Below are 56,373 nucleotides of genomic sequence, written 5' to 3'. Positions count from 1 at the left end.
CAGGGCGGTAGGAAACGGTCGGACGGCGCGGAACCCGTGATCCGGTCAACTGATACCTTCATTTCCGCAAGCCCCTGAACAGGGCATGTAACTCCAGAGTGGTCACGCGTGTATGCAAAGTGAGCTTTTGCAAACATTGCGTTACCCCAGCATGTGGGATGGCCGTCCCGAAAATGCAACCGGGGTCCGCGCTTGACCACAGCGCCGGCCATTGGCAAGGTTTTGCACGCTTCGCGCACACACCGTACGGCAGAGAAGATCCCGTCCTCCACTGAGGACGGACTATCGGCGGTGACCGGGCAGCGCCCGCGCCCGCACCTGGAGGACTGAGTTGAGCCCCATCCGCTCCGCGACCATCGCGGCGCTCGCATCGGCCGTAGTGGCCACCACGCTCACCGGCTGCCAGTTCGGCGGAGCGGAGCAGGACACGAGTCCGATCGTGATCGCCGCCGACCTCGAACTGTCCGGCGCCGCCGCCACCGTCGGCCGGACATACCAGCGGGCCATCGAACTCAAGGTCGAACAGTTGAACTCCTCCGGAGCACTGAACGGCCGGAAGATCGAGCTGAAGGTGAAGGACAACCGTTCCGACGCCGCCGAGTCACTTCGCAACATCGCCGACTTCAGCAGCGATTCCCGGGTCAGTGCCATCGTCATGGGTGGCTGCAACGAATGCGCGGTCGGCGCGGTCGGCGTCATCAACGAGAAGAAGATTCCCACCATTGCGCTCGCCGCTTCCGGGGCGGTCGCCAACCCTGTCGCCCAGCGGCGTTACGTGTTCAAGCTGGGCCCGAACGCCGCGGACAGCGCCGCGGCGCTCACCACCGAACTGCGCCGCAAGAACATCCGCAAGGTGGGTCTGCTCTACAGCGACGACGATTACGGCCGGGAGGGCGTGGTCGCGTTGCGTCGCGAACTGACCAAGGTCAACATCAAGGTCGCCGGTGAGGAGTCGGTGAAGACCACCGACACCGAGGTGAGCCAGCAGGTTGGCAAGCTCACCCAGCTCAAGCCCGACGCGCTGGTTGTCTGGACCCCGCCGGAGCAGGCCACCCTCACCGCGACCACCGCCCAGCAGGCCAATTTCCGGGGGGCGCTCTTCTTCGACGCCGGGGCGGCCGGCGACCTCTTCCTCGGTGCGGCGGCCCGGGCCACCGAGCGGGCCACGATGGTCTTCACCCAGACCATGGTGATTGACGACGTGATCGCCACCACACCGGCGAAGGCCGCCCGGCGCCAGTGGTTCCAGGACTACACCGCGCGTTTCGGCGGGTACAACGGCTCCTCGTCCTTCGCCGCCGACGCGATCCAGCTCATCGCCGACGCCGAGCTGCGGGCCGGTGGCCCGATCGGTCAGGTCGACCGCGACGGCATCCGTGACGTGCTGGAGACGTCCCAGATGGACGGCCTGTCCGGCCCGATCCGGATGACGCCCGACAACCACTCCGGGCTGATGCCGCAGGCGCTCACCACGCTCGTCGCCCGCAACGGCCGGTGGCGGTTGGCGGGGTAACACCCCTGGCCCTCCGCGCGGGATTCGTCGCGTGTCGGGTGGGTGTGGCAACGGTCGAACAAAAGGGCCGGCCCCGGGTTGGGGCCGGCCCTGCGTGTCAGCGGCTGCTGGTGGTCTCCCGCACCCAGGGTAGGGCGATCCGCTCGATGAGCAGCAGCGCCGAATACAGCAGGATGCTCACCAGCGCGATCAGCATGATCGCCGCCCAAGCGGTGGCGGTGTCGCCGACGCCCGAGTACTGGAGGATGACGTAGCCCAGGCCGTCCTCGCCGGCCTGGAACTCACCGATCACCGCGCCGATCGCGGCCAACGGCATGGCCACCTTGAGCCCGACGAAGATCTGCGGCAGCGCGGCCGGGAACCGTACCTTGCGGAACGCCTGCCAGCGGGAGGCGTTCCAGGAGCGGACCAGCTCGGCCAGGTCGGCCGGCGTGGTGGTCAGGCCGGTCGCCGTGGAGAGCACGATCGGAAAGAAGCAGAGCAGGAACACCATGGTCAGGATCGGCTTCTGACCCCAACCCAGCGCCACCACCAACAGCGGACCCAACGTGATCTTGGGTACGGCGTTGATCGCGACCAGCAGTGGCGTGAACATCCGCTCCACCGTTCGGGAGCTGGCCAGGGAGAGTCCGATCAGGACACCGGCGACCGCCGAGAGGGCGAAGCCGATCAGGATCTCCAGCAGGGTGGCCCAGGTGTGCTCCAGCATCTGGGCGGGCTTGTCGACGAACGCGGTGAGCACCTCTCCCGGCGGTGGCAGGGCGGCCGGGTGCACCAGTTCCAGCCGGGCGATCAGCCACCACGCCGCCAACGCGACCAGGATGCCGGCCACGGGCAACAGCGCCACCCCGGTCCCGGCACGCAGGTGGACACCCCGACCCGCTGGCTCCGCCGCCGGCGCGCCGCCCGGGGATGGGGCCGCCGTCGCCGCCGGCTCCGCTGACCGGACGTCGGTCATCTTGTCCTCCTCGATATCCGTCGATCCCGGGGGCCGACGGGCGACGGGGGTACGCCGCGCCGGAACCGGCGCGACGTACCCCCATGTGACGACCGGGCGATCAGGCCTTCGGCGCGAGGCTGAAGTCGATGATCTGCTCGGGGGTGATGTTCTGCTTGAGCGCGCCCGCGCCCTGCAGGATCGCGATGCTCTTCGCGACCCGGCCGCTGTCCAGCGTGCCGATCGCCGTGCCCGAGTTGCCGGAGCGGACATACGCGGCCATCAGGTCCAGCTCGGCCGAAGCCGAAGCCGGGTTCGCGGCCTCCACGTTCTTCTTCAGGATCTCGCCGGCCTCCTTGGAGTTCGCCAGGCTGTACTCCAGGCCCTTGAGCAGCGCCGCGGTGAACCGCTTCACCATCTCGGGCTTCTCCTTGGCGATCTTCGAAGAGGTGATCAGGACGTTGCCGTAGAGGTCCTGCATCACGTTGCTGTACGGCAGCATGACGGCCTTCTTCTTGGCCGCCGCCTCGATGGTCGGCTGACCGACGACGAACTGGCCGATGCCGTCCACCGAGCCGTTGGCAAGCGTGGTGATCAGCGTCTGCGCCTCACCGTTGACCCAGGTCACCTTGCTGGCGTCCACACCGGCGAGCCGGGCGTACGTCGGGAACAGGTTGCGGACCACGGAGCCGGGGGTGTCGGCGAGCTTCTTGCCCTCCAGGTCCTTCGGAGAGTTGATGTTCTTGCCCTCGACGGTGGCGATGCCCGCCATCGTGCGCTGCTGGATCGCGGCCACCGCCACGAAGTCCTTCGCCTGACCGTTGCCGAGCTGGAGCAGACCGCCGGTGAGGTCGATCGGTCCGAAGTCGGCCTGGCCACCCACGACGGTCTGGATCACGCCGCCGGTGCCCTGACCAGCCTTGATCTCGACGTCGAAACCGGCCTCCTTGAAGAAGCCCTTCTCCTTCGCCACCCAGGCGTAGGAGTCGCGGCCGAAGTTACCGAAGGAGGTGAGGTAGGTCACCTTCTCCAGCGTCCCGCCGTTGCCGCCCTTGGCGTCGTCCGACGAGTCCGACCCGCTGCTGCAGGCGGAGACGAGGGCGAGGGCAGTGGCCAACGCGGCCGTAGCGACCGTACGGGTCAGCCTTCTCATCAGTAGCACCATGTCCTTTCCGACCGGGGCCGCAGGCCACGGAGGGGTTGTCGCGACGGGACCGGCAGGAGGGGTGGAAGCCGGGCACCGCCGTCGTGAGGGGACTCTTCGCGGGCACAGCGTACGAGAAACCCACCTTTGCGACGCCAGGCATATCGGGTTGCGGAACGGAAACAACCTGACGACCCACCCCGGACGGTGCGACACGGGGACGAGACGGCTAGCCTTTGTCGGATTCCTGACCGTCCACTCAGCGGAGGTCCACCGGAGATGATCCGACTGTCCGGGGTGTCGCGTACCTTCGAGGGCCGGTCCGGCCGGGTAGAGGCGCTACGCGGCATCGACCTCGACGTCGCCGAGGGCGAGTTCGTCGCCGTGCTCGGGCGCTCCGGGTGCGGCAAGTCCACGCTGCTGCGGCTGATCGCCGGGCTGCTTCCACTGACCTCCGGCGAGATCACCGTGGCCGGCACGCCGATCACCCGGCCCCGCCGCGACATCGCCATGCTGTTCCAGAAGCCGGCCCTGCTGCCGTGGCGCACCGTGCTGGACAACGTCATGTTGCCGGTGGAGATCTTCGGGTGGAGCCGCGCCAAGCACCGCGAGAGGGCCCGGCAACTGCTCGACGTGGCCGGGCTGTCCGGCTTCGAGAAGCGGCTGCCGCACGAACTCTCCGGCGGCATGCAGCAGCGGGTGTCGCTGTGCCGGTCACTGATCGGCGAACCCCGGGTGATGCTGATGGACGAGCCGTTCTCCGCGCTGGACGCGCTCACCCGCGAGGAACTCTCCGGCGAACTCCAGCGCGTGCACATGGAGAACAAGCCCACCATCGTCTTCGTCACCCACTCGATCGACGAGGCGGTGCTGCTCGCCGACCGGGTGGTCGTGCTGAGCCCGCGCCCCGGCCGGATCCGCAAGGTCGTCGAGGTGAACATCCCCCGACCCCGCACCCTGGGCCGCAACGCGCACCTCGCCGACGTCGCCCAGGTCAGCGCCGACCTGCACGAACTGTTGATGGAACGCGACCAGCCGGCCACGGCCGGCGCGGAAGGACGATGACCATGCGGGTGTCGGTGTTCACCGAGCCGCACCGGGGCGCCAGCTACGACGACCAGCTCCGGTTCGCACGCCTCGTGGAGGCCGGTGGCTACGAGGGCTTCCTCCGCGCCGACCACTACCGGGCGATGGGCGACGACCCAGGTCTGCCCGGCCCGACGGACGCCTGGCTGACCCTCGCCGCGCTGGCCCGCGAGACCGAACGGATCCGGCTCGGCACCCTGGTGACGTCCGCCACGTTCCGCCTGCCCGGCCCGCTGGCGGTGATGGTCGCGCAGGTCGACCAGATGAGCGGCGGCCGGGTCGAGCTGGGCATCGGCGCCGGCTGGTACGAGCGCGAACACACCGCGTACGGCATCCCGTTCCCGGCCGTCGGTGAGCGCTTCGACCGGCTGGCCGAGCAACTTGAGGTCCTCACCGGCCTGTGGACCACGCCGCCGGGCGAGACGTACAGCTTCACCGGCGACCACTACCGGCTGGTGGACGCGCCCGCCCTGCCCAAGCCGGTGCAGGTGCCCGGGCCGCCGATCATCGTGGGCGGGCGCGGCCCGAAGCGCACCCCCGATCTGGCCGCCCGCTACGCCGACGAGTTCAACATGCCGTTCAAGTCCGTGGCGGAGACCGCGGGCGCGTACGACCGCGTACGCGAGGCGTGCGACCGCGCCGGACGCACCGAATCCGGGCATGCGCCGCTGGTGCTCTCCGCCGGGATCGTGGTGGCCATCGGCCGGACCGACGCGGAGGCGCAGCGGCGAGCCGCGCCACTGCACGAGAAGAGCGCGCTTCCGCCGGAGGACCCGGTGGTCGGCTCGCCCGCACAGCTCGTGCAGCGGATCGGCGAGTTCGCCGAGATCGGCGCCACCCGGGTGCACCTGCGCATAACCGACCTCATTGACCTCGACCACCTCGAGCTGATTGCCGCCGAGGTACTCCCGCAACTGGACGGTGCACGATGAGCGAAACGATCGACGCGACCGAACTCGGGCCGGTGGGCCAGGAGATCGTGTACGAGAACGACAGGGTCCGGGTCTGGCACATCCGGCTCGAACCGGGCGAGCGGCAGCCCCTGCACCGGCACGACCACCCATATCTGGTGATCGCGGTCCAGGGCGCCAAGAACATCGTGCAGACCATCGACGGCACCCGAATCGACGCCGACGAGCCCACCGGCGGAGTCGTCTACCGCGACCCCGGAGCGGTACACATGCTCACCAATGTCGGGGACACGACATACCTGGCCCGGTTGGTCGAACTCAAGTAGACCCGCCGGGGTGTGCCCCGGCGCGCCGCGCGGCGCGCCGGTGGCGATCGGGTGTACCGGGTGCGTAACGTGCCCGACATGGCCTTTCGGACCTGGGGCAAGCTCCTGCTCACGGCGCTCGGGGTGAGCGTGCTGGCCGGAGCGGGCCAGCTCGGCGTCGCGTACGGCTTCGGCATCGTCCGACTCACCGGCGCCTTCTCCGGCACGACCGTCAACCAGTGGCCGGCCCAGCTCGTCTGGGTCGGCTGGTTCGCCGCGAACGCGGCCGTGGCCGGTGCCGTCCTGACCGGACGCCTGGCCCGCCGGGACGCCCCGGCTGCCAGCACCGGTCGGCAACTGGCCATCGGCGGCGCGGCAGCGCTCGGTGCCACCGCCGTCGCCCCGCTCTGCATGCAGCCCGCGCGAGCGGCCGAGCTGATCTCCATCGACCCGGTCTGGGCGGTCGGCATCTGCGCCGTGCTCGGCGCGGTGATCGGGGCCGGTGCGGCGATCGCCGTCCTGCTCCGGCCCGAGCTGGGCTGGAACATGGCGGCCGTGGCCGGCGCGGTCTGGTTGCTGGCGCTGATCTCCGTCCTGCCGTCGCTCGGCACGGTCGGCCCGCTGCCCACGGTCCGGCTCGGCGTACTCGAACCGAGCTGGCTGGCCGACGCCGCCGCGCAGCGGCTGGCGCTGCTCCTGCTGCCCATCGTGGCGCTGCTCGCGGGGGCGGCGACGGCCGGGCTCGCCCGCTGGCGCGGCCAGGTCCCGCTGGTCAGCGGAGCCACCGGCGTGGCCGGTCCGGTCCTGGTGGCGTTCGCCTATTTGACCGCCGGCCCCGGCGACGCGGTGGATCGCTACCAGACCACTCCCTACTACGGCGCGTTGATCGCGGTTCTCGCTGGCGCGCTCGGGGCCGCTGCCGCCGCCCTGTTGCGCTGGCCCCTCCGTGCCGGCACCGCCGCTCCGGCGGCGATCGAGCCCACCGACATCCTGCGCCCGCTGCCCGCCGGCCCGGCCCTGCCGGGCGCCGCGCCGTCGGCGGGTCCGGCGGGCGCCGGGGACGACACCGAGCCCACCAGCGCGGCCACCTCCGGCGCGGAGCTGGTCGGGGCCGGGCCGGGCTCGCGCGCCAACGACGACCTCGCCGCCGTACGCACCGTCCCCGCCCACTGGGACTGGCCGTCGACCACGGCGAGCGGTCAGCATGGGCCGGTTCCCTCCGACCGGTCCCGAGCGAGCGCGTCCGCCGCACCGGCCGGCGACGACTCCCCCGGGACGGGCCGAGCGGCCACCACCGAGATCATCGGCTCGGCTGGCGCGGCCTGGACGGCCAGCGTTCCGGCGGGTCGCACCGTCGGCACCCCAGCAGACAACCTGGGCGGCAGCGACCCGACCGCCAGCACGGCGACGACCACGAGCGGCGCGGCCCACTCGACCGTCGACCGCGCGACGACCAGCGACCCAGCCAGCACGGCCACGGCAGACACGGCCACACCGACCCGTGCGGGCACGGCAGGCACGGATACGGCAGACACGGGCACGGCAAGCACCGTGGCGGGCACGAGCACAGCAAGCGCGGGCACGGCACGCACGAGCACGGCAAGCACGACCACGGCGGGCACCGGCACGACAGGCACGAGCGCGGGCACGAACACAGCGGGCGCTGGCGCGGACACGGCAGGCGCTGGCACAAGCACGGCAGGCGCGGACACGGACACGGCGGGCGCAGGCGCGGGCGCGGAGACGGCGGGCGCGGGCGACGGGCCGGCCCCCAAGCCGCGCCGGACCCGCAAGCCGAAGGCCGCCACGGCCGGCAGCACCGAGGGTCCGGCCGACAGCGCGGCACCGTTCGAGCGGGCTGCCGCCGCCGACCCGACCAGCGGTGCCAGCACCTCGGACGCGACAGTGCGGGCGTCCCACTCCTCTGCCCCGGGCACTGCCCGACCCGCGTCCGGCAGCCCGGAGGTGGGCGTCGCCGACAGCGCCACGCAGGCCGAAACCGATGTCACGGCGGCACCGACCGCCGGTCGCGCCCGCAAGTCCGCGCGGCCCGGCAAGGCCACCGACAGCACGCCCCGGCCGGGCGAAGAGGCCGACCCGACACCGCGCCCGGCCGACGAGAGCCAGGCCACGCCGCCCCCCGGCGGTCAGGACAGCGCGACCGGTCGGAAGAGTCAGCGCGGCAAGGCCGTCTCCAGCACCGCCGCTGCCTCCACCACCGGGACGACCACGCAGCCACGTGCCACGGCCGGCTCGGCCGGTGAGTCCGCGGTCGCCGACGCGTCCGGGACCGGCCGCACCGAGCCGCCCGCGACCGAGGATGGTGCCGGCGGCCCGCTGTTCGGTGTGCCAGCCGCTGGCGACACGGAGACCGACCGGTGGACGCCGGCCCCGCCGGCCTGGCCGTCGACCCCGGCGTGGACGACGTCACAGGCCGCTGACACCGGGCCGTCCACTTTGGGCGCTCCGGTCGCTGCCGGGGATTCGACCGAGTGGACGCCCCGGTCCCGGCACCGGGCACCGCTGCCGGACCTGAGCCGCGCCAGCACCTGGGACGCCTTCAACACCGCCCGCCGTACCGGCCCGGCGCAGGCCGACTCGACGGCGGCCCTCTGGACGACGCCGACCAACTCGGCCGGCACCCCGGAACAGACCGTCGGCACCCCGGCAGGTCCCGACGAGGGTGCCGCCGCCGACCCGGGTTCGCGTGAACCCCGCGCCAAGGGCCGCCGCTGGGGCCGAGGTCGCGCCGAGGCGGAGCCGGCCGCGCCGTCCACGGTCGTGCCGGAGCAGGCGGGCGCTCCCGACGTCCCCGTCGACGGGCCGGCCGGCGGCGACGCCCAGCCGGTCGCGTCGACGTCCACCGACGACGCGGAGCAGCAGCCCTCCCGGCGGGGACGGCTCGGCGGTCTGTTCCGTCGCAACCGGTCCCGGGCCGACGAGGAGAACCGACCCGAAACGGATGCGACGGAACCGCTACCCACGCAGGACGAGGAGTTCGTCGACTGGGTCGCCGGCCTGAGCAAGCCGGTCGTGGACAACGAGCCGGAGCAGGAGAGCGGCCGTCGCTCGCTGCGCTCCACCGGCCGCCACCATCGCGACTGAGCCGATCAGGCCAGCGGGAGGTAGACCCGCCCACCGCCGGAGACGAACTCCTCCGACTTGTCCTTCATGCCGCGTGCCGCGTACTCCTTGAGTTCCTGGGTGATCTTCATGGAGCAGAACTTCGGGCCGCACATCGAGCAGAAGTGCGCCGTCTTCGCCGGCTCGGCGGGCAGCGTCGCGTCGTGGTACGAGCGCGCCGTCTCCGGGTCCAGCGAGAGGTTGAACTGGTCCTCCCAGCGGAACTCGAACCGCGCCTTCGACAGCGCGTCGTCCCACGCCTGCGCGCCCGGGTGTCCCTTGGCCAGGTCCGCCGCGTGGGCCGCGATCTTGTACGCGATCACGCCCGCCTTGACGTCGTCGCGGTCCGGCAGGCCGAGGTGCTCCTTCGGGGTGACGTAGCAGAGCATCGCCGTGCCGAACATGCCGATCATCGCGGCGCCGATGGCCGAGGTGATGTGGTCGTAGGCCGGCGCGATGTCCGTGGTCAGCGGGCCGAGCGTGTAGAACGGCGCCTCGTGGCACCACTCCTGCTGGAGGTCCACGTTCTCCTTGATCTTGTGCATGGGTACGTGCCCCGGGCCCTCGATCATCACCTGTACGTCGTGCTCCCAGGCGACAGTCGTCAGCTCACCAAGGGTGCGCAGCTCGGCGAACTGCGCCTCGTCGTTGGCGTCCGCGATGGAGCCGGGGCGCAGCCCGTCACCGAGGGAGAACGTCACGTCGTACTTCGCGAGCAGCGAACACAGCTCCGCGAAGTTCGTGTAGAGGAAGTTCTCCTCGTGGTGCGCCAGGCACCAGGCCGCCATGATCGAGCCACCTCGGGAGACGATCCCGGTGACCCGGTCCACGGCCAGCGGCACGTACGGCAGCAGCACCCCCGCGTGCACCGTCATGTAGTCCACGCCCTGCTCGGCCTGCTCGATCACGGTGTCCCGGAACACGTCCCAGCTCAGCTTCACCGGGTCGCCGCCGACCTTTTCGAGGGCCTGGTAGATCGGCACCGTGCCGATCGGGACCGGCGAGTTCCGCACGATCGCCTCGCGGGTCTCGTGGATCCGCTTGCCGGTGGACAGGTCCATCACGGTGTCCGCACCCCACCGGGTGGCCCAGGTCAGCTTCTCCACCTCCTCGGCCACCGATGAGCTGACCGCCGACGTACCGATGTTGGCGTTCACCTTGACCAGGAACGCCTTGCCGATGATCGCCGGCTCGCACTCCGGGTGGTTGACGTTGAGGGGCAGCACCGCCCGGCCGGCGGCGATCTCCGTCCGGACCAGCTCCGGGTCGACGTTCTCCCGGATCGCCACGAACTCCATCTCCGGCGTCACCACCCCGGCCCGCGCGTAGGCGAGCTGCGTGGGCCGGCGACCGTCCGCACCGGCGAGCGGCGTACCCGCACCCCGCACCGGCGCCACGTCACCCCGCTCCGCGATCCACGGCCCCCGCAGCGGCGGCAGCCCCACCTCGGGATCGGAACCGGGACCGGACGTGTCGTAGAGCCGGACCGGCGGGTTGTCCCCGGACAACCCCACCTCGGCGAACGGCACCCGGACATCCGGCCGAGAACCCTCGACGTACACCTTGCCTCGTGCCTGCATGACAGCCTCCCTGGTGATCAAGCGGACCAGCCGAAGTGATCCAGCGGCCCGCGCCCCGCGCCCAGCTCCCAACCCCGCCCGCCGGTCAGCGCGCGGAGCACGTACTCCTTGGCGGTCCCCACCGCTACCGGCACCGGATCGCCCAGCGCGAGCCGCACGGCGATCGCCGCCGAAAACGAGCACCCGGTGCCGTGGGTGTGCCGGGTGTCCACCCGCGGCCCGCGCAGCAGAGTGGTGACGCCGTCGCCGTGCAGCACGTCAACCGCCTCGTCACCGTCCAGGTCACCGCCGGTGACCACGACGTACTCCGGGCCGCCCGCCGCGAGGGCCTCGGCTGCCACGACCATCGCGGCCACGTCGTCCACCGGGCGTCCGGTGATCGCTGCGGCCTCCGCGCAGTTCGGCGTCGCCACCCGGGCGTACGGGAGCAGCCGCTCCACCGCCTCCACCACACCGAGCCGGTGTCCACTGGTGGCGACCAGCACCGGATCGACGACGAGTTGTGGCAACCGGCCGTTCCGAGCGGCCTCGGCCACCGCGTCCGCGACGGCGGGGGTGCCGAGCATTCCCGTCTTGACCGCTCGGACGGTGAAGTCGGCCAGCACGCTGTCCAACTGCTCGGTGATCGTGCGCGGGGGCAGCGGCAGTACGGCGTCGACGCCACGGGTGTTCTGTGCGGTGATGGCCGTGAGGACACTGGTGCCGTACGCGCCGAGGGCCGCGAAGACCTTGAGGTCGGCCTGGATGCCGGCGCCACCGCCGGAGTCGGAGCCGGCGATGGTGAGCACTGTGCTCGGTGTCACGTCTGGTCTCCGCTCGTCGCGGTTGAGGGCTCAGGGGTGACGGCCTCGTGGAAGGCCCGGGTCAGAGCGACTGCCGCGTCGGTCGGGTTCTCGGCTCGCATGAGCGCGCCCAGCACTGCCACCCCGACGGCTCCCGCCTGGACGCACGCGGTCACCTGTTCCGGGGTCTCCACTCCACCCAGGGCCAGCACGGGCACTGGGCTGTCGCGGGCCAGCGTGCGCAGCCCCGAAACGCCCAGCGGCGGGCCGTAGCCGGGCTTTGTCCTGGTCGGATGGACGGGAGAGAGGGTGACGTAGTGCTCGGTGGTCAGCCGGTCCAGCTCGGCCTGGTTGTGGCAGGAGCGGCCGACCAGCGGGTGGGCCGGCGGCGGGTACGGGCCGGCGGCGGGCAGGTGCACGGCGTCACCGCCGAGCGGGTCGGGGCCGGCCACGATCAGGGTTCCGCCGACGTCGGCGAGGATCGCCCGCAGGTCGACGGCGAGGGCGGCGCGCTCGGCGCGCGGCAGGTCCTTGTCCCGCAGCACCACCCAGCGCACTCCCCCAGCCACCGCCCGAGCGACAACCAGGTCGAGTGGTCCCGACGCGACCAGCCGATCGGTAAGCAGAACGACACCCGACGGCACGCTCCCCGCCGAGATCTTGGAAGGATTCGGCCCCTTGAGGGGCAGTTTGCTTCCAAGGTCTGCCCGACGGTGATCAGTGGCGCGAGACGTCGGGTTCACAGGTCGGGTCTTCCCTCGTCAGGTGTGGAGGCGAGCGCGTGGAAGCGACGGGCGATCCGGCCCGCCCCGGCGGCCAGCCGGCCCGCCTCGACCGCGTACCGCATCGCGGTCGCCATCGCCACCGGATCGGCGGCCCGGGTCACCGCGCTGGCCAGCAGCACCGCGTCGCAGCCCAACTCCATCGCCAGGGCCGCGTCGGAGGCGGTGCCGATGCCCGCGTCGAGGATGACTGGCACGTCCACGCTCTGCCGGATCAGCCGGATGTGGTGCGGGTTGCCGATGCCGAGCCCCGAACCGATCGGGGAGCCGGCGGGCATCACGGCCGCGCAGCCCACGTCGGCGAGCCGGCGGGCGAGCACCGGGTCGTCGCTGGTGTACGGCAGCACGGTGAAGCCGTCGGCGACCAACTCCTCGGCGGCGTGCAGCAACTCCACCCCGTCGGGCAGCAGCGTCCGCTCGTCGCCGATCACCTCCAGCTTGATCCAGTCGGTGTCGAACGCGTCCCGGGCCAGTCGGGCCACCTTCACCGCCTCGGTCGCGGTGTGGCAGCCGGCGGTGTTCGGCAGCAGCCGTACCCCGCACCGGTCCAGCAGGTCCAGCAACCCACCGGCGGTGCCGGGCGCGGTGTCCACCCGACGCAGCGCCAGGGTGACCAGCTCCGTGCCGGACGCCCGGATCGCCTGCTCCAGCACGTGCAGGTTCGCGGCTCCCCCGGTGCCGAGGATCAGCCGCGAGGTGAACGTCACTCCACCCAACTCGAACGGCACGCCGCTCACCCGCCCTGCGCCGCGGTGAGCACCTCGACCCGGTCACCGTCGCGGAGCACCGTGGCCGGCCAGCCGGCCCGGGGCACCACCTCGCCGTTGACCGCGACCGCCACCCCACGCTGCTCGGGCACGATGTCGCGGACCAGGTCCGCCACCGACGCGCCACCGGGCACGCTGCGTCCGGTCCCGTTCACCGTCAACTTCACAGGTCCCCCTCCAGGGTCGGTTCAGCCCCGTCCGTCCCGCCGAACCGGTCGGCCCGAAACGGCGCGAGCAGCGGGTCGGGCACGCCGGTGGTCACCAGGTCGGCGATCAGGTCGGCGGTGATCGGGGTGAGCACGATGCCGTGCCGGTGGTGCCCGACGGCGGCCAGCACGTTCGGCCGGCCGGGCAGCGGCCCGAGGATGGGCGCGTTGTCCGGGGTGCCGGGGCGCAGGCCGGCGACCGCCTCGACGAGGTCGTACTCGGCCAACTCGGGCAGCAGGTCGACTCCGGCGCGGAGCAACCGCTGCACGGCACCGGCGGTGACACTGGTGTCCGACCGCTCCTCGACCGTCGCGCCGAGCACAACCTCGCCGTCGGCGCGGGGCACCAGATAGACGGGCTCGCCGTCGGCGTACCCCCGGATCACGTGCCGGAAGCCCGGCGCGGCGCCACCGGGCGCACGCAGCCGGAGGATCTGCCCCTTGACCGGCCGCACGGGCAGGCCGGTGAGGGCGGCCGCGCCACAGCCGGCGGCGACCACAATGACCCGGGCGTCCACGTCGGCCAGGCGGTGAACCGCCTGCGGCACGACCACGGCACCGGCTCGCTGCGCGGCCGTGCGCAGCGCCGGCACCAGCATCCGGGGGTCGATCTGGTGGTCGGTGGGCGCGAGCGCGCCGCCGCGCACCCTCGGCGCGAGCGCCGGCTCGTGGTGGCGCAGCTCGGTGGGGCGCAGCGGGGTCACCGGCAGGCCCAACCCCTGCTGGTACGCCCACAGCCGGCGAGCCTCGGCCAGGTCGTCGCCGGTCAGCCCGACCATCAGGGTGCCCTCGGTCCGGTAGCCGAGTTCGGCGCCGGTCGTGTCGGTCAGCTCGGCGGCGAAAGCCGGCCAGCGGGCGGCGGACGCCACCAGCAGTTCGGTGAGCTGCCGCTCGCCGAAGTACGCCTCGGCGACCGGGGCGAGCATCCCGGCGGCCACGGCCGAGGCACCCGACCCGGGAGCCGGATCGTGCACCTCCACCCGCAGCCCTCGGGCAGCGCATCGCCAGGCGATCGCCAGCCCGATCGGCCCCGCCCCCACCACCGCCACGTCCACGGGGCGGGGGGTCAGCACGTCAACGCCCGGAGCAGCCCGGCGGTGGCCTCGGCCGGGTCGGCGGCGGTGGAGACGGCGCCCACCACCGCGACCCCGTACGCCCCGGCGGCCCGCAGTGCCGGCACCCGGGCGGCGGTCACGCCGCCGATCGCGATGACGGGCACGTCGACCGCCTCGGCGACAGCGCGTACGCCGGCAGGGCCGATCGGGTCCGGCAGGCCGGTCTTGGTGCTGGTGGCGTGGCACGGGCCGACGCCCAGATAGGTGGCTCCGGCGGTGACCGCCTCGACCGCCGTTGCCGGTACGCGGGCGGTGGCGCCCAGCATGCCGGTGGGGCCGAGCACCCGGCGGGCGGCGGCGACGGGCAGATCCTCGGCTCCGACGTGACCGCCGTTGGCGCCCACCGCGAGCGCCACGTGCAGACGGTCGTTGACCAGGCAGGTCGCCCCGTACGGCGCACAGAGCGCGAGCACCCGGCGGGCCAGGTCGTACGCCTCACGGTCGGTGGCGGAGTCCTCGACCCGGACCTGTACGACCAGGTCGGCGCGGGCCGCCGTGAGGGCGGCCCGGACCACGGTGAGGGGATCACGCCCGGGTCGGGTGTCGGTGATCAGATGCAGTCGCCCAAGGGACGGCACGGCAACTCTCCTCCCTGCGCCGGCATTATCCGGATCAGGTTCGACGGTCGGGGGCTGTCAGCCCCCCTCTCAGCCCGGTTCACCGGGCTCCCGTGGGTTACTTGCGTGTCACCGTACGACAGTTCGGTCGGCCTGCCAAGGGAGGGTCGCATGGGTCATACGGCGAAATCCGATGGGTGCTTCATCCCGGTCCTGTTCGGAATGTCGCCCGCCGTTGCAGAACCGTTACCCGCCGGCATCTTGCCCGACATAGAACCAACCGAATTAATTTGTTCAGCGATTCGACAAAATGCCGGCGCGGACACCCTGGCACGGTGTCCTCACCGGCTCCATCTGGGACGGTCTTCGGCGAGCCGGCCCCCGCGATCCCTGTCCACCGCGACAAAGGAGGCGGCGTGTCCCGAACTCGTCGTGCCCGCGTACCACTCACCGCTACCCTGATATCCCTGGCCCTGGCCTCGACAACGCTGTTCGGCCTGCCGGCGCAGGCGGCTCCGGCCGCCGCTCAGGTCCCCCCGCAGGCCGCCAACCCGGTCAGCCAGGTGGCCCCTCAGGCCGCCGCCGACCCCTTCTCCGTCCTGGTCTTCTCCAAGACCGCCGGTTTCCGGCACGACTCCATCCCCACCGGCGTCGCCGCCATCCAGCAGCTCGGCGTGACCAACGGGTTCACCGTGGACGCCTCCGAGGACGGCGCGGCGTTCAACGACGCCAACCTCGCCAAGTACAAGGCGGTGATCTGGCTCTCCACCACCGGTGACGTCCTCAACGCCGAGCAGCAGGCGGCGTTCGAGCGGTACGTGCAGGCCGGCGGCGGTTACGTCGGCATCCACGCCGCCTCGGACACCGAGTACAGCTGGGCGTGGTACGGCGACCTGGTCGGCGCGTACTTCGCCAACCACCCGGCCAACCAGCAGGCCACGGTGAAGGTGGAGGACCACGCCCACCCGTCCACGGCCGAGCTGCCGGACCGCTGGTCCCGGTTCGACGAGTGGTACAACTTCCAGACCAACCCACGGCCGGACGTGCACGTGCTGGCCAGCCTGGACGAGAAGAGCTACAACCCGGGCGCCGGCGCGATGGGCGCCGACCACCCGACGGCCTGGTGCCAGGACTTCGACGGCGGCCGTTCCTGGTACACCGGGGGCGGGCACACCCGGGAGTCGTTCGCCGAGCCCGAGTTCCTCAGCCACCTGCTGGGCGGCATCCAGACGGCGGCCGGCGTTGTCGACGCCGACTGCGGCGCCTCGAAGACCTCCAACTTCGAGAAGGTCACGCTGGACAGCAACACAAGCAACCCGATGGAGCTGGACATCGCCGCGGACGGGCGGGTCTTCTACATCGAGCGTGACGGTCGGGTGCAGATCATCAAGCCGGACACCGGCAACACCGTCACCGCCATCGACCTGGACGTCTTCACCGGCAACGAGGACGGCCTGATCGGCATCCGGCTCGACCCGGACTTCGCCACCAACAAGTGGGTGTACCTCTACTACGCCCCGAACGACGGCATCGCGCGCAACCTGCTGTCCCGGTTCACCGTGACCGGCGACACCATCGACGCGGCAAGCGAGAAGCAGGTGCTGCGGGTCGACACCCAGCGCAACACCTGCTGCCACGCGGGCGGCAGCATGACCTTCGACAGTGACGGCAACCTCTACCTGGCGACCGGTGACAACACCAACCCGTTCGAGTCGAGCGCGTACACGCCGATCGACGAGCGGTCGGGCCGCCAGGACTACGACGCGCAGCGCACCTCCGGCAACACCAACGACCTGCGCGGCAAGGTGATCCGGATCCACCCGGAGGACGACGGGACGTACACGGTCCCGGCGGGCAACCTCTTCGCTCCGGGCACCGAGAAGACCCGTCCCGAGATCTACGCGATGGGCTTCCGCAACCCGTTCCGGATCGGCACCGACCCGAAGACCAAGACGCTGTACGTGGCGGACTACGGGCCGGACGCCAACTCGGACAACCCGAACCGTGGCCCCCGGGGTCTGGTCGAGTGGAACGTCGTGACGCCCGGCAACTACGGCTGGCCGTACTGCACGGGCACGAACGAGGCGTACAACGACTACACGTTCCCGTCCGGCCCGAGCGGCGCGAAGTTCGACTGCGCGGCACCGGTGAACAACTCGCCCAACAACACCGGCCTGACCAACCTCCCGCCGGTCGTCCCGGCCACCGTCGACTACGGCTACGCCGGTGACGCGCGGTACCCGGAGATCGGCGGCGGCGGCGCTCCGATGGGCGGCCCGGTCTACCGGTACGACGCGGACCTCAACTCGGCGCGGAAGTGGCCGGCGTACTACGACGGCAAGGCTCTGCTCGGCGAGTGGAACCAGTCGAAGATGTACACCCTGCAGATGACCGCCGACGGCAAGTCGCTGGTGGACATCAACCAGTTGCTCACCGGGATGACCATGGTCCGGCCGATGGACTTCGAGTTCGGCCCGGACGGCGCGCTGTACCTGATCGAGTGGGGCAGCGGCTTCGGCGGCAACAACGACAACTCCGGCGTCTACCGGATCGACTACACCGCCGGTGACCGCGCACCCATCGCGGCGGCGTCCGCCACCCCGACCTCGGGTCCGGCGCCGTTGACTGTCACCTTCTCCAGCGCCGGCTCCCGGGACCCGGACGGCGGCACGCTCACCTACGCCTGGGCCTTCGGCGACGGGCAGACCTCCACCGAGGCCAACCCGACGCACACGTACGCGGCAGCGGGCAGCTTCACCGCCCAGCTCACCGTCACCAACCCGAAGGGCCGTACCGCGGTGGCCAACGTGCCGGTCACCGTGGGCAACACCGCACCGACCGTGAGCATCGAGTTCCCGCCGGACGGTGGCTTCTTCAACTGGGGTGACCAGGTCCGCTACTCGGTCAAGGTGACCGACCCCGAGGACGGGCAGATCGACTGTGACAAGGTGCAGCTGCAGGTGCTGCTCGGTCACGACGAGCACGCCCACCCGCTGGAGCAGCACACCGGCTGCACCGGCACCGTCCAGACGTCGCTCGCCTCCGGGCACGGCGCCGAGGCGAACGTCTTCGCGGTCTTCGAGGCCACCTACACCGACGAGGGCGGTGCCGGCGGTTCCGGCCCGCTCACCGGCCGGGCGATCGAGATCCTCCAGCCGAAGCAGAAGCAGGCCGAGTACTTCACCGCCACCGGACGTGCGCCGGTGAGCACCGGCGGCGGAGACGCCGGCGTGCAGCGGGAGACCGGCGCCGACTCTGCCGGCGGCGGTCAGAACATCGGGTTCATCGAGGACGGCGACTGGTGGTCGGTCGCCCCGGCGGACCTGACCAACATCACCGAGATCCGGTTCCGGGCCGCCTCGGCCGCCGCTGGCGGTCGGATCGAGGTCCGCGCGGGCGCGGTCGACGGACCGGTGGTCGCCACGGCCACCGTGCCGGCGACCGGTGCGTGGCAGACGTACACGGACGTGAGCGCGCCGGTCACCGGTGCCGCGAGCGGCTCGCTGTTCTTCCTGGCCCGCGATCCGAACGGCGGGACGGGCTCGCTGTTCAACGTCAACTGGATGGACTTCATCGGCCGGGGCGTCACCGAGAACGCGCCGCCGGTGGTCAGCGCCACCGCCACCCCGGCGACCGGCACCGCGCCGGTCACCGTCGCCTTCGACGGCACGGCCACCGACGCCGAGGGTGACACCCCGCTGACGTACGCCTGGGACTTCGGTGACGGAGGCTCGGCGACCACCCTGGACGCCAGCCACACCTACACCAGCCCGGGCACCTTCACGGCCACCCTCACGGTGACCGACAGCAAGGGCGCGAAGGCGTACGCCACGGTGCCGGTGCGGGTGGACGCGCCGGACACGTCCTGCTTCGGGGCGCGTTCGGACGACTTCAACGGCACCAGCCTCGACAAGGCCCGGTGGACCAGTGTGGTCCGGGAGAACCAGCTCTACTCGGTCAGCGGCGGCGCGCTGCGGCTGCCGACCGGCGTGGGTGACCTCTACGGCACTCGCAACGACGCCACCAACCTGGTGCTCCAGCCGGCTCCGACCGGCGCCTGGGAGATGACCACCAAGGTCACCCTCCCGGTGACGGCCAACTACCAGCAGGCAGGTCTGCTGGTGTACGGCGATGACGACAACTACGCCAAGGTGGACCTGCTGTACAACGGCAGCCGTCGGGTGGAGTTCATCCGGGAGACGGCGGCCACTCCTCGCAACGAGGCCGCCGACGCCACCGCCGCACCTGCCGGTGACACCGTGTACCTGCGGATCACCAGTGACGGGACGAACCTGACCGCAGCCGCCTCGGCCGACGGGCAGACCTTCACCCCGGTCGGCCGCTCGGCCGCGCTCGCCGGCATCACCAACCCGCGGATCGGGGTCTTCGCGCTCAACGGCGGCACCGAGGCGCCGGTGGTCGACGCGGCCTTCGACTCGTTCCAGGTCACGCCGGACGCTCCGGCCGGCCCGGTCGACCCGTCGGACGAGTTCACCGGCAGCGCGTTGGACAAGTGCCGGTGGGACGCGATCCTGCGGGAGGACCCGGCGGGTTACCGGGTGACCGGTGGCGCGCTGCGGATCGACGTGCCCAACGGTGACATCTACGGCACCGACAACACCGGGCCGAAGAACTTCATCCTCCAGACCGCGCCGTCGGGCGACTGGACCCTGGAGACGAAGGTCGACGGCAGCCTGTTGGACGAGCAGTACCAGCAGGCCGGTCTGATCGTGATGGCGGACGACGACAACTACCTGAAGTTCGACTTCATCGCGGACAACCAGGCCGGCCAGACGGTGTCGCGGCGGATCGAGTTCCGCAGCGAGGTCGGCGGGACGGTCCAGGACCCGCAGCCCGAGGCGGGCAACCTGACCTCGGCGGTGTGGCACCTGCGGCTGGCCCGCAGCGGCGACACGTTCACCGCGTCGTACTCGGCCGACGGGACGACCTGGACGGCGTTGACGGCACTCACCAACAGTGCGGTCGGGGCCACCCCGAAGGTCGGCCTGTTCACCCTCGGTGCCAACCAGACGGCGTCGAAGACGGCCTCGTTCGACTACTTCCGGCTCAGCACCAGGGCGGTCGACGAGACCGCGCCGGTGACGACGGCGGCGGTGTCCGGCACCCCCACCGACGGGTGGTACACCGGGCCGGTGACGGTCGCGCTGACCGCCGCCGACGAGGCCGGTGGCAGCGGTTTGGCCGGTACGTCGTACCAGCTGGACGGTGCCACCACCTGGACCGCCTACACCGAGCCGGTGACGGTCAGCGGGGACGGCGAGCACGAGCTGCGGTTCCGCTCGACGGACCAGGCCGGCAATGTGGAGTCGACGAAGACCGTCTCGGTCAAGATCGACGCCACGGCGCCGGTGACCACGGCGACGTTCGCTCCGGCGAGCGACGACGGCTGGCACAACGGGACCATCCCGGTGGTGCTGACCTCGACCGACGCCGGTTCCGGCGTGAAGACGGTGGAGTGGTCTCTCGACGGTGGCGCGTGGACGCCGTACTCGGAGCCGGTCGAGGTGACCGGTGACGGGCAGCACGAGCTGCTGTTCCGCTCGACCGACAAGGCGGGCAACGCCGAGACGCTCAAGTCGGCGGTGCTGCGCATCGACGGCACCAAGCCGACGCTGCTGGTGTCCGGAATCGCCGACGGCCAGCTCTACGGGGACAGCCAGGACGTCCGGGTGTCCTGGCAGGCCGTCGACCCGACCTCGGGCATCTCGTCCGTGGTCGGCACCCTCAACGGCAAGGCGTACGCCAGCGGCACCCTGCAGGCCATGTACGAGCTGCCGCTCGGCCTGCACGAGCTGACCGTCACCGCGACCGACAAGGCGGGCAACAAGACCACCTCGACGGTCCGGTTCTTCGTCACCACCTCGTTCCGGGACATGCAGAACCTGCTGGACCGGTTCAAGGCGACGGGGCGGCTCTCGGCCAAGGCGCACAAGGATCTGACGAAGAAGCTCGACGCTGTCCGCAAGGCGGAGGCGTCCGGCAAGGACGACAAGGCGCTCAAGGAGCTGGAGGCCTTCCGGAAGCTCGCCGCGGACACCAAGCTGGTGACCGAGGCGGAAATCCGGGACGTGCTGATCCGCGACGCCGACGCCATGACGGTGCGGCTCGGCGGGACGCCTGCCAGCAACGCCGGGGTCAAGGCGAACAAGGGCAAGCCCGTCAAGGGCGCCGGGCGACTGGGTGAGGACGTCACCCGACTCGCACCGGGCCGCCAGCTCTGATCCATCCGAGGCCCCTCCCCGACACCTCGGTGTCGGGGAGGGGCCTCCTCAGTTTCAGTGAGGAGACGTCCGTGACACGTATCCGCACGGTGGTCACCGCCGTACTCGTCGGGTTGGCCCTGGCTCTGCTCTCCACGGCCCCGGCGGCGGCGCACACCGGCAAGCTCAAGCTGGAAGTCGCCGGTGACGGTGCCGAGGGGGTCACCATCCAGGCCACCTACGGCGACGGGCACCGACTGGACAAGCCGGTGCGGTTGGTCCTCACCGGCACCGGCCCGGACGGGCAGCAGCTCGGCCCGCTGCAACTGGAACCGGCACCCGAGGGGCAGGGCTTCTACAGCAGCGGTCCCGTGCTCTCCCCCGGTCGGTGGCGGGTGACGGTGACCGCGCCGGAGCCGAATCCCGGCAAGGCCACCGCCGAGATCCAGGCGAAGGTCGCCCAGACGCCGCCGGCTCCCGCGCCGGTGGCGGTGACGGCTCCGATGGACGCGGACCGCGCCACCGGCGGCGGCTGGTGGCCGATCGCGGCCGGTGCTCTGGTGCTCGCCGCCGTCGCGATGGGGGTGGCGATGCTGTTCGGTCGCCGTCGCGCCGGCTGACCGACGGGCGCTGCGGCGCCCAACCGACGACCGGGCCGGGCCGCGACGAGCGGCCCGGCCCGTTTTCGGACCTTCGGGTCAGAGGATGGCGCGCAGCGCCGCCAGGTCCTCGTCGCTCGGCTCCCAGGTGCCGGCAGCGGCGTTGGCGTGCACCTGCTCTGGCGTGGTGGCACCGGCGATCACCGAGGTCACCGCCGGCTGGGCGGCCAGCCCACCGATCGCCACCTGGAGCACGGTCAGACCCCGCTCGGCGGCGTACGCCTCGATCGCCTCGATGGTGTCCCAGTCGGCCGCCGCGAGCCGCTCGGCGTACCGGCCGCCGCCGGAGAGCCGGCTGCCCGCCGGGGGCTGCTCACTGCGCTTGTACTTGCCGGTGAGCAGGCCGTTGGCGAGCGGGAAGAACGGCAGCATGCCGAGGCCGAACCGCTCGCAGGCGGGGATCACCTCGGCCTCGACGGAGCGCTCCAGCAGGCTGTAGTGGTTCTGTGCGCTGATGAAGCGGGCCCGGCCGTTGGACGAGGCCACCCAGTCCGCGTCGGCGATCTGCCACCCGGCGAAGTTGGAGTTGCCCAGGTAGCGCACCTTGCCGTCGCGGACCAGGTCGTCGAGGGCCGCGAGGGTCTCGTCGATCGGGGTGCCCGGGTCGGGCTCGTGCATCTGGTACAGGTCGATGTGGTCGGTGCCGAGCCGGCGCAGCGACGCCTCCACCGCGCGGGCGATGTAGCGCCGCGCGCCACGGGCGCCGTAGTCCGGCCCGTTGAGGCCGTGCATGTCCATGCCGAACTTGGTGGCCACCACCACGTCGTCGCGGCGGCCCTTGAGCGCCTGCCCGAGCAGCTCCTCGGAACCACCCTGCGGCTCGCCGTAGATGTCGGCGGTGTCGAACAGGTTGATCCCGGCGTCCAGGGCGGCGTCGACCACCGCGCGGGTGCCGTCGACGTCGAGCTTGCGGCCGAAGTTGTTGCAGCCGATGCCGACCACGGACACCACGAGCCCGGAGTCGCCCAGCCGGCGATAGGTCATCTCAGTCACGAGATCCACCCTATGCCGGCCGGGCGCGCCGTCGCCCGGGACCCGGTCAGCCCACGTCCCAGACCGGTTCCGGGGTCTCCACCACCTCGCTGTCGCCCCGGAACAGCACGAACCGGTCGAAGGATCGGGTGAACCAGCGGTCGTGGGTGACCGCCACCACCGTCCCCTCGAACGCGTTCAGGCCCGCTTCGAGGGCCTCCGCGCTGGCCAGGTCGAGGTTGTCGGTGGGTTCGTCGAGCAGCAGCAGGGTCGCCCCCGACAGCTCCAGCAACAGCACCAGGAACCGCGCCTGCTGCCCGCCGGAGAGGGTGCCGAACCGCTGGTCACCCTGCCCGGCCAGCTCGTACCGGCTGAGCACGCCCATCGCCGCGTGCCGGTCCATCCCGGTGCGGTGCTCGTCGCCGCGCCAGAGGATCTCGACAAGCGTCTTCGCCATCAACTCCGGCCGGTCGTGCGTCTGGGAGAAGTGCCCGGGACGGACCCGGGCACCGAGCCGGGCCGTGCCGGCGTGCGCCACCGGGGCGAGCGCGCCCGCGCCGTCGACCGGCCCGTTCGCCGGGTCGGGGTCGGTGCCGCCCCGGGCCAGCAGCCGCAGGAAGTGCGACTTGCCGGTGCCGTTGGCACCGAGCACCGCCACCCGGTCGCCGTACCAGATCTCCAGGTCGAAGGGGAATGTCAGGCCGTCCAGCTCCAGTTGCTCGCAGACGACCGCGCGCTTGCCGGTCCGCCCGCCGGTCAGCCGCATCCGGATGTCCTGGTCCTTCGGGGGTACGGGCGGCGGCCCGGCCTCCTCGAACTTGCGCAACCGGGTCTGCGCGGCCTGGTAGCGCGAGGCCAACCCGTCGTTGTACGCCGCCTTCTGCTTGTACATCAGCATCAGCTCACGCAGCTTCTGGTGCTCCTCGTCCCAGCGCCGACGCAGCTCGTCGAGGCGGGCGTGTCGAGCCATCCGTGCCTCGTGCCAACTGGCGAAGCCACCCGGGTGCACCCAGGCGCTGCCGCCCTCCACGGCGACCACCCGGTTGGCGGTCTGGGCCAGCAGCTCGCGGTCGTGCGAGACGTAGAGCACCGACTTGGTGGACTCGCGCAGCCGCGCCTCCAGCCAGCGTTTCCCGGGCACGTCGAGGAAGTTGTCCGGCTCGTCGAGCAGCAGCACCTCGTCCGGGCCGCGAAGCAGCAACTCCAGCGCGAAGCGCTTCTGCTGCCCGCCGGAGAGGGTGCGCACCGGTCGCTCCCGGACGGCGTCCCAGGGCTTGTCGAGCACGGTGGTGGCGACGGTGTCGAAGAGCACCTCGGCGTCGTACCCGCCGGCCTCGCCCCAGGCGCCCAGCGCGTCGGCGTACGCCAACTGCGCCTTGCCGGCCGCGTTGCTGAACTTGCCGCGAACCTCGGCCGCCCGCATGGCCGCCTCGGTCTCGCCGAGCCGGCGGCCGGCCTCGCGCAGCGGCGGTGGCGCTAGCGACAGGGCCAGGTCGGCGAGCGTCGTCTCGTCACCGATCATGCCGATGAACTGGCGCATCACGCCCAGGCCACCGGCCCGCGCGACGGCGCCGGTACGCACCGGCAGGTCACCGGCGACCATCCTCAGCAGCGTCGTCTTCCCCGCGCCGTTCGGCCCGACCAGGGCGACCTTGCTGCCCTCCCCGACCCGGAACGACACGTCGGCGAAGAGTTCCCGACCGTCGGGCAGGATGTGCCCGACCGCTGCCACGTCCACGTATCCCACGCCGGGATCCTGCCCCAGCACGGGCCGGGGGGACATCCAATTACCGGGTGACCCGCAGCACCCGGAAGCCCTTCTGGCTGGCGTACCGCTCGACCTGCCAACCCTGGTCGGTGAGCCACCGGTGCAGCGAGTCGCCGCCGAGGTGGCGGGCGACCACCAGCCAGCCGACGCCGTCCGGGGCGAGCCGGGGAAGCCAGCGCCGCAACAGCTCGTGGAGTTCGTCCTTGCCGATCCGGATGGGTGGGTTGGACCAGAGCTGGGCGAACCGTAGGTCCTCCGGCACATCGTCCGGCGCGCGGACCAGAATCCGGTCGGCGGCGTTCACCCGGGCCGCGTTGGCTTCGGTCAATTCGCGGGCGCGGGCGTTGACGTCGACCGCCCAGACGGTGCTCGCCTGTGCCAGGTCGGCCAGCACGCAGGCGATCGGCCCGAATCCGCAGCCGAGGTCGAGCAGGTCGCCGGTGGTGTCGGCGGCGGGCAGGTCGGCCTTGCGCAGGAGTACGGCGGTGCCGGGGTCGAGGCGGCTGGCGGAGAACACCCCGCCGGCCGAGACGAGCCGGTAGTCGCGGTCGGCGACGGTGAACTCGACCTCGCGCGCCGGGGCGTCGCTGGCGGGCTGAGCGGTGAAGTAGTGGTCGCCGGTCACGTCGGCAATTCTCGCACCGGCGCGAGCAGGCTCACGACACGGGCCACGCGCGCATTTCTGTATTATTACCCCCTAAAGGGACAATGACTCCTACTCTGGGCGACATGGTGTATCGGTACGAGTCCGATGAGGACGCATTCGAGGAGTACCCGGAGCCCGGGTCCGACCTGCCCGTGCGCGGTGCCGGGCCGCCTCCGCCCGCCGGGCCTTCTCCGTCGCGCTTCCCCGCCCCGTCGCTCCCTCGGGCGAACCAGTTGATGCTGCCCTCGGCCCAACCGCCACCGGTCGCACCTGCCGCCACCCCGGCACCGACCCCACTCGATCAGGTCTACACCTCTGCGCACCCGGTCGAGCCGCCGACCCAGCGCGGCGGTGGACGGCTCTGGCAGGCAGTGATCGGCGGCGCGGCAGTCCTGGTCCTGCTCGCCCTCTGCGGCCTGGGCGCCGCCGCTCTGCTGGCGGACCGCAACCAGGTGCCGCAGACCACCCCGACACTCCAGCCGAACGCCGCCGCCCCGTCCGCCACCGCGGAACGGCAGGACCTCGACTCCCGGGACACCGACCCGTCCCCGCTCACCGCCAAGGAACTCTTCCCCGGCAAGGAACTGCGGACCGCCGACGGCCAGCCCGCCTACCAGGTGCTCAAGACGCACTCCAGCGGCAGTTGCGCCGTCGCCGCCACCGGCGAGGTGGCCGACCTGCTGGTCCTGCTCGGCTGCAACCAGGTCGTACGGGCCACGCTGCGGGCCCCGGGCGGCGACCACCTGGTCACCACCGGCCTGTTCAACCTCACCGACAAGGCGAGCGCGGAACGGACCCGGGACCGGCTCCGGCAACTGCTCGACGAACGGCAGGGCCGCTTCCGGGGTCTGACCGCCGGCGAGGACGACGGCACCGACGTGCTGACCCGCGCACCGGCGCGGGTCGGCTGGCAGGTCCGCGGCCACTACCTGGCGTACGCGCTGGTGGTCCGCGCGGACGGGGCCGCGGTGAAGTCCGGCGACGCCAAGATCCGGGAGATCCTGTTCGACATGATCGAGGTGCACCTCAGCCGGGGCGTCCTGCAACGCCGGGCCGACACCGCCATGGCCACACAGCCGACGGCTGGGCCGACCGAACGCAGCGGGACCCAGAGCGGCAGCAACGACGAGTTGCCGGGCGACTGACCCCCGCAACCCCGTTGACGGGTGTGCCGCCGACCGGGGGCACACCCGTCGTCGTACGCGCCCGGGCGATCAGCCCTCCGACCGGCGCTGCGCCCTCGACCGGGCGATCAGCCCTCGACTGGCGCTGCGTCCTCGACCGGGACGCGCAGGCGGCGGGTGAGATCGGCCCGGCGGGCGTACTCGGCCGGGTCGGCCGGATAACCGACCTCGACCAGGGTCAGCCCGTGCGCCGGGGCCACCGTCACCTCACTGGACCGTTCCTGGCGGGTGAGCAGGCTGCCCGGCCACTCGACCGGGCGGCGGCCGTCGCCGGCCACCAGCATCGCCCCCACCAGGCTGCGCACCATGGCCTGACAGAACGCGTCCGCCTGCACGGTGGCGACCAGGATGCCGTCCGGGTCGCGACGCCAGTCCAGCCGGGTCACCTCGCGCAGCGTCGTCGCGTGCTCCTTACGCCGGCAGTACGCGGCGAAGTCGTGCTCCCCCACCAGGCCGGCCGCCGCGGCGTTCAGCGCGGCCAGATCCAGCGGCTTCGGCCAGGCCAGCACCTCGTGCCGGCGCAGCGGCTCGGCCCCGAACACGGCGTCGGTGACCCGGTACTCGTAGCGCCGGAAGGTGGCCGAGAACCGGGCGTCGAAGTCGGCCGGCACCTCGGTCATCGCCCGTACCCGCACGTCGGTGGGGAGCAGCCGGGCCAGCCGGCGCAGCAGCCGTCCCTCGTGCTGGCGCCACACGTCGACGGGGAGGTCCAGGTGACAGACCTGACCGGTGGCGTGTACGCCGGCGTCGGTCCGTCCCGCCACGGTCAGCCCGGTGACCGTGCCGGCACCGAGGACCAGGTCCAGGGTCTCGACGAGCACCCCGGCGACGGTGCGCCGGGTCGGCTGGGCGGCCCAGCCGGAGAAATCGGCGCCGTCGTACGAGACGTCCAGCCGCAGCCGGATCCGCTCGTCCACCTCGTACCTCCTGTCATGGGTCGGGCCCGGCACCCCGATGGGGGTGCCGGGCCCGACGTTGCCCTTGATCAGGCCTTGTTCTCGGTGGCCTCGTCGCTGTCCTCGCGGGCGGCGGCGGTGTCACCGGACGCCGACACCGGCGCCTCGGAGTCCTGGTCGGCCGGGGCCGACTGCGGGGCCTCGTCAGCCGGGGCGAGCGCCTCGACCTTGTCCTGCTGCGCGGCCTTGCGGGAGGCGGTCTTCTTGTTCACCTTGGGCTCGGCGACCTGAAGCTCCTCGACCAGCTCGATGATCGCCATCGGCGCGTTGTCACCCTTGCGGGGACCGGTCTTCACGATCCGGGTGTAACCGCCGGGGCGGTTGGAGTACCGGGGCGCGATCTGGTCGAACAGGGCGTAGACCACGTCCTTGTCCTTGACGACACCCAGCACCCGCCGCCGCGAGGCGAGGTCACCGCGCTTGGCCTTGGTGATGAGCTGCTCGGCCAGCGGACGCAGCCGCCGGGCCTTCGTCTCGGTGGTCTGGATCTTGCCGTGCTGGAACAGCGCGGTGGCCAGGTTCGCCAGCATCAGCCGCTCGTGCGAGGGGCTGCCGCCGAGGCGGGGGCCCTTGGTGGGCGTGGGCATTTTTGGTGCTCCTCAGTTGTGGCGGCAGCGCGGACTAGAGCTGCTCGGTCTCGCGGTAGTCGTCGGTGTCGTAGTCGGCCTCGCCGAAGGTGTCCACGACGTGCGCCGGGTCGAAGTTCGGAGCCGAGTCCTTCAGCCCCAGACCCATCCCGGCGAGCTTCATCTTGACCTCGTCGATCGACTTCTGACCGAAGTTGCGGATGTCGAGGAGGTCGGCCTCGGTACGCCCGATGAGCTCACCAACGGAGTTGATGCCCTCGCGCTTGAGGCAGTTGTAGGAACGGACGGTGAGGTCCAGCTCCTCGATCGGCAGAGCGAGGTCCGCCGCCAGCTGAGCGTCCTGCGGGGACGGCCCGATGTCGATGCCCTCGGCGGTCTCGTCCAGCTCCCGGGCCAGCCCGAACAGCTCCACCAGCGTCGAACCGGCTGAGGCCAGTGCGGTACGCGGACCCATCGACGGCTTGGTCTCGACGTCGATGATCAGACGGTCGAAGTCGGTCCGCTGCTCGACACGGGTCGCCTCGACGCGGTAGGTCACCTTCAGCACGGGCGAGTAGATCGAGTCGACCGGGATCCGGCCGATCTCGGCGCCGGACTGCTTGTTCTGCGCCGCCGTCACGTAGCCCCGGCCCCGCTCGACGGTCAGCTCCATGTCGAGCCGGCCCTTGCCGTTCAGGGTGGCGAGCTTCAGGTCCGGGTTGTGCACCGAAACGCCGGCCGGCGGCTGGATGTCGCCCGCCGTCACGTCGCCCGGGCCCTGCTTACGCAGGTACATGCTGACCGGCTCGTCGTGCTCGGAGCTGACGCACAGCTCCTTGATGTTCATGACGAGCTCGACCACGTCCTCCTTGACACCGGGGATCGTGGTGAACTCGTGCAGCACACCGTCGATCTTGATCGAGGTGACCGCCGCACCCGGGATCGACGACAGCAGGGTGCGCCGCAGCGAGTTGCCCAGGGTGTAGCCGAAGCCCGGCTCGAGCGGCTCGATGGCGAACCGCGACCGGGTCTCGTTGATCGACTCCTCGGAGAGGGAGGGTCGCTGGCTGATGAGCATGTTGTCTCTTCTCTTCCGGGACGCCCGCTATTTGACGCCCACGACACAAACTGTTCCGGTGGCCCGCCCCGAAGGACGGGCCACCGCAACGAGCAACTACTTGGAGTAGAGCTCGACGATCAGCTGCTCCTGGACCTGCGTGTCAATGACCTGCCGGGCCGGGAGGGAGTGCACGAGCACCTTCATCTGGCTCGGGATGGCCTCAAGCCATGCAGGAACCGTCTTCGAGCCGGCCTGAGCCTGCGCGACGATGAACGGGGTGAGCTCCTTGCTCTTGGCCCGAACCTCGATGATGTCGTGCTCCTTGACGCGGTACGACGGGATGTCGACCTTCTTGCCGTTCACCGTGAAGTGACCGTGCTTGACCAGCTGGCGGGCCATGTCCCGCGAGTGGGCGTAGCCGGCCCGGTAAACGACGTTGTCCAGCCGCGACTCGAGGATCTGCAGGAGGACCTCACCGGTCTTGGCCTGCTTGCCAACGGCTTCCTCGTAGTAACCGCGGAACTGCTTCTCCAGCACGCCGTAGACACGGCGGGCCTTCTGCTTCTCGCGGAGCTGGAGCAGGTACTCCGTCTCCTTGGTGCGGCCGCGGCCGTGCTGCCCGGGCGGGAACGGCCGGGACTCGAACGGGCACTTCGGACCATCGCACTTGCTGCCCTTGAGGAACAGCTTCATCTTCTCCCGCCGGCAACGGCGGCAGTCAGCACCGGTGTAACGAGCCATCTCTCTCTACCTCTCAGACCCGACGACGCTTAGGCGGACGGCATCCGTTGTGCGGCTGCGGGGTGACGTCGGCGATCTGGCCGACCTCCAGCCCGACGGCCTGCAGCGAACGGATCGCGGTCTCCCGGCCGGAGCCGGGGCCCTTGACAAACACGTCGACCTTGCGCATGCCGTGCTCCATGGCGCGACGCGCGGCGGCCTCGGCGGCCAGCTGCGCGGCGAACGGAGTCGACTTGCGGGAGCCCTTGAAGCCCACCTGGCCAGCGGAGGCCCAGGAGATGACCGCACCGGTCGGGTCCGTGATGGACACGATGGTGTTGTTGAACGTGCTCTTGATGTGCGCCTGCCCGTGGGCGACGTTCTTGCGTTCCTTGCGCCGGACCTTCTTTACAGCGGCTCCGGCACGAGCCTTCGGTGGCATAAGTCTGTGCGCTCCTAGTTGACTTTCCGGACTGGGTTGCGGCCTGGCCCACCTCGGCGGCGGCCGACCCCGTCATCCGGTTAAGAACTACTTCTTGCCGGGCTTCTTCTTGCCGGCGACGGTCCGCTTCGGGCCCTTGCGGGTCCGTGCGTTGGTCTTGGTCCGCTGGCCACGCACGGGCAGGCCCCGGCGGTGCCGGATGCCGGCGTAGCAGCCGATCTCGACCTTGCGGCGGATGTCAGCGGCGACCTCGCGGCGCAGGTCGCCTTCAACCTTGTAGTTGCCCTCGATGTGGTCGCGGAGCTGCACGAGCTCCTCGTCCGTGAGGTCCCGAGCGCGCTTGTCCGGCGAGATGCCGGTAGCGGCGAGTGTCTCCAGGGCGCGGGTGCGACCGACCCCGAAGATGTAGGTGAGCGCGATCTCCATCCGCTTCTCGCGGGGGAGATCCACGCCGACTAGACGTGCCATGTGCGGGCGTACTCCTCGTGATGTGTGGCGGAGGTGTGGACCCGTCCCATCCCGCTACCGGCCGTCCCGTCTTTCCGACGCTGTCAGCGCCGGCGACCGGGATCGGTCGCTGCCCGAGCGGGCCCCGGCCTCCGACCGGGGGTCAGCCACGCAGGAGTACGTCTTCACGTACCGCTCGCGGCTGGGACGAGCATGTGTGTTGTGTGTGTCGCTAAGGATCTGCCCGAACCAACGCCACCCGACCGTGTCCGGCCGGACGGGCTGAGATCAGCCCTGGCGCTGCTTGTGGCGCGGGTCGCTGCAGATGACCATGACCCGGCCGTGCCGGCGGATAACCCGGCACTTCTGGCAGATCCTCTTGACGCTCGGCTTGACCTTCACGGTTGCCTTACTTCCCATCTGGCCCGGGGACGCGCGTTGCACGACACCAGACGTCGAAGACGGACACGGGACTTCCCGGCCGCCGTCAGGACTACTTGTAGCGGTAGACGATGCGCCCGCGGGTCAGGTCGTACGGCGAGAGTTCGACGACGACCCGGTCCTCCGGCAGGATGCGGATGTAGTGCTGCCGCATCTTGCCGCTGATGTGAGCCAGCACCTTGTGGCCGTTCGCGAGCTCCACGCGGAACATGGCGTTCGGCAGGGGCTCGATGACTCGACCCTCGATCTCGATGGCTCCGTCTTTTTTCGGCATGTCCTCCGCTGTCCTGACGTCGATTGCTCCGGGCGGCCCACAACGCCTTACACGGGAACTGACCAAGATCAGAAGCCCGCGCCAGCCGCGGCTCCAGCTCCCACCGAAGCGCAGGGTGGGCATGCCGGAGTGGACGCTGTGCGCCGAACAGAAAGTGTACGCCGGCCTGCACGCCGTCGCCAAACCGGCCGGGCACCCGACCACCGTGTCGGCCGCAGGCCCGCCGCGCAGGCACCCGATGATCTTCGCGAGACCACCGCTGGCGGGTCCGCATTGCTCGACCAGCGCACCGGGTGCGGACCGGCGATGACGGGAGTCAGGCGGCGGGTGACGGGGCGGCGGGAGTCCGGGGGTCGGGGGTCGGGGGCCGGAGGCCGAGGGCCGAGGGCCGAGGGCCGGGGGCCGAGGGCCGGGGGGCGGGCGGCGGTGACGGAGGCTAGGCGGCGATGGCGGGAGACAGGCGGCCTAGCGACGGGTCAGCCTGCCGGTCGTGGTTCATCCCGTTCATCCGGTTCGCCCCGTTCGCTGGCGCGCAGCTCGCGCCGGCGCTCCCGCTTCGCCCGCTTGCGCTGACGCCGGCGCTCCCGCTCAATCGCCCGGCGTCGAGGCTCTCCCCCGGCCAACCCGGTGATCGTGCGAACCACCAGCACCGCACCCCACGGCCCGGCCACCCAGGCCGGCCAGAAGTAGAGCAACTCCCCGCTGAGCAGCGACGTCACCGCCCAAACAGCCACCACGATGCCGATCGCCTGCAGATACGGCAGCCACACCTCAGCCAGCCACCGAGCGGTGACACCACTCGCCGACGGCACGGGCTGGCCGTCCACCACCCCACTCAGCGGCTCGGCCGGAGGGCTAACCGACGGGTTGGCCGGCGCCAGCGCCGAACGCTCCGCAGGCGCCACCGGGGGCAGGTCGGCCAGCAGGGCGTCGAGCTCGGCGTACGTGCGCGCCGCGTACGCGTTCTGCACACGCTCGTCGTACTCGTGCAGGTCCAGCCGACCCTCGCCGAGAGCAACACGCAACCGGTCGGCCACCGCCTCGCGATCCGCGTCCGCCGCTCGCATCCCGTCGCGCCCGTCCATGCCGGCAAGCATGCCACCCGTGCGCCCGTCGCGTCCGGCCCACCCCGCCACCTTGATCCACTCGCGGCGAACGCCCTTGATCCACTCCATGTCGCCGATATCGGTGTATCAGCCGAGCGGGATACCCCCAGATCGGCGATATGGAGTCGATCAACTCACGCTCGCCGACGCGACGGGACCGGTCAGGGCGCGGTCGGCGCGACGGGACCGGTCGAGGCACGGTCGACGCGACGGAACCGGTCACGGCCCGGTCGACGCGGCGGGACCCGTCACGGCCCGGTCGACGCGGCGGGACCCATCACGGCCCGGTCGACCCGACGGAACCCGGTCACGGCCCGGCCGACGCGACGGGACCGGTCACGGCCCGGTCGACCCGACGGAACCCGGTCACGGCCCGGTCGACCCGACGGAACCCGGTCACGGCCCGGTCGACCCGACGGAACCGGTCACGGCCCTGTCGACCCGACGGAACCGGTCAGAGGGCGGTTGAGGCTGCGGGCTCGCGCGCGGTCACCAGGTCGCCGAGGCGAGCCCGACCGCCGTCGAAGGCCGTGAGCACCCAGACGCCGTCCGGCAGCAGCGCCATCGAATGCTCGACGTGCGCGGCGGCCGAGCCGTCCCGGGTGACGACCGTCCAACCGTCGGCCAGTTCGACCGTACGCGGCGACGCCATGGTGATCATTGGCTCGATCGCCAACGCCATGCCGGGGACCAGTCGGGGGCCCTTGCCGGGCCGGCCGTGGTTGAGCACGTGCGGGTCCTGGTGCATCTCGGTGCCGATGCCGTGTCCGCCGTAGCCGTCGACGATGCCGTACCGGCCGCCCTTGCGGACGGCGGTCTCCACGGCGTGCGAGATGTCCGTGAGGCGCCCCTTGCCGCTGGCCGCACCCCGCGCGGCGGCGGCGATGCCGGCCCACATCGCGTCCTCGGCGACCTCGGCCATCTTCAGCAGCGCCGGGTCGACGTCGCCGACGCCGACGGTGATGGCGGAGTCGCCATGCCACCCGTCCAGCACCGCACCGCAGTCGATCGAGATCAGGTCGCCGTCGGCGAGCACCTGCTTGGGCGAGGGGATGGCGTGCACGATCTGCTCGTTGACCGACGAGCAGATCGACGCCGGGAAACCGTGGTAGCCCTTGAACGACGGGACACCGCCGGCCTCGCGGATCGTCGACTCAGCGATGGCGTCCAGATCGGCGGTGCTCACCCCGGGCGCCACCGCCTCGCGCATGCGACGCAGGGCCTCGGCGACCACCAACCCGGCGGCCCGCATCTTCTCGATCTGGTCAGGGGTCTTCAGCTGGATATCCAGCTGGGGACGACGCATGGAGCGATTACCTTTCGTTGCCGAACAGCGGGGCACGTCACGCGTACCCCGCTGTTCGCACTCTATCCGCCGTGGCCCGGCCGGACCTCAGCCGCCGTACGACCGCAGGGCATCGATGGCCCGGGTGGTGACGTCCTCCACCGGGCCGGTGGCGTCGATCCCGACCAGCTTGCCCTGGGCGCCGTAGTAGTCGACCAGGGGCGCGGTCTTCTCGCTGTACTCCCGCAAGCGGGTGGCGATGGTCTCGGGCTTGTCGTCGTCCCGCTGGAACAGCTCGGCGCCGCACCGGTCGCAGATGCCCTGCCGGGTGGTGGCGTCGAACTCGACGTGCCAGATCTTGCCGCAGCCCCGGCAGGTACGCCGGCCGGACAGTCGCCGGATCACCTCGTCGTCGTCGACCACCAGCTCCAGGACCAGATCCAGCGCGGTGCCCAGGTCGGCGAGGAGCTTGTCCAGGGCAGCGGCCTGCGGAGTCGTCCGCGGGAAGCCGTCGAGCAGGAAACCCTCGCTGGCGTCGGGCTCGGCGAGCCGGTCCCGGACCATGTTGATGGTGACCTCGTCCGGAACCAGCTCACCCGCGTCCATGTAGCGCTTCGCCTCGACACCGAGTGGCGTGCCCTGGGTGACGTTCGACCGGAAGATGTCACCGGTCGAGATCTTCGGCACCGAGAGGTGGGCGGCGATGAACTCGGCCTGTGTGCCCTTGCCCGCGCCCGGCGGGCCAACCAGAACGAGTCTCATCTACCGCAGGAACCCTTCGTAGTTCCGCTGCATGAGTTGGCTCTCGATCTGCTTCACGGTCTCCAGACCGACGCCGACCATGATGAGCACAGCGGTGCCGCCGAACGGGAAGTTCTGGTACTGCTGGTTGTCCAGCCAGATGAAGAAGAAGTTCGGCAGGATCGAGATGACACCCAGGTAGAGCGCGCCCGGCAGGGTGATCCGACTGAGGATGAAGTCCAGGTAGTCGGCGGTCGGCTTGCCCGGGCGGATGCCCGGCACGAACCCGCCGTACTTCTTCATGTTGTCCGCGACCTCGGTCGGGTTGAACGTGATCGAGACGTAGAAGTACGTGAAGAAGATGATCAGCAGGAAGTAGACCGAGATGTAGATCGGGCTGTCCGGTGCGACCAGGTTGTTCTGGATCCACGCCTGGGTCTTGCCCGGGTCGGTCTGGTCGAAGAACTGCAGGGCCAACTGCGGCAGGTAGAGCAGCGACGAGCCGAAGATGACCGGGATCACACCAGCCTGGTTGACCTTGAGCGGGATGTAGGTCGAGGTGCCGCCGTACATCCGCCGGCCGATCATCCGCTTGGCGTACTGCACCGGGATCCGGCGCTGTGCCTGCTCGATGAAGGTAACCGCGGTGATGACCACCAGGACCAGCGCGATGACCAGGGCGAACATGTCCCAGCCCTTGCTGGTCTTGATCTGCCAGCCCTCGCTGGGCAGCCGGGCCGCGATCGAGGTGAAGATCAGGACCGACATGCCGTTGCCGACGCCGCGGTCGGTGATGAGCTCACCGAGCCACATGACCATGCCGGTGCCGGCGGTCATCGTCATCACCAGGATGGTCAGGGTCAACCAGTCCGGGATGCCGGTGCCGGTGGGGATGATCGGGAACTGGTCACAGCGGTTCTGGAAGAGCTGGCCGGAACGGGCCAGGGCCACGAACGCCGAGGCCTGCAGCACACCGAGACCAAGAGTCAGGTAGCGGGTGTACTGGGTGATCTTCGCCTGGCCGGCCTGGCCCTCCTTGCGGAGCTGCTCCAGGCGCGGGATCACGACGGTGAGCAGCTGCAGGATGATCGACGCTGTGATGTAGGGCATGATGCCCAGCGCGAAGACCGAGAGCTGGAGTAGCGCTCCACCGGAGAAGAGGTTGAGCAGATTCAGCACACCCGTGGTCTCACCCTGGAGGGTGTCGAGGCACTTCTGCACGTTGCCGTACGAGACGCCCGGACTGGGCAGCGTGGCACCCATCCGGTAGACCGCGATGATGCCTACTGTGAACAGCAGCTTCTTGCGCAGGTCAGGCGTACGGAACGCACTGAGAAAGGCGGACAGCAACTTCTTCCTCCTGCGCGAGGCGGGCCGCCGGTGATCCCTGGCGGGTCGGGGTGGATCCCGGGCGAGTGCCCGGAATCCATGGCTGGGATGGGACTCTAACAGCCCTATCCCCCTCCGGGCAGATGCGCCCGGCTACATAAACAGATTCCGATATTACCGGGCGCATACGCCCCAGGCAGACCATGGCGCCCGCCCAGTTGCTCACAACCGGACGGGCGCCATGGGTCGTACGTCCTTACAGCTCGGTGGCGGAGCCACCGGCAGCGGCGATCTTCTCCTTGGCCGACGCGCTGAACGCGTGCGCCGACACCTGGAGCGCCACCCCGCCGAGGTCCCCGGTGCCGAGGACCTTGACCGGGTGGCCCTTGCGGACCGCCCCAGCCTCGACCAGCTCGAGCGGGCCAACCTGGCCACCATTCGGGAACAGCTCGGCGAGCCGGTCCAGGTTGACCACCTGGAAGACCACCTTGAACTTGTTCTTGAAGCCCTTCATCTTCGGCAGGCGCATGTGGATGGGCATCTGCCCACCCTCGAACGCCGCCGAGATGTTCTTGCGGGCCTTGGAGCCCTTGGTACCGCGACCAGCGGTCTTGCCCTTGGAACCCTCACCGCGACCCACACGGGTCTTCGCGGTCTTGGAACCGGGCGCCGGGCGCAGATGGTGCACCTTGATCGTCATTACTCAACCTCCTCGACCTTCACGAGGTGGTTGACCGTGAAGATCATGCCGCGGATCTCGGGCCGGTCTTCCTTGACCACCACGTCGTTGATCCGCTTGAGACCGAGCGAACGCAGCGAGTCGCGCTGGTTCTGCTTGGTCCCGATGCCGGACCGGAGCTGGGTGACCTTCAGGCGTGCCATCAGCGCGCCACCCCCGCACGCGACGCCAGCATGGCGGCCGGCGCGACGTCCTCCACCGGCAGGCCACGACGCGCCGCGACCTGCTCGGGGGACTCAAGCCCCTTCAGGGCCGCCACGGTGGCGTGCACGATGTTGATCGGGTTCGACGAGCCGAGGCTCTTGGAGAGCACGTCGTGGATCCCGGCGCACTCCAGCACGGCACGCACCGGACCACCGGCGATGACACCCGTACCGGCCGAGGCCGGCTTGAGCAGCACCACGCCAGCGGCGTCCTCACCCGTCACCGGGTGCGGGATCGACTGGCCGATACGCGGAACCTTGAAGAAGTGCTTCTTGGCCTCCTCGACACCCTTGGCGATGGCCGCGGGCACCTCCTTGGCCTTTCCGTAGCCCACGCCGACCGTGCCGTCGCCGTCGCCCACGATCACCAAGGCGGTGAAGCTGAAGCGACGACCACCCTTCACGACCTTGGCGACGCGGTTGATCGCGACGACCCGCTCAAGGTGCGGGGTCTTCTCGACGGGCGCGTTTCCGCGGCCGCCCTCACGGCGGTTGTCGCGGCGACCACCCTCGTTGCCACCGGACCCGCCGCCACGGCGCTGTTGACCTGGCATCAGCAGCCTTCCTTATCTCTCGTGACGGGGTTGTTAGAACTCGAGCCCGGCTTCGCGGGCGGCGTCGGCAAGCGCGGCGACTCGCCCCGCGTACCGGTTGCCACCGCGGTCGAAGACGACCTTGGAGACGCCGGCGGCCTTGGCCCGCTCGGCGAGCAGTGCGCCCACCTTGCCGGCGAGGGCGCTCTTGTCGCCCTCGGCACCGCGCAGCGAGGCGTCCAGGGTCGACGCCGACGCCAGGGTGTGACCCTTGGTGTCGTCGACGATCTGGGCGACCATGTGCCGCAGCGAGCGGGTGACGACCAGGCGCGGACGCTCGGCCGTACCGCTGACGTTCTTGCGGACGCGGAAGTGCCGACGCGCACGCCCAACGGCGCGCTTGGCGGCGACGCCGCGGCGGCGCTTGAGCAGCGTGGCGCTCACTTCTTACCTGCCTTTCCGGCCTTGCGGCGGATGACCTCGCCCTGGTACTTCACGCCCTTGCCCTTGTAGGGCTCCGGCGGGCGGATCTTCCGGATGTTGGCGGCGACCTCACCGACCTGCTGCTTGTCGATGCCAGCCACGTGGAACAGGGTCGGCCGCTCCACCGTGAAGGTGATGCCCGCCGGGGCGGGGACGACCACCGGGTGCGAGAACCCGAGCGCGAACTCAAGGTCCGAACCCTTGGCGGTGACCCGGTAACCGGTGCCGGCGATCTCCAGGCTCTTGCGGTAGCCCTCGGTGACCCCGACGATCATGTTGGCAACCAGCGTACGGCTCAGGCCGTGGAGCTCCTTGGCCTTGCGCTCGTCGTTCGGCCGGTTGACGCTCAGCTGCCCATCCTCGGCCCGCTCGATCGTGATCGGCTCGGCGAGGGTGTGCTGGAGCTGGCCCTTGGGGCCCTTGACCTTGACGGTCTGCCCGTCGATCGTGATGTCGACGCCGGCTGGTACCGGGATCGACTTACGTCCAATTCGCGACATTTCTACCTGTCTCCCGTTACCAGACGAAGGCGAGGACTTCCCCGCCAACACTCCGCTTGCGGGCCTGCCGGTCGGTCAGCAGCCCCTGGGACGTCGAAATGATCGCCACGCCCAGCCCACCGAGCACCCGCGGGAGCCCGTCCGACTTGGCGTACACCCGGAGACCGGGCTTGGACACGCGCTTGATGCCGGCCAGGCTCCGCTCGCGGTTCTGGCCGTACTTCAGCTCGACGACCAGTCGCTTGCCGACGGCGCCCTCCTCGGGCTCCTCGACCGACCAGGTGGCGATGTAACCCTCGGCCTTCAAGACCTCGGCGATGTTCGCCTTGATCTTGGAGTAGGGCATCTTCACCTGATCGTGGTACGCCTGGTTGGCGTTACGCAGACGCGTGAGCATGTCTGCGATCGGGTCGGTCATCGTCATGGATTTCGTCAGCCTTTCTCGCCGGGGTTCCCGGGGCACCAGCCCCGGGCCTACGGCGAAGAGCAATACCTAATCGGTGCAGGAGTTCCCGGCCGACAGCCGGGACGCGGTCGCCCTTACCAGGAAGCCTTGGACACACCCGGCAGCTCACCGCGGTGGGCCATCTCCCGGATGCAGACCCGGCACAGCCCGAACTTGCGGTAGACCGCCTTCGGACGCCCGCACCGCTGGCAGCGGGTGTACGCGCGAACCGAGAACTTCGGCTTCGCGGCCGCCTTGATGATCAGCGCCTTCTTGGCCATCTCAGTTCTCCTTGAACGGGAAGCCCAGGAGCTTGAGCAGCGCCCGGCCCTCGTCGTCGGTCGTGGCGGTCGTGACCACCGTGATGTCCATGCCCCGCTGGCGATCGATCCGGTCCTGGTCGATCTCGTGGAACACCGACTGCTCGGTCAGACCGAACGTGTAGTTGCCGTGCCCGTCCAGCTTGCGCCCGTCCAGGCCGCGGAAGTCGCGGATACGCGGCAGCGCGATGGACAGCAGCCGGTCCAGGAACTCCCACATCCGGTCGCCGCGAAGGGTGACCTTCGCGCCGATCGGCATGCCCTCGCGGAGCTTGAACTGCGCGATGGACTTGGTCGCCCGCCGCACCTGCGGCTTCTGGCCGGTGATCGTGGCGAGGTCACGGACCGCGCCGTCGATCAGCTTGGCGTCGCGAGCAGCCTCGCCGACACCCATGTTGACGACGATCTTGACCAGCCGCGGCACCTGCATGGGGTTGCCGTAGCTGTTCTGCTCACGCAGCTGGGCCACGATCTCGTTGCGGTACCGCTCCTTGAGGCGCGGCATGGTCTTTTCGGTAGCCGTGGTCATCACAGGTCCTTACCGGTGCTACGCGCGATGCGGACCTTCTGGCCGTTGTCGTCGATCCGGTAACCGACGCGCGTCGGCTTGCCGTCGGAGTCCAGGACCTGCACGTTCGAAACGTGGATCGGGGCCTCCTGGGTGACGATGCCGCCGGTCTTGGCGCCACGCTGGGTGGTGCTGATGCGGGTGTGCTTCTTGACCCGGTTCACGCCCTCGACCAGGACCTTGTCCTGCCGCGGGTAGGCCGCGATGACCTTGCCCTTGGCACCCTTGTCCTTGCCGGCGATGACGACGACCGTGTCGCCCTTCTTGACCTTCACGGTCACAACACCTCCGGCGCGAGGGAAATAATCTTCATGAACCGCTTGTCCCGCAGCTCCCGGCCCACCGGGCCGAAGATGCGGGTACCGCGCGGGTCCCCGCCGTCCTTGATGATGACGGCGGCGTTCTCGTCGAAGCGGATGTACGAGCCGTCCGGCCGCCGCCTCTCCTTGGCGGTGCGGACGATGACCGCCTTGACGACATCGCCCTTCTTGACACCGGCACCCGGGATCGCGTCCTTGACGGTGGCCACGATGACGTCGCCGATGCTCGCGTAGCGCCGACCGGAGCCACCGAGAACCCGGATGCACAGGATCTCCCGAGCACCCGTGTTGTCGGCGACGCGCAGTCGCGACTCCTGCTGAATCACGTCTATCTCCTATGTCTGCCGGTTCTCCGGCCGCCATGGCGGCCGGAGCCTGGCGGAACCAACGCCCGACGCAACGCCGGGCGAGCTCGAGCCTTCGCTACTTGGCCTTTTCCTGGATTTCCACGATCCGCCAACGCTTGGTGGCGCTCAGCGGCCGGGTCTCCATGATCAGGACCCGGTCGCCGATGCCGGCGGCGTTCTGCTCGTCGTGCACCTTCAGCTTGCGAGTACGGCGCATGATCTTGCCGTACAGCGCGTGCCGAACCCGGTCCTCGACCTCGACCACGACGGTCTTGTCCATCTTGTCGCTGACCACCAGGCCCTCGCGAACCTTACGGCGCGCGCGGGTGGCGTCAGTGGCGGTGTTCTCGGTCATGATGCAGTCACCTCAGTCGGCGCAACCGAGAGCCCCAGCTCACGCTCGCGCATGATCGTGTAGATCCGGGCGATCTCCCGACGGATGACCTGCAGCCGCCGGTTGTTGTCCAGCTGCCCGGTTGCGGCCTGCACGCGGAGGTTGAACAGCTCCGCCTTGGCCTCCCGCAGCTTCGTGACCAGCTCCTCCTCGGAGAGCTCACGCAGCTCGGTCGCCTTAACGCCCGCTGCCATCAGGATTCACCCACTTCGCGCGTAACAATGCGGCACTTCATCGGGAGCTTGTGGATCGCGCGACGCATGGCCTCTCGCGCGGTCTGCTCGTTCGGGAAGGACATCTCGAAGAGAACCCGCCCCGGCTTGACGTTGGCGACCCACCACTCGGGCGAACCCTTACCGGAACCCATCCGGGTCTCGGCAGGCTTCTTGGTGAGGGCCTGGTCCGGGAAGATCGTGATCCAGACCTTGCCACCACGCTTGATGTGACGGGTCATCGCGATACGTGCCGACTCGATCTGTCGGTTCGTCACGTACGCCGGCTCGAGAGCCTGGATCCCGAACTCGCCGAACACCACCCGGTTACCACCCTTGGACGCGCCACTGCGGTCCGGGTGGTGCGGCTTGCGGAAGCCCTTCGGGGGCTTGCGCGGCATCAGCATCTGTCAGCCCTCCTGCTGCGTTTCTGCCGGAGCAGCCGCGGCGGCGACAGCAGCGCTGTCGACCGGCTCGCCGCTCGGCGTCTCGGCCTGCTGCGCGATGGTCGTCGCAGCAGCCCGACCGGCCTCGGTGCCACCAGCCGTGGTGCCGGACGAACCCGACCGGCCACGGCGCGGACGCTCGGGACGGTCGCCGCGCTCACCACGACGCGGGCGGGACGGACCGGCCTCGGCCGGAGCCTCCCGGCCCGGGACGGCGTCACCCTTGTAGATCCAGACCTTCACGCCGATCCGACCGAAGGTGGTACGGGCCTCGAAGAAGCCGTACTCGATGTTGGCCCGCAGCGTGTGCAGCGGGACCCGACCCTCGCGGTAGAACTCGGTCCGGCTCATCTCGGCGCCGCCGAGGCGACCCGAGACCTGCACGCGGATGCCCTTGCAGACCGGGTTCTTCATGGCCGACTGCATGGCCTTGCGCATCGCCCGACGGAAGCTGACCCGGCTGGACAGCTGCTCGGCCACGCCCTGCGCGACGAGCTGTGCGTCCGACTCGGGGTTCTTCACCTCGATGATGTTCAGCTGCACCTGCTTGCCGGTGAGCTTCTCGAGCTCGCCGCGGATCCGGTCGGCCTCCGCACCCTTACGGCCGATGACGATGCCCGGCCGAGCGGTGTGGATGTCGACCCGGACCCGGTCGCGGGTGCGCTCGATGTCGACCTTGGAGATGCCGGCACGCTCGAGGCCCTTGGACATCATGCGGCGGATCTTGACATCCTCGCCGATGTAGTCCTTGTAGAGCTTGTCCGCGAACCAGCGGGACTTCCAGTCGGTCGAGATGCCGAGCCGGAACCCAGTGGGGTGAACCTTCTGACCCATTACTCGGCGTCCTCCGTCTTGCTCTGCGCTTCGGCCGGTGCGGCCTCCGTGGCCGGGGCGGCCTTCTTCGCCGCGGCCTTCCTCGGCGCTGCCGGCGCGACCGCTTCGACCACCACGGTGATGTGGCAGGTGCGCTTGCGGATCCGGTACGCCCGACCCTGCGCCCGCGGCTGGAACCGCTTCATCGTCGGGCCCTCGTCCACGAACGCCTCGCTGACGAGCAGCGCGCCGGGGTCCAGCCGCTCGTTGTTCTCCGCGTTGGCGATCGCGCTAGCGAGCACCTTGTACACCTGCTCGCTCGCAGCCTGCGGCGCGAACTGCAGCACCGTGAGAGCCTCCTTCGCGGGCAGGCCGCGGACGAGGTTGACCACCCGGCGCGCCTTCATCGGCGAGATGCGCACGTGCCGCGCAACCGCCCGCGCGCCCGGAAGCACCGGAGCGTCGCCCTTTCCTGGCATCGCTGTAACCCCTTGTTCCCTCTATCCGTATGCCCGCGGCGTCAGCGCCGACGGCTCTTCCGGTCGTCCTTCTCGTGACCCTTGAACGTGCGGGTCAGCGCGAACTCGCCGAGCTTGTGCCCGACCATCGCCTCGGTCACGAACACCGGGACGTGCTTGCGTCCGTCGTGCACGGCGATCGTGTGCCCCAGCATCTCGGGGATGATCGTCGAGCGCCGCGACCAGGTCTTGATCACGTTCTTCGTGCCCTTGTCGTTCTGCACTTCCACCTTCTTGAGCAGGTGGTCGTCTACGAACGGGCCCTTCTTCAGGCTGCGAGGCATGTCTTATCTCCCTCAGCCGCGCTTACGCGTGGCGTAGCGGCGGCGGACGATCAGCCGGTCACTCGGCTGGCCCTTACGGCGGGTGCGGCCCTCGGGCTTACCCTGCGGGTTGACCGGGTGACGACCACCAGAGGTCTTACCCTCACCACCACCGTGCGGGTGGTCGACCGGGTTCATGGCGACACCACGGACGGTCGGGCGCTTGCCCTTCCACCGCATACGGCCGGCCTTGCCCCAGTTGATGTTCGACTGGTCGGCGTTGCCGATCTCGCCGACGCTGGCGCGGCAGCGCACGTCCACACGCCGGATCTCGCCGGACGGCATACGCAGGGTCGCGTACGCGCCCTCACGGCCGAGCAGCTGGATGCCGACGCCGGCGGAACGGGCCAGCTTGGCCCCGCCACCCGGACGCAGCTCCACGTTGTGGATCGTGGTACCGACCGGGATGTTGCGCAGCGGCAGGTTGTTACCCGGCTTGATGTCGGCGCCCGGACCGGACTCGACGCGGTCGCCCTGCTTCATGTCCTTCGGCGCGATGATGTACCGCTTCTCGCCGTCGGCGTAGTGCAGCAGCGCGATACGCGCCGTGCGGTTCGGGTCGTACTCGATGTGAGCGACCTTCGCCGGCACGCCGTCCTTGTCGACCCGCTTGAAGTCGATCAGACGGTACTGGCGCTTGTGGCCGCCACCGTGGTGCCGCGTGGTGATCCGGCCGTGGGCGTTACGCCCGCCCTTCTTCGGCAGCGGAGCCAGCAGCGACTTCTCCGGCGTGGACCGGGTGATCTCGGCGAAGTCGGCAACGCTGGAGCCGCGTCGGCCCGGCGTCGTCGGCTTGTACTTACGGATAGCCATTGTCTACACCCCTCAGCTGACCGGGCCGCCGAAGGCCTCGATACGGTCACCGTCAGCCAGCTTCACGATCGCCCGCTTGGTCGCCTTGCGCTGACCGAAGCCGGTCTTGGTGCGCTTGCGCTTCCCTTGGCGGTTGAGCGTGTTGACCGTCAGGACGCGGACGTTGAAGATCTGCTGGATAGCGATCTTGATCTCGGTCTTGTTCGCGTCCGGGTGCACCAGGAAGGTGTACCAGTTCCGGTTCAGCTCGCTGTAGCTCTTCTCCGAGACGACCGGCGCCACGATGATGTCGCGCGGGTCGGCGATCGTGCTCACTTGCCACCCTCCTCGGTGGTCTCGGCGGGCACGCCCAGGAACTCGTCCAGGGCGTCCTTGGTGAAGACCACGTCGTCGGCCACCAGCACGTCGTACGTGTTCAGCTGGCCGGACTCGATCAGGTGCACCCGCGGCTCGTTGCGCAGCGACACCCAGTTCAGCTCGTCGGTGCTGCTCAGCACGACGAGAACCCGACGGGCCTCGGTGAGCTTGGTCAGCGTGGCCAGGGCCGCCTTGGTCGACGGCTTCTCGCCCGAGACGAACGCCTCGACAACGTGCACCTGCCCGGCGCGGGCCCGGTCGGAGAGGGCACCCCGCAGCGCGGCGGCCTTCATCTTCTTCGGGGTCCGCTGGCTGTAGTCGCGCGGCACGGGACCGTGCACCACGCCACCGCCGGCGAACTGCGGCGCGCGGATCGAGCCCTGCCGGGCGCGACCGGTGCCCTTCTGCTTGTACGGCTTCTTGCCGCCGCCGGCGACCTCACCGCGGGTCTTGGTCTTGTGCGTGCCCTGTCGGGCCGCCGCGAGCTGGGCCACCACGACCTGGTGCATCAGCGCGACGTTGGCCTGCACGTCGAAGATGTCAGCCGGCAGCTCGACGGAGCCGCTGGTGCTGCCTTCGACGGTGCGTACGTCAACGGTGGTCACTTGGCCGCACCGCCCTTCTTCACCTTGCTCTTGGCCGCGGTACGGACCAGAACCAGCGCGCCCTTGGGGCCAGGAATGGCACCACGGACGAGCAGGAGGTTGTTCTCGGTGTCGACCGCCTGGACGGTGAGGTTCTGCACGGTGTAGCGCACGCCACCCATGCGGCCGGCCATCCGGGTGCCCTTGAAGACACGACCCGGGGTGGCGCAGGCGCCGATGGAGCCGGGCGAGCGGTGCTTGCGCTCGACACCGTGGCCAGCGCCCAGACCGTGGAAGCCGTGCCGCTTCATCGGGCCGGCGTAGCCCTTGCCCTTGGTCTTGCCGGTGACGTCGATGGTGACGCCGGCCGGGAACTCCTCGACCGTGACCTCCTGGCCGAGCGAGTACTCGCTGGCGTCCTTGGTGCGCAGCTCGACGATGTGCCGGCGCGGCGCCACGTCCGCCTTCGCGTAGTGCCCGCTGATCGGCTTCTTGACCTTGCGCGGGTCGATGGTGCCGTAGGCCAGCTGGACCGCGGAGTAACCGTCCTTCTCGGCGCTACGAACCTGGCTGATGACGCACGGGCCGGCCTCGACCACGGTCACGGGAACAACCTTGTTGTTGTCCCAGACCTGGGTCATGCCGAGCTTGGCGCCCAGGATCCCCTTGACTTGCCTGTCCATTTGTCCGGTCCCTACAGCTTGATCTCGATGTCGACGCCAGCCGGCAGGTCGAGGCGCATGAGCGAGTCGACCGTCTTCGGGGTCGGGTCGATGATGTCGATCAGCCGCTTGTGCGTGCGCATCTCGAAGTGCTCGCGCGAGTCCTTGTACTTGTGCGGCGAGCGGATAACGCAGAAACGGTTGATCTCCGTGGGCAGCGGCACCGGGCCCGCGACCTGCGCCCCGGTGCGCGTCACCGTCTCGACGATCTTCCGAGCCGAGGAGTCGACGACCTCGTGGTCATAGGCCTTGAGCCGGATGCGGATCTTCTGTCCCGCCATGGTGGCTTCTGTTCCTTCTCTCGATGCCGCTGTGTTGCGGGCGCCTGTACCGGCTGGCACAGGCCCACTTCGCCGACCCCCGCGGTCGGGCGTGTCGCGCCCTCGGGCCGGGCTCCGCCCCGTGGTTCCGGAGTGGTGCTGACCGCGCGGTGGGTCAAGGCGCCGATCGCATTACCGCGACCTGAACGCCGTGCGAGGGTGGTTGGCGACTGGGCCGCCAACCACCCCACGCTCGACTGTCTCGCCACCCGGAGGTTCAGCGGAAGCCGAACACAGGCGACGAACTGTCGTTACGCAACCTGACTAGTATGCCGCACGACCGGCGGCGGGTCTAATCGGGGTTACCTAGTTCACTTGATGATCTTGTTGACGAACCCGGCGCCGACGGTACGGCCACCCTCGCGGATCGCGAACTTGAGGTTGTCTTCCATGGCGATGGGCTGGATCAGCTTCACCGACATGGTGGTGTTGTCGCCCGGCATGACCATCTCGGTGCCCTCGGGGAGGGTGACGACACCGGTGACGTCCGTGGTCCGGAAGTAGAACTGCGGGCGGTAGTTCTGGAAGAACGGGGTGTGCCGGCCGCCCTCCTCCTTGGAGAGGATGTAGACCGTCGCCTCGAACTCCGTGTGCGGGGTGGTGGTGCCCGGCTTCACGACGACCATGCCGCGCTCGACGTCCTCGCGCTTGGTGCCACGCAGCAGCAGGCCGACGTTCTCGCCTGCGCGGGCGTCGTCCAGGGTCTTCCGGAACATCTCGATCGCGGTGACCTTGGTCTTGAAGCCCTTCTCGCGGATGCCGACAACCTCGACGTCCTCGTTCGGGAGCAGCACGCCACGCTCGACACGACCGGTGACGACGGTGCCACGACCGGTGATCGTGAACACGTCCTCGACGGGCATGAGGAACGGCTTCTCGGTCTCGCGCTCCGGCTGCGGAATCGCGGTGTCGACCGCGTTCATCAGCTCGAGCAGCTTCTCGGTCCAGACCGGGTCGCCCTCGAGCGCCTTCAGCGCGGAGACCTGGACGACCGGAAGGTCGTCACCCGGGTACTCCTGCGAGGAGAGCAGCTCACGGACCTCGAGCTCGACGAGCTCCAGGAGCTCCTCGTCATCGACCATGTCGCTCTTGTTGAGCGCCACGACGATGTACGGCACGCCAACCTGACGGGCCAGCAGCACGTGCTCGCGGGTCTGCGGCATCGGACCGTCGGTCGCCGCGACCACCAGGATCGCGCCGTCCATCTGCGCGGCACCGGTGATCATGTTCTTGATGTAGTCCGCGTGGCCGGGGCAGTCGACGTGCGCGTAGTGCCGCGCCTCGGTCTGGTACTCGACGTGCGCGATCGAGATCGTGATACCGCGGGCCTTCTCCTCCGGCGCCTTGTCGATCTCGTCGAACGGCGTGTAAGGGTTCAGGTCGGGGTACTGGTCGTGCAGGACCTTCGTGATGGCCGCCGTCAGCGTCGTCTTACCGTGGTCGATGTGACCAATGGTGCCGATGTTGACGTGCGGCTTAGTCCGCTCGAACTTCGCCTTCGCCACTGGTGTCCTCCTGTGGACTTCTTGGTTCGTACGCCCGGCGCGCCGGTCGGCGCTTAGGACTCTGTCGACAGCCTTTCCGGCCTGACGGCCGGAGAGCTTTTGTGGGTTCTGCGGCGATGAAGCCTACAGGCCCGGTCTCACGCGATCCGATCGTGGTGGCCGCGGGCGGGTGAAAAACACCCGCGACCGACCACGAATCACCTGCTCGGGGAAGTTACTCGCCCGTAGCCTTCGCGATGATCTCCTTCGCGACGCTCTGCGGAACCTCGGCGTAGGAGTCGAACTGCATGCTGTAGCTAGCCCGGCCCTGGGTCTTCGACCGCAGGTCGCCGACGTAGCCGAACATCTCCGACAACGGCACCAGAGCCCTCACGATGCGGGCGCCGCTGCGCTCCTCCATCGCCTGGATGATGCCGCGACGGGAGTTGAGGTCGCCGATGACGTCACCCATGTTCTCCTCAGGAGTGGTGACCTCAACGGCCATCATCGGCTCGAGCAGTGCGGGGTCGGCCTTGCGGGCCGCCTCCTTCATCACCATCGAGCCGGCGATCTTGAATGCCATTTCCGAGGAGTCGACCTCGTGGTACTGGCCGTCCAGCAGCGTCAGCTTCACACCGACGAGCGGGAAGCCCGCCAGGATGCCGTACTGCAGGGCGTCCTGGGCACCGGCGTCGACGGACGGGATGAACTCCCGCGGGACGCGACCACCGGTGACGGCGTTGGCGAACTCGTAGGTCGGCGACTCGTTGTCCAGCGGCAGCGGCTCGACGCTCACGATCACGCGGGCGTACTGGCCGGAACCACCGGTCTGCTTCTTGTGGGTGTACTCGATCTTCTCCACCTTGCGGCGGATCGTCTCGCGGTACGCCACCTGCGGCTTGCCGACGTTGGCCTCGACGTTGAACTCGCGGCGCATCCGGTCGACCAGGATGTCCAGGTGCAGCTCACCCATGCCGGAGATGACCGTCTGACCGGTCTCCTCGTCCAGGCGGACGCGGAAGGTCGGGTCCTCCTCGGCCAGCCGCTGGATTGCGGTGCCCAGCTTCTCCTGGTCGGACTTGGTCTTCGGCTCGATCGCCACCGAGATGACCGGCTCCGGGAACGTCATCGACTCCAGGATCACCGGGTTCGCCGGGTCGGAGAGCGTGTCGCCGGTGGTGGTCTGCTTGAGACCCTGCACCGCGATGATGTCGCCGGCCTGCGCCGACGGACGCTCTTCCCGCTTGTTGGCGTGCATCTGGTAGATCTTGCCGATCCGCTCCTTGCGGTCCTTGGTGGAGTTGACCACCTGGGAGCCGGAATCGAGCGTGCCGGAGTAGACCCGGACGTAGGTGAGCTTGCCGAGGTGCTTGTCCGTCTGGATCTTGAAGGCCAGGCCGGAGAAGGGCTCCGACTTCGAGGGCTTCCGCACCAGCGGGGTCTCACCGTCGGTGGCCGTACCCTCGATCGCCGGAACGTCCAGCGGCGACGGCAGGAAGTCGACCACGGCGTCGAGCATGGGCTGGACGCCCTTGTTCTTGAACGCCGAGCCGCAGAGCACCGGGTTGGCCTTGCCAGCGATGGTGGCACGCCGGATGGCGGCCTTGATCTCCTCGACGGAGACCTCCTCGCCTTCCAGGTACTTCTCCATCACCGCGTCGTCGACGTCGGCGAGGGTCTCCATCAGCTTCTCGCGCCACTCGGCTGCGGAGTCGGCCAGCTCGGCCGGGATCTCCTCGACCGCGTAGTCGTCACCCTTCTGGGTCTCGCCGCGCCAGGTGAGCGCACGCATGCCGATCAGGTCGACGACACCGATGTGGTCACCCTCGAGCCCGATCGGGATCTGGAGCACCAGCGGGGTGGCGTTCAGCCGGTCGATCATCATCTGCACGCAGCGGAAGAAGTCGGCGCCGGTCCGGTCGAGCTTGTTGACGAAGCACATGCGCGGGACGTTGTACTTGTCGGCCTGCCGCCAGACGTTCTCCGTCTGCGGCTCCACGCCGGCGACGCCGTCGTAAACCGCGACCGCACCATCCAGGACCCGCAGCGACCGCTCGACCTCGACCGTGAAGTCGACGTGACCGGGCGTGTCGATGATCTGGATCGTGTGGTCCTTCCACTCACACTTGGTAGCAGCGGAGGTGATGGTGATACCACGCTCCTGCTCCTGCTCCATCCAGTCCATGACGGCAGCGCCCTCGTGGACCTCACCGATCTTGTACGTGATGCCGGTGTAGAACAGGATCCGCTCGGTGGTGGTGGTCTTACCGGCATCGATGTGCGCCATGATGCCGATGTTGCGAACCTTGGCGAGCGCGTCTGCGGCGGCCACTTCAATCCCTACTTATCGTCGTCTCGACTCAACTGGTGGCGGTTCCGACGCCCCGTGGGGCGCCGGAACCAGGGTGTTACCAGCGGTAGTGCGCGAAGGCCTTGTTGGACTCGGCCATCTTGTGCGTGTCCTCGCGCCGCTTGACGGCGGCACCGAGGCCGTTGCTCGCGTCCAGCAGCTCGTTCATCAGCCGCTCGACCATGGTCTTCTCGCGCCGGGCGCGGGAGTACGTGACCAGCCAGCGCAGGCCCAGCGTGGTCGCCCGGGTCGGACGGACCTCGACCGGAACCTGGTAGGTGGCGCCACCGACACGACGGCTGCGCACCTCGAGGGTCGGCTTGACGTTGTCCATCGCCCGCTTGAGGGTGACGACCGGGTCGGTGCCGGACTTCTCGCGGCAGCCCTCGAGGGCCGCGTACACGATGGATTCGGCGAGCTGGCGCTTGCCGCGGAGCAGAATCTTGTTCACCAGCTGGGTGACCAGCGGCGAGTTGTACACCGGGTCAGCGACCAGCGGCCGCCGCGGAGCGGGTCCCTTACGCGGCATGTCAGCTCTTCTCCTTCTTGGCGCCGTAACGGCTGCGCGCCTGCTTGCGGTTGCGGACACCCTGGGTGTCCAGCGAGCCGCGGACGATCTTGTAGCGCACGCCGGGGAGGTCCTTCACCCGGCCGCCGCGAACGAGCACGATCGAGTGCTCCTGCAGGTTGTGACCGACGCCCGGGATGTAGGCGGTCACCTCGATCTGGCTGCTGAGCTTCACACGAGCGACCTTGCGCAGCGCCGAGTTCGGCTTCTTGGGGGTGGTGGTGTACACGCGGGTGCACACGCCGCGCCGCTGAGGGGAACCCTTCAGCGCCGGGGTCTTGGTCTTACTCGTCTTTGCCTGGCGGCCCTTTCGGACCAGCTGCTGGATCGTGGGCACCGGGTTTCTCCGCTCCCTTCGGCCGCTCTGTAGCGGCCGCGCCGTCTGCTCGTTAGCCGGCCTGATGACCGGCTCTCCTACATTCCGACCAGGGCCACCTTGCGGAGGCCCCGGCACCCGCGGTCGGGCGTGTCGCCCAGCTCACGGTCCCGGTGCGGACGCTTTCGCATGCGTACCGGGTTCTGTCACCGGCACGCGGGTCGCCCCGCCCCGGATCTCTGGCCTTGTCGTGCCGCCGTCCGGACTCCGGATCCAGCGCACGCACGAGTTGCCCGGGCACGCCCGGGCACAAGGGGAAAGAGTACCTACCACAGCCGCCCAGGTCAAAACGGAATGGCCCGGCGAACGTCTCACACTCGCCGGCCGGATCTCGCCCTGCCTCGTCGCCCGCGATGGGCACCTACGAATACAAGTGTACCGGCATCCCCGCCGGACCACCCGTCGCCCCCGGAGCGGGCACCGGAGACCTGGTGCGAGAGGTACACCGACCGGCTCGCGCAGTGATATGCCTCACGCGATGGTGAGCAGTAGCGCCAGGCCGAGCCCCACGAGGCTGAGCAGCGCCCCCGCCGCCCCGCAGCTGATCCCGGCCACCGCCAGGCCCCGACCGGTGAACCGCACCGCCGGCGGTGCGGCCGGCCGGCGGATCTGCCGCTGACCGAGCAGGCCCGCGACGGTCGCCGCCACCCCCGCCAGCACGCCCAGCACCGTGAACGCGCCGGACGCCCAGGCCCCGCCGTTGCCAGCGAAGGCCACCCCGAAACAGATCACCAGCAGTGCGACCAGGATCGAGGCGATCCCCGCCACCAGCGACCCGATGGCCAGCCCGGAGGTGACCGGCGGCACGTCCAGGTGCACCACGCCGAACGGCGTGCCGGGCACCGACTCCACCCGCTTCGGCGGCCGACGCTGGTCGTCGCTGGGCGGCGGCACGGGCCGCGCCGCCATCCCCCACCCCGGAGCCTGACCCGACGACGGCGGCTGCCCCCAACCCTGCGGCCCGCCGGGCCCGGGCTGAGGCTGGCCCCAACCCTGCGGCCCACCCGGCCCGGACTGAGGCTGGCCCCAACCCTGCGGCCCACCCGACCCGGACTGAGGCTGCCCCCAACCCTGCGGCGCCGATGCGCCGGAAACCGGATAGGGGTGGCCGGAGCCGGGCGCTGCCGCAGTACCCCAACCGGTTGGAGGCGCACCCCAATCGGACGGCGGCACCGATCGGGGATGTTCACCCCAGGTGGGCGACGGAGCCGCTTCACCCCAAGTGGGCGATGAGGCCGGTGGCGTGGTCTGGTCGGGCGGGGACGCTGGCGACGTACCCGGATCGGGGACGGCCGAGGACGAGCCAGGCTGCCCGGCCGGGTCGGGTCGCGCCCAGCCGCTCGGCTCGGAGGGTGCCGGGCCTGAGGCCGGCGCGCCAGGATGCCCGGCCGGCTCATCCGCCGGGGGCCGCGCCGGTTCCGTCACGAGGTCCTCCTGTCGACAGGGCCGCCGTCGCCGCGCGGCGGACACCGGCCAGGCTACCGCCGGGCGCGACGCCGCCCACGCCCGGCGCGACCGTGGCTGGATCAGTCCATGTTCGCCGGGTAGTCATGGCCGAACGGCATGCCGGACAACCGGACCACGCCGATCACCACGGCGACGACCACGCTGACCGCGACCAGCACCAGCCCGGTCCACGCCAACTGCTCACCGCGCCGTAGCCAGGCGCCGCCGGTCAGGAAGCCGCCCGAGGCGTACGCCTCCCGGCGGGCCTGCCGCGCCAACTGGAGCGCCACCGTCGCCGGCACCACCCCGCCGATGAACAGGCCGGTGAGCATGCCGAGCAGCCCCAACGCGAAGACCGCCCGCGCCTTCGTGGCGCGGGCCGGATCCGGATCCAGCGGGTGGCGCAGGCCCTGCTGCGCGACGGACACCTGCCCGGGTGCGGTCGTCATGCCTCCATCATGCCGAACCCGGTCCGCGGCCGGGGCGGTCCGGACGCGACGAGGCCCCCGGCAGGTGCCGGGGGCCTCGTCGTTGTCGGTGCTTTAGCGGTACGACCCGAAGTCGAAGTCGTCCAGCGGCACAGCCTGCCCGCTGGCCGGCCCGAACCCGTAGTCGGTCTCCGGGTAACCGGTCATCGAGTAGACCTTGGCCTTGGCCTCCTCGGTCGGCTCCACCCGGACGTTGCGGTACTTGCTGATGCCCGTACCGGCCGGGATGAGCTTACCGATGATCACGTTCTCCTTGAGGCCGACCAGCGAGTCGCTGCGCGAGTTGATCGCAGCGTCGGTCAGCACCCGGGTGGTCTCCTGGAAGGAGGCCGCGGAGAGCCAGGAGTCGGTGGCCAGCGAGGCCTTCGTGATACCCATCAGCACCGGACGGCCGGCGGCGGGCTCGCCACCCTCCGACACGAGCCGGCGGTTCTCCGACTCGAACAGCGCCCGGTCGACCAGCACACCCGGCAGGAACTCAGTCGAGCCGGAGTCGATGACCGTCACCCGCTTGAGCATCTGGCGAATGATGATCTCGATGTGCTTGTCGTGGATGAGCACGCCCTGCGAGCGGTAGACCTCCTGGACCTCACTGGTCAGGTGGACCTGGACCGCCCGCGGACCCATGATCCGCAGAAGCTCGTGCGGGTCGATGGTGCCCTCGGTCAGCTTCTCGCCGACCGCGACGTGACCGCCGTCGTGGGTACGCAGCCGCACCCGCTTGGAGATCTTGTCGTAGACGATCTCCTCGCTGCCGTCGTCCGGCACCACGATGATCTTCCGCGAGCGCTCGCCGTCCTCGATGCGGATCCGGCCGGGGGTGTCGGCGATGGGCGCCTTACCCTTCGGGACCCGGGCCTCGAAGATTTCCTGCACACGCGGCAGACCCTGGGTGATGTCCTCACCCGCGACACCACCGGTGTGGAAGGTACGCATCGTCAGCTGCGTACCGGGCTCACCGATCGACTGGGCGGCGATGATGCCGACCGCCTCGCCGACGTCCACGGTCTTGCCGGTCGGCAGCGAACGCCCGTAGCAGGCACCGCAGACACCCAGCTTCGACTCGCAGGTGAGCACGCTGCGCACCCGGACCGTCTCCACGCCAGCGGCGACGATCTTGTCGACGCCGATGGAGTTGATGTCCTGACCCCGCTCGGCGACGACGGTGCCGTCCGGCCCCTTGATGTCGTCGGCCAGGGTACGGGCGTGCACGCTGGTCTCGGCGTGCTCGTGCACGACCAGCTTGCCGCCCTCCAGACGCTCGCCGATCTGCATCGGGATCGCCCGGTCGGTGCCGCAGTCCTCCTCGCGGATGATCACGTCCTGCGAGACGTCCACCAGACGACGGGTCAGGTAACCCGAGTCGGCGGTCCGCAGCGCGGTGTCGGCGAGACCCTTACGGGCACCGTGCGTGGAGATGAAGTACTCCAGCACGGACAGACCCTCCCGGTAGCTGGCCTTGATCGGCCGCGGGATGATCTCACCCTTGGGGTTGGCCACCAGACCACGGATCGCCGCGATCTGCCGGAGCTGGAGCAGGTTACCGCGGGCACCCGAGTTGATCATCTTCCACAGTGGGTTCTCCTGCGGCAGCGCGGTGTCCATCTCCTTGGCGACCTCGTTGGTCGCCTTGGTCCAGATCTCGATGAGCTCGCCGCGACGCTCCTCGGCGGTCATCAGACCACGCTGGTACTGCTTGTCGATCCGGTCGGCTTCCTTCTCGTACTTCGCCAGGATCTCCGCCTTGCGCGGCGGAGCGATGACGTCCTCCATGCCGATCGTCACGCCGGACCAGGTGGCCCAGTGGAAGCCGGCCTCCTTGAGCCCGTCCAGGGTGGCCGCGAGGGCCACCTTGGGGAAGCGCTCGGCGAGGTCGTTGACGATCGCAGAGAGCTGACCCTTGCGGATCTCGTAGTTCACGAAGCGGTAGCCCTGCGGCAGCGTCTCGTTGAACAGCACCCGGCCCAGGGTGGTCTCCACGGTCAGCGGGTCACCCTCGACCCAGCCCTCCGGAGCGGTCCACTGCTCGGCACCGGCGCCGTTGTCGACCTCGGTCACGCCACGCAGGCGGATCTTCACCAGCGCCTGCAGGTGCAGCTCGCTGTTGTCGAACGCCATCCGCGCCTCGGCGTCCGAGCTGAATGCCCGACCCTCGCCCTTCTTCTCACCGGCGGTGAGGTGGGTGAGGTGGTAGAGACCGATGACCATGTCCTGGGTGGGCATGGTGACCGGCTTACCGTCGGCCGGCTTGAGGATGTTGTTCGACGACAGCATCAGGATCCGTGCCTCGGCCTGGGCCTCGGCGGACAGCGGCACGTGCACCGCCATCTGGTCACCGTCGAAGTCCGCGTTGAACGCGGTGCAGACCAGCGGGTGGATCTGGATGGCCTTGCCCTCGACCAGCTGCGGCTCGAAGGCCTGGATGCCCAGACGGTGCAGGGTCGGCGCCCGGTTGAGCAGCACCGGGTGCTCGCCGATGACCTCTTCCAGCACGTCCCACACGACCGGGCGCTGACGCTCGACCATCCGCTTGGCGGACTTGATGTTCTGCGCGTGGTTGAGGTCGACCAGCCGCTTCATCACGAACGGCTTGAACAGCTCCAGTGCCATCTGCTTGGGCAGACCGCACTGGTGCAGCTTGAGCTTCGGGCCGACCACGATGACCGAACGGCCGGAGTAGTCGACGCGCTTGCCCAGCAGGTTCTGGCGGAACCGGCCCTGCTTGCCCTTGAGCATGTCGGACAGCGACTTGAGCGGGCGGTTACCCGGACCGGTGACCGGCCGGCCGCGGCGGCCGTTGTCGAACAGCGCGTCGACGGCCTCCTGGAGCATCCGCTTCTCGTTGTTGACGATGATCTCGGGGGCACCGAGATCGATCAGCCGCTTGAGGCGGTTGTTCCGGTTGATCACGCGGCGGTACAGGTCGTTCAGGTCCGAGGTCGCGAACCGGCCACCGTCGAGCTGCACCATCGGGCGCAGGTCCGGCGGGATGACGGGGACGCAGTCCAGCACCATGCCGAGCGGCGAGTTGCGGGTGTTCAGGAACGCCGCCACGACCTTGAGCCGCTTGAGCGCCCGGATCTTCCGCTGACCCTTGCCGGACCGGATGGTCTCCCGCAGGCTCTCGGCCTCGGCGTCGAGGTCCATGTTCTGGACCAGCGCCTTGATCGCCTCGGCGCCCATCGAGCCGGTGAAGTACTCACCGAACCGGTCGCGCAGCTCGCGGTAGAGCAGCTCGTCGGTGACCAGCTGCTTCGGCTCCAGCTTGCGGAAGGTGTCCAGCACCTCGTCCAGGCGGTCGATCTCGCGCTGGGCCCGGTCGCGGATCTGGCGCATCTCGCGCTCTCCGCCCTCCTTGACCTTGCGCCGGACGTCCGCCTTGGCACCCTCGGCCTCCAGCTCGGCCAGGTCGGCCTCGAGCTTGGCGGCCCGCTTCTCGATCTCCGAGTCGCGGCTGTTCTCGGACTGCCGCTTCTCGGCCAGGATCTCGTTCTCGATCGTCGAGAGGTCACGGTGACGCGACTCCGCGTCCACGCTCGTCACGACGTACGAGGCGAAGTAGATGATCTTTTCGAGGTCCTTGGGGGCGAGGTCCAGCAGGTAACCCAGCCGGCTCGGCACGCCCTTGAAGTACCAGATGTGGGTCACGGGAGCGGCGAGCTCGATGTGCCCCATCCGCTCACGACGGACCTTGGAGCGAGTCACCTCGACGCCGCAGCGCTCACAGATGATGCCCTTGAACCGGACGCGCTTGTACTTACCGCAGTAGCACTCCCAGTCCCGCTGCGGACCGAAGATCTTCTCGCAGAAGAGCCCGTCCTTCTCCGGCTTCAGGGTGCGGTAGTTGATCGTCTCAGGCTTCTTGACCTCGCCGTGCGACCACTGACGGATGTCGTCGGCGGTGGCGAGACCAATGCGCAGCTCGTCGAAGAAGTTGACGTCGAGCACTATGTCCCCTATGTCGTCGTCTGTACTGCTAATTCTCGGGCGGGGTCGGGGGGGGGGGGGGCGGGCCCCCCCCCCCCCCCCCCCCCCCCGCCGCCCCCGCGCCCCGCGCGCCCGGGACCGGGGGAGGC

The 56,373-nt window shown here is 70.0% G+C and carries 60 protein-coding genes and 1 riboswitch; of the genes, 8 read left to right on the top strand and 52 right to left on the bottom strand.

Annotated elements, in window-relative coordinates; genetic code table 11:
- Nucleotides 1–331 precede the first annotated feature (331 nt).
- A complete protein-coding gene (locus ABZ808_RS16995; protein ID WP_357006948.1) occupies nt 332–1,513 on the top strand; it encodes an ABC transporter substrate-binding protein in 1,182 nt (393 codons plus the stop codon).
- A 97-nt stretch (nt 1,514–1,610) separates the two neighbouring features.
- Here ABZ808_RS16995 and ABZ808_RS16990 read toward each other — a convergent pair whose 3' ends face one another.
- A complete protein-coding gene (locus tag ABZ808_RS16990) occupies nt 1,611–2,471 on the bottom strand; it encodes an ABC transporter permease (protein ID WP_357006945.1) in 861 nt (286 codons plus the stop codon).
- Nucleotides 2,472–2,571: 100 nt separating this feature from the next.
- Entirely contained in the window at nt 2,572–3,603 is a 1,032-nt protein-coding gene (locus ABZ808_RS16985) for an ABC transporter substrate-binding protein (RefSeq protein WP_357006942.1), read from the bottom strand.
- A gap of 270 nt (nt 3,604–3,873) precedes the next feature.
- Between ABZ808_RS16985 and ABZ808_RS16980 the strand changes: the two genes are divergently transcribed.
- From ABZ808_RS16980 to ABZ808_RS16965, 4 genes are all read left to right on the top strand, one after another.
- A complete protein-coding gene (locus ABZ808_RS16980) occupies nt 3,874–4,659 on the top strand; it encodes an ABC transporter ATP-binding protein (protein WP_357006940.1) in 786 nt (261 codons plus the stop codon).
- Nucleotides 4,660–4,661: 2 nt separating this feature from the next.
- Nucleotides 4,662–5,612, top strand: a complete 951-nt coding sequence (locus tag ABZ808_RS16975; protein ID WP_357008171.1) for an LLM class F420-dependent oxidoreductase — start codon at nt 4,662–4,664, stop codon at nt 5,610–5,612.
- Nucleotides 5,609–5,917 carry a cupin gene (locus tag ABZ808_RS16970; protein ID WP_053653894.1) on the top strand — a complete coding sequence of 103 codons (309 nt, stop codon included), beginning with the start codon at nt 5,609–5,611 and terminating at the stop codon, nt 5,915–5,917. Before ABZ808_RS16975 ends, ABZ808_RS16970 begins: the two co-directional genes overlap by 4 nt.
- A gap of 78 nt (nt 5,918–5,995) precedes the next feature.
- Nucleotides 5,996–9,001, top strand: coding sequence for a hypothetical protein (locus ABZ808_RS16965; protein WP_357006937.1), 3,006 nt, complete (start codon nt 5,996–5,998; stop codon nt 8,999–9,001).
- Between the two features lie 5 nt (nt 9,002–9,006).
- Here the strand turns inward: ABZ808_RS16965 and thiC are convergent, their stop codons facing one another.
- From thiC to thiE, 7 genes are all read right to left on the bottom strand, one after another.
- Complete coding sequence (gene thiC, locus ABZ808_RS16960) at nt 9,007–10,599, bottom strand: phosphomethylpyrimidine synthase ThiC (RefSeq protein ID WP_357006934.1); 1,593 nt, start codon at nt 10,597–10,599, stop codon at nt 9,007–9,009.
- A 17-nt stretch (nt 10,600–10,616) separates the two neighbouring features.
- Nucleotides 10,617–11,402 (bottom strand): bifunctional hydroxymethylpyrimidine kinase/phosphomethylpyrimidine kinase, encoded by a 786-nt coding sequence (gene thiD, locus ABZ808_RS16955; protein WP_357006931.1) that lies wholly within the window; start codon nt 11,400–11,402, stop codon nt 10,617–10,619.
- A complete protein-coding gene (locus tag ABZ808_RS16950) occupies nt 11,399–12,040 on the bottom strand; it encodes a thiamine phosphate synthase (RefSeq protein ID WP_357008169.1) in 642 nt (213 codons plus the stop codon). The genes thiD and ABZ808_RS16950 overlap by 4 nt, the downstream gene beginning before the upstream one ends.
- A gap of 80 nt (nt 12,041–12,120) precedes the next feature.
- A complete protein-coding gene (locus tag ABZ808_RS16945; RefSeq protein WP_357006928.1) occupies nt 12,121–12,900 on the bottom strand; it encodes a thiazole synthase in 780 nt (259 codons plus the stop codon).
- Nucleotides 12,897–13,097 (bottom strand): sulfur carrier protein ThiS, encoded by a 201-nt coding sequence (gene thiS / locus ABZ808_RS16940; protein WP_357006925.1) that lies wholly within the window; start codon nt 13,095–13,097, stop codon nt 12,897–12,899. Before thiS ends, ABZ808_RS16945 begins: the two co-directional genes overlap by 4 nt.
- The gene (thiO, locus tag ABZ808_RS16935; RefSeq protein WP_357006922.1) at nt 13,094–14,209 is read right to left on the bottom strand and encodes a glycine oxidase ThiO; all 1,116 of its coding nucleotides are present in this window, start codon (nt 14,207–14,209) and stop codon (nt 13,094–13,096) included. The genes thiS and thiO overlap by 4 nt, the downstream gene beginning before the upstream one ends.
- A complete protein-coding gene (gene thiE, locus ABZ808_RS16930; RefSeq protein WP_357006919.1) occupies nt 14,203–14,829 on the bottom strand; it encodes a thiamine phosphate synthase in 627 nt (208 codons plus the stop codon). Before thiE ends, thiO begins: the two co-directional genes overlap by 7 nt.
- A riboswitch (TPP riboswitch) is annotated at nt 14,824–14,933 on the bottom strand. (Overlaps the previous gene by 6 nt.)
- 291 nt (nt 14,934–15,224) lie before the next feature.
- Here thiE and ABZ808_RS16925 point away from each other — a divergent pair.
- Together ABZ808_RS16925 and ABZ808_RS16920 are read left to right on the top strand one after the other, a co-directional pair.
- Nucleotides 15,225–21,050, top strand: coding sequence for a ThuA domain-containing protein (locus tag ABZ808_RS16925; protein ID WP_357006916.1), 5,826 nt, complete (start codon nt 15,225–15,227; stop codon nt 21,048–21,050).
- 71 nt (nt 21,051–21,121) lie between these two features.
- Nucleotides 21,122–21,649: a hypothetical protein gene (locus ABZ808_RS16920; protein ID WP_357006913.1), complete on the top strand. Its 528-nt coding sequence runs from the start codon at nt 21,122–21,124 to the stop codon at nt 21,647–21,649.
- A gap of 78 nt (nt 21,650–21,727) precedes the next feature.
- Here ABZ808_RS16920 and ABZ808_RS16915 read toward each other — a convergent pair whose 3' ends face one another.
- From ABZ808_RS16915 to ABZ808_RS16905, 3 genes are read right to left on the bottom strand one after another with little or no spacing between them, the layout of a single operon-like run.
- Nucleotides 21,728–22,690, bottom strand: coding sequence for an aldo/keto reductase (locus tag ABZ808_RS16915; protein WP_357006910.1), 963 nt, complete (start codon nt 22,688–22,690; stop codon nt 21,728–21,730).
- A gap of 37 nt (nt 22,691–22,727) precedes the next feature.
- On the bottom strand, nt 22,728–24,407 hold the full coding sequence (locus tag ABZ808_RS16910; protein ID WP_357006908.1) for an ATP-binding cassette domain-containing protein: 1,680 nt from the start codon (nt 24,405–24,407) through the stop codon (nt 22,728–22,730).
- 40 nt (nt 24,408–24,447) lie between these two features.
- Complete coding sequence (locus ABZ808_RS16905) at nt 24,448–25,053, bottom strand: methyltransferase (RefSeq protein ID WP_357006905.1); 606 nt, start codon at nt 25,051–25,053, stop codon at nt 24,448–24,450.
- Nucleotides 25,054–25,157: 104 nt separating this feature from the next.
- Between ABZ808_RS16905 and ABZ808_RS16900 the strand changes: the two genes are divergently transcribed.
- Nucleotides 25,158–26,219, top strand: a complete 1,062-nt coding sequence (locus tag ABZ808_RS16900; RefSeq protein WP_357006902.1) for a hypothetical protein — start codon at nt 25,158–25,160, stop codon at nt 26,217–26,219.
- 107 nt (nt 26,220–26,326) lie between these two features.
- Here the strand turns inward: ABZ808_RS16900 and truA are convergent, their stop codons facing one another.
- The 40 genes from truA to ABZ808_RS16700 form a co-directional block, all read right to left on the bottom strand.
- On the bottom strand, nt 26,327–27,175 hold the full coding sequence (gene truA, locus ABZ808_RS16895; RefSeq protein WP_357006899.1) for a tRNA pseudouridine(38-40) synthase TruA: 849 nt from the start codon (nt 27,173–27,175) through the stop codon (nt 26,327–26,329).
- A gap of 68 nt (nt 27,176–27,243) precedes the next feature.
- Nucleotides 27,244–27,801, bottom strand: a complete 558-nt coding sequence (rplQ, locus tag ABZ808_RS16890) for a 50S ribosomal protein L17 (RefSeq protein ID WP_357006897.1) — start codon at nt 27,799–27,801, stop codon at nt 27,244–27,246.
- 34 nt (nt 27,802–27,835) lie between these two features.
- Nucleotides 27,836–28,858, bottom strand: coding sequence for a DNA-directed RNA polymerase subunit alpha (locus ABZ808_RS16885; protein WP_007465227.1), 1,023 nt, complete (start codon nt 28,856–28,858; stop codon nt 27,836–27,838).
- A 96-nt stretch (nt 28,859–28,954) separates the two neighbouring features.
- Nucleotides 28,955–29,581: a 30S ribosomal protein S4 gene (gene rpsD / locus ABZ808_RS16880; RefSeq protein WP_357006894.1), complete on the bottom strand. Its 627-nt coding sequence runs from the start codon at nt 29,579–29,581 to the stop codon at nt 28,955–28,957.
- 13 nt (nt 29,582–29,594) lie between these two features.
- The gene (gene rpsK / locus ABZ808_RS16875; protein WP_030329919.1) at nt 29,595–30,002 is read right to left on the bottom strand and encodes a 30S ribosomal protein S11; all 408 of its coding nucleotides are present in this window, start codon (nt 30,000–30,002) and stop codon (nt 29,595–29,597) included.
- Nucleotides 30,003–30,089: 87 nt separating this feature from the next.
- Complete coding sequence (gene rpsM, locus ABZ808_RS16870; RefSeq protein WP_007465236.1) at nt 30,090–30,470, bottom strand: 30S ribosomal protein S13; 381 nt, start codon at nt 30,468–30,470, stop codon at nt 30,090–30,092.
- 267 nt (nt 30,471–30,737) lie between these two features.
- Nucleotides 30,738–30,851, bottom strand: coding sequence for a 50S ribosomal protein L36 (rpmJ, locus tag ABZ808_RS16865; protein ID WP_088952025.1), 114 nt, complete (start codon nt 30,849–30,851; stop codon nt 30,738–30,740).
- A gap of 91 nt (nt 30,852–30,942) precedes the next feature.
- Entirely contained in the window at nt 30,943–31,164 is a 222-nt protein-coding gene (gene infA / locus ABZ808_RS16860; RefSeq protein WP_007073013.1) for a translation initiation factor IF-1, read from the bottom strand.
- Nucleotides 31,165–31,640: 476 nt separating this feature from the next.
- A complete protein-coding gene (locus tag ABZ808_RS16855; RefSeq protein ID WP_357008167.1) occupies nt 31,641–32,249 on the bottom strand; it encodes a DUF1707 domain-containing protein in 609 nt (202 codons plus the stop codon).
- 475 nt (nt 32,250–32,724) lie between these two features.
- Nucleotides 32,725–33,576, bottom strand: a complete 852-nt coding sequence (gene map, locus ABZ808_RS16850) for a type I methionyl aminopeptidase (RefSeq protein ID WP_357006891.1) — start codon at nt 33,574–33,576, stop codon at nt 32,725–32,727.
- An 87-nt stretch (nt 33,577–33,663) separates the two neighbouring features.
- Nucleotides 33,664–34,317 carry an adenylate kinase gene (locus ABZ808_RS16845; protein WP_357006888.1) on the bottom strand — a complete coding sequence of 218 codons (654 nt, stop codon included), beginning with the start codon at nt 34,315–34,317 and terminating at the stop codon, nt 33,664–33,666.
- Entirely contained in the window at nt 34,318–35,646 is a 1,329-nt protein-coding gene (secY, locus tag ABZ808_RS16840; RefSeq protein WP_357006886.1) for a preprotein translocase subunit SecY, read from the bottom strand.
- A gap of 235 nt (nt 35,647–35,881) precedes the next feature.
- Nucleotides 35,882–36,325, bottom strand: coding sequence for a 50S ribosomal protein L15 (gene rplO, locus ABZ808_RS16835; RefSeq protein WP_053653930.1), 444 nt, complete (start codon nt 36,323–36,325; stop codon nt 35,882–35,884).
- Nucleotides 36,325–36,507, bottom strand: coding sequence for a 50S ribosomal protein L30 (gene rpmD / locus ABZ808_RS16830; protein ID WP_030329904.1), 183 nt, complete (start codon nt 36,505–36,507; stop codon nt 36,325–36,327). The genes rplO and rpmD overlap by 1 nt, the downstream gene beginning before the upstream one ends.
- Nucleotides 36,507–37,121 carry a 30S ribosomal protein S5 gene (gene rpsE / locus ABZ808_RS16825; RefSeq protein ID WP_007465263.1) on the bottom strand — a complete coding sequence of 205 codons (615 nt, stop codon included), beginning with the start codon at nt 37,119–37,121 and terminating at the stop codon, nt 36,507–36,509. The genes rpmD and rpsE overlap by 1 nt, the downstream gene beginning before the upstream one ends.
- Nucleotides 37,122–37,154: 33 nt before the next feature.
- Nucleotides 37,155–37,544 carry a 50S ribosomal protein L18 gene (gene rplR / locus ABZ808_RS16820; protein WP_030329901.1) on the bottom strand — a complete coding sequence of 130 codons (390 nt, stop codon included), beginning with the start codon at nt 37,542–37,544 and terminating at the stop codon, nt 37,155–37,157.
- On the bottom strand, nt 37,541–38,083 hold the full coding sequence (gene rplF, locus ABZ808_RS16815; protein WP_124860508.1) for a 50S ribosomal protein L6: 543 nt from the start codon (nt 38,081–38,083) through the stop codon (nt 37,541–37,543). Before rplF ends, rplR begins: the two co-directional genes overlap by 4 nt.
- Before the next feature lie 16 nt (nt 38,084–38,099).
- Entirely contained in the window at nt 38,100–38,507 is a 408-nt protein-coding gene (gene rpsH / locus ABZ808_RS16810) for a 30S ribosomal protein S8 (protein WP_007465270.1), read from the bottom strand.
- Between the two features lie 116 nt (nt 38,508–38,623).
- Complete coding sequence (locus ABZ808_RS16805) at nt 38,624–38,809, bottom strand: type Z 30S ribosomal protein S14 (RefSeq protein WP_007465272.1); 186 nt, start codon at nt 38,807–38,809, stop codon at nt 38,624–38,626.
- A gap of 1 nt (nt 38,810) precedes the next feature.
- A complete protein-coding gene (rplE, locus tag ABZ808_RS16800) occupies nt 38,811–39,377 on the bottom strand; it encodes a 50S ribosomal protein L5 (protein WP_355050758.1) in 567 nt (188 codons plus the stop codon).
- The gene (gene rplX, locus ABZ808_RS16795) at nt 39,377–39,697 is read right to left on the bottom strand and encodes a 50S ribosomal protein L24 (RefSeq protein ID WP_007465276.1); all 321 of its coding nucleotides are present in this window, start codon (nt 39,695–39,697) and stop codon (nt 39,377–39,379) included. The genes rplE and rplX overlap by 1 nt, the downstream gene beginning before the upstream one ends.
- The gene (rplN, locus tag ABZ808_RS16790; RefSeq protein WP_023358185.1) at nt 39,694–40,062 is read right to left on the bottom strand and encodes a 50S ribosomal protein L14; all 369 of its coding nucleotides are present in this window, start codon (nt 40,060–40,062) and stop codon (nt 39,694–39,696) included. Before rplN ends, rplX begins: the two co-directional genes overlap by 4 nt.
- Before the next feature lie 97 nt (nt 40,063–40,159).
- Nucleotides 40,160–40,438 (bottom strand): 30S ribosomal protein S17, encoded by a 279-nt coding sequence (rpsQ, locus tag ABZ808_RS16785; RefSeq protein WP_357006884.1) that lies wholly within the window; start codon nt 40,436–40,438, stop codon nt 40,160–40,162.
- Nucleotides 40,435–40,671: a 50S ribosomal protein L29 gene (gene rpmC / locus ABZ808_RS16780; RefSeq protein ID WP_357006882.1), complete on the bottom strand. Its 237-nt coding sequence runs from the start codon at nt 40,669–40,671 to the stop codon at nt 40,435–40,437. Before rpmC ends, rpsQ begins: the two co-directional genes overlap by 4 nt.
- On the bottom strand, nt 40,671–41,096 hold the full coding sequence (rplP, locus tag ABZ808_RS16775) for a 50S ribosomal protein L16 (RefSeq protein ID WP_053653940.1): 426 nt from the start codon (nt 41,094–41,096) through the stop codon (nt 40,671–40,673). Before rplP ends, rpmC begins: the two co-directional genes overlap by 1 nt.
- 3 nt (nt 41,097–41,099) lie before the next feature.
- Complete coding sequence (gene rpsC / locus ABZ808_RS16770; protein ID WP_007465294.1) at nt 41,100–41,969, bottom strand: 30S ribosomal protein S3; 870 nt, start codon at nt 41,967–41,969, stop codon at nt 41,100–41,102.
- Entirely contained in the window at nt 41,969–42,427 is a 459-nt protein-coding gene (gene rplV / locus ABZ808_RS16765; protein ID WP_053653942.1) for a 50S ribosomal protein L22, read from the bottom strand. Before rplV ends, rpsC begins: the two co-directional genes overlap by 1 nt.
- A gap of 41 nt (nt 42,428–42,468) precedes the next feature.
- Nucleotides 42,469–42,750: a 30S ribosomal protein S19 gene (rpsS, locus tag ABZ808_RS16760; RefSeq protein WP_357006879.1), complete on the bottom strand. Its 282-nt coding sequence runs from the start codon at nt 42,748–42,750 to the stop codon at nt 42,469–42,471.
- A gap of 12 nt (nt 42,751–42,762) precedes the next feature.
- A complete protein-coding gene (rplB, locus tag ABZ808_RS16755; RefSeq protein ID WP_088950237.1) occupies nt 42,763–43,602 on the bottom strand; it encodes a 50S ribosomal protein L2 in 840 nt (279 codons plus the stop codon).
- A 12-nt stretch (nt 43,603–43,614) separates the two neighbouring features.
- Entirely contained in the window at nt 43,615–43,917 is a 303-nt protein-coding gene (gene rplW, locus ABZ808_RS16750; RefSeq protein WP_007465304.1) for a 50S ribosomal protein L23, read from the bottom strand.
- Nucleotides 43,914–44,564: a 50S ribosomal protein L4 gene (gene rplD, locus ABZ808_RS16745; protein WP_053653946.1), complete on the bottom strand. Its 651-nt coding sequence runs from the start codon at nt 44,562–44,564 to the stop codon at nt 43,914–43,916. The genes rplW and rplD overlap by 4 nt, the downstream gene beginning before the upstream one ends.
- Nucleotides 44,561–45,226 carry a 50S ribosomal protein L3 gene (rplC, locus tag ABZ808_RS16740; protein WP_357006876.1) on the bottom strand — a complete coding sequence of 222 codons (666 nt, stop codon included), beginning with the start codon at nt 45,224–45,226 and terminating at the stop codon, nt 44,561–44,563. The genes rplD and rplC overlap by 4 nt, the downstream gene beginning before the upstream one ends.
- 11 nt (nt 45,227–45,237) lie before the next feature.
- Nucleotides 45,238–45,546 carry a 30S ribosomal protein S10 gene (rpsJ, locus tag ABZ808_RS16735; RefSeq protein ID WP_007073037.1) on the bottom strand — a complete coding sequence of 103 codons (309 nt, stop codon included), beginning with the start codon at nt 45,544–45,546 and terminating at the stop codon, nt 45,238–45,240.
- A gap of 350 nt (nt 45,547–45,896) precedes the next feature.
- On the bottom strand, nt 45,897–47,090 hold the full coding sequence (gene tuf / locus ABZ808_RS16730) for an elongation factor Tu (RefSeq protein ID WP_357006873.1): 1,194 nt from the start codon (nt 47,088–47,090) through the stop codon (nt 45,897–45,899).
- 214 nt (nt 47,091–47,304) lie between these two features.
- Entirely contained in the window at nt 47,305–49,401 is a 2,097-nt protein-coding gene (gene fusA / locus ABZ808_RS16725) for an elongation factor G (RefSeq protein WP_357006871.1), read from the bottom strand.
- A 76-nt stretch (nt 49,402–49,477) separates the two neighbouring features.
- Complete coding sequence (gene rpsG, locus ABZ808_RS16720) at nt 49,478–49,948, bottom strand: 30S ribosomal protein S7 (RefSeq protein ID WP_007465317.1); 471 nt, start codon at nt 49,946–49,948, stop codon at nt 49,478–49,480.
- Between the two features lies 1 nt (nt 49,949).
- The gene (gene rpsL, locus ABZ808_RS16715; RefSeq protein WP_014440718.1) at nt 49,950–50,324 is read right to left on the bottom strand and encodes a 30S ribosomal protein S12; all 375 of its coding nucleotides are present in this window, start codon (nt 50,322–50,324) and stop codon (nt 49,950–49,952) included.
- Between the two features lie 510 nt (nt 50,325–50,834).
- Nucleotides 50,835–51,206, bottom strand: a complete 372-nt coding sequence (locus ABZ808_RS16710) for a hypothetical protein (RefSeq protein ID WP_357008164.1) — start codon at nt 51,204–51,206, stop codon at nt 50,835–50,837.
- Nucleotides 51,207–51,889: 683 nt separating this feature from the next.
- Nucleotides 51,890–52,258, bottom strand: a complete 369-nt coding sequence (locus ABZ808_RS16705; protein ID WP_357006868.1) for a hypothetical protein — start codon at nt 52,256–52,258, stop codon at nt 51,890–51,892.
- A 93-nt stretch (nt 52,259–52,351) separates the two neighbouring features.
- The gene (locus tag ABZ808_RS16700) at nt 52,352–56,245 is read right to left on the bottom strand and encodes a DNA-directed RNA polymerase subunit beta' (RefSeq protein ID WP_357006865.1); all 3,894 of its coding nucleotides are present in this window, start codon (nt 56,243–56,245) and stop codon (nt 52,352–52,354) included.
- Nucleotides 56,246–56,373 lie beyond the last annotated feature (128 nt).

The sequence above is a fragment of the Micromonospora sp. NPDC047527 genome (assembly GCF_040643015.1).
GTDB lineage: Bacteria > Actinomycetota > Actinomycetes > Mycobacteriales > Micromonosporaceae > Micromonospora.
Note: the sequence above shows the minus strand (reverse complement) of the source record. Positions and strands in the feature narration are given on the sequence as shown.

Bases quoted from the DNA above. Each gene is read 5' to 3' on its own strand.
- ABZ808_RS16705 (WP_357006868.1), bottom strand. From the start codon at position 52,258: ATGACGACCGCACCCGGGCAGGTGTCCGTCGCGCAGCAGGGCCTGCGC.
- rpmC (WP_357006882.1), bottom strand. From the start codon at position 40,671: ATGGCAGCGGGCGTTAAGGCGACCGAGCTGCGTGAGCTCTCCGAGGAG.
- ABZ808_RS16845 (WP_357006888.1), bottom strand. From the start codon at position 34,317: ATGAGACTCGTTCTGGTTGGCCCGCCGGGCGCGGGCAAGGGCACACAG.
- ABZ808_RS16900 (WP_357006902.1), top strand. From the start codon at position 25,158: ATGGTGTATCGGTACGAGTCCGATGAGGACGCATTCGAGGAGTACCCG.
- rpsD (WP_357006894.1), bottom strand. From the start codon at position 29,581: ATGGCTCGTTACACCGGTGCTGACTGCCGCCGTTGCCGGCGGGAGAAG.
- rpsM (WP_007465236.1), bottom strand. From the start codon at position 30,470: ATGGCACGTCTAGTCGGCGTGGATCTCCCCCGCGAGAAGCGGATGGAG.
- rpsH (WP_007465270.1), bottom strand. From the start codon at position 38,507: ATGACGATGACCGACCCGATCGCAGACATGCTCACGCGTCTGCGTAAC.
- rplE (WP_355050758.1), bottom strand. From the start codon at position 39,377: ATGACCACGGCTACCGAAAAGACCATGCCGCGCCTCAAGGAGCGGTAC.
- rpsS (WP_357006879.1), bottom strand. From the start codon at position 42,750: ATGCCTCGCAGCCTGAAGAAGGGCCCGTTCGTAGACGACCACCTGCTC.
- rplP (WP_053653940.1), bottom strand. From the start codon at position 41,096: ATGCTGATGCCGCGCAAGCCCCCGAAGGGCTTCCGCAAGCCGCACCAC.
- ABZ808_RS16965 (WP_357006937.1), top strand. From the start codon at position 5,996: ATGGCCTTTCGGACCTGGGGCAAGCTCCTGCTCACGGCGCTCGGGGTG.
- rpsG (WP_007465317.1), bottom strand. From the start codon at position 49,948: ATGCCGCGTAAGGGACCCGCTCCGCGGCGGCCGCTGGTCGCTGACCCG.
- rpsC (WP_007465294.1), bottom strand. From the start codon at position 41,969: ATGGGTCAGAAGGTTCACCCCACTGGGTTCCGGCTCGGCATCTCGACC.
- rplV (WP_053653942.1), bottom strand. From the start codon at position 42,427: ATGCCAGGAAAGGGCGACGCTCCGGTGCTTCCGGGCGCGCGGGCGGTT.
- ABZ808_RS16970 (WP_053653894.1), top strand. From the start codon at position 5,609: ATGAGCGAAACGATCGACGCGACCGAACTCGGGCCGGTGGGCCAGGAG.
- ABZ808_RS16885 (WP_007465227.1), bottom strand. From the start codon at position 28,858: ATGCTCATCAGCCAGCGACCCTCCCTCTCCGAGGAGTCGATCAACGAG.
- rpsK (WP_030329919.1), bottom strand. From the start codon at position 30,002: ATGCCACCGAAGGCTCGTGCCGGAGCCGCTGTAAAGAAGGTCCGGCGC.
- rpsJ (WP_007073037.1), bottom strand. From the start codon at position 45,546: ATGGCGGGACAGAAGATCCGCATCCGGCTCAAGGCCTATGACCACGAG.
- rplF (WP_124860508.1), bottom strand. From the start codon at position 38,083: ATGTCGCGAATTGGACGTAAGTCGATCCCGGTACCAGCCGGCGTCGAC.
- ABZ808_RS16805 (WP_007465272.1), bottom strand. From the start codon at position 38,809: ATGGCCAAGAAGGCGCTGATCATCAAGGCGGCCGCGAAGCCGAAGTTC.
- rplQ (WP_357006897.1), bottom strand. From the start codon at position 27,801: ATGCCCACGCCCACCAAGGGCCCCCGCCTCGGCGGCAGCCCCTCGCAC.
- map (WP_357006891.1), bottom strand. From the start codon at position 33,576: ATGCGTCGTCCCCAGCTGGATATCCAGCTGAAGACCCCTGACCAGATC.
- ABZ808_RS16855 (WP_357008167.1), bottom strand. From the start codon at position 32,249: ATGGACGGGCGCGACGGGATGCGAGCGGCGGACGCGGATCGCGAGGCG.
- rpsQ (WP_357006884.1), bottom strand. From the start codon at position 40,438: ATGACCGAGAACACCGCCACTGACGCCACCCGCGCGCGCCGTAAGGTT.
- rpsE (WP_007465263.1), bottom strand. From the start codon at position 37,121: ATGCCAGGTCAACAGCGCCGTGGCGGCGGGTCCGGTGGCAACGAGGGT.
- rplC (WP_357006876.1), bottom strand. From the start codon at position 45,226: ATGGACAGGCAAGTCAAGGGGATCCTGGGCGCCAAGCTCGGCATGACC.
- ABZ808_RS16980 (WP_357006940.1), top strand. From the start codon at position 3,874: ATGATCCGACTGTCCGGGGTGTCGCGTACCTTCGAGGGCCGGTCCGGC.
- infA (WP_007073013.1), bottom strand. From the start codon at position 31,164: ATGCCGAAAAAAGACGGAGCCATCGAGATCGAGGGTCGAGTCATCGAG.
- ABZ808_RS16985 (WP_357006942.1), bottom strand. From the start codon at position 3,603: ATGAGAAGGCTGACCCGTACGGTCGCTACGGCCGCGTTGGCCACTGCC.
- ABZ808_RS16990 (WP_357006945.1), bottom strand. From the start codon at position 2,471: ATGACCGACGTCCGGTCAGCGGAGCCGGCGGCGACGGCGGCCCCATCC.
- thiC (WP_357006934.1), bottom strand. From the start codon at position 10,599: ATGCAGGCACGAGGCAAGGTGTACGTCGAGGGTTCTCGGCCGGATGTC.
- ABZ808_RS16975 (WP_357008171.1), top strand. From the start codon at position 4,662: ATGCGGGTGTCGGTGTTCACCGAGCCGCACCGGGGCGCCAGCTACGAC.
- rpmD (WP_030329904.1), bottom strand. From the start codon at position 36,507: ATGGCACGCCTGAAGGTCACCCAGCTCCGGTCCGGCATCGGGACCAAG.
- rplB (WP_088950237.1), bottom strand. From the start codon at position 43,602: ATGGCTATCCGTAAGTACAAGCCGACGACGCCGGGCCGACGCGGCTCC.
- rplO (WP_053653930.1), bottom strand. From the start codon at position 36,325: ATGACGATCAAGGTGCACCATCTGCGCCCGGCGCCCGGTTCCAAGACC.